The organism is Cellulosimicrobium sp. NPDC030954, assembly GCF_055571305.1.
The window spans coordinates 1-56,485 of the sequence record NZ_JBVIFN010000014.1; the positions used below are offsets into that span (position 1 = coordinate 1).

Annotated in this window: 51 protein-coding genes and 2 pseudogenes (1 of these 53 cut by a window edge); 23 read left to right on the top strand and 30 right to left on the bottom strand. The window is 76.0% G+C overall.

Annotated features, from left to right (window positions below):
- Positions 1-142 precede the first annotated feature (142 nt).
- Positions 143-1,087: an ABC transporter substrate-binding protein gene (locus ACZ402_RS18665; RefSeq protein ID WP_375823465.1), complete on the bottom strand. Its 945-nt coding sequence runs from the start codon at positions 1,085-1,087 to the stop codon at positions 143-145.
- 235 nt (positions 1,088-1,322) lie between these two features.
- Entirely contained in the window at positions 1,323-2,618 is a 1,296-nt protein-coding gene (locus ACZ402_RS18670) for an FAD-binding protein (protein WP_375823464.1), read from the bottom strand.
- A 191-nt stretch (positions 2,619-2,809) separates the two neighbouring features.
- Here ACZ402_RS18670 and ACZ402_RS18675 point away from each other — a divergent pair, with 191 nt between their 5' ends.
- Entirely contained in the window at positions 2,810-3,694 is an 885-nt protein-coding gene (locus tag ACZ402_RS18675) for a CPBP family intramembrane glutamic endopeptidase (protein ID WP_375823463.1), read from the top strand.
- Positions 3,695-3,706: 12 nt separating this feature from the next.
- On the opposite strand, the gene ACZ402_RS18680 is transcribed toward ACZ402_RS18675, so the two are convergent.
- Genes ACZ402_RS18680 through ACZ402_RS18690 form a run of 3 tightly spaced genes read right to left on the bottom strand, consistent with a single transcriptional unit; the run spans position 3,707 to position 6,280 of the window.
- Entirely contained in the window at positions 3,707-4,342 is a 636-nt protein-coding gene (locus ACZ402_RS18680; protein ID WP_375823462.1) for a hypothetical protein, read from the bottom strand.
- A gap of 50 nt (positions 4,343-4,392) precedes the next feature.
- Positions 4,393-5,562 carry a DNA glycosylase AlkZ-like family protein gene (locus ACZ402_RS18685; RefSeq protein ID WP_375823461.1) on the bottom strand — a complete coding sequence of 390 codons (1,170 nt, stop codon included), beginning with the start codon at positions 5,560-5,562 and terminating at the stop codon, positions 4,393-4,395.
- 28 nt (positions 5,563-5,590) lie between these two features.
- Positions 5,591-6,280, bottom strand: coding sequence for an LmeA family phospholipid-binding protein (locus tag ACZ402_RS18690; protein ID WP_375823460.1), 690 nt, complete (start codon positions 6,278-6,280; stop codon positions 5,591-5,593).
- 116 nt (positions 6,281-6,396) lie between these two features.
- Between ACZ402_RS18690 and ACZ402_RS18695 the strand changes: the two genes are divergently transcribed.
- Positions 6,397-7,182 (top strand): LLM class F420-dependent oxidoreductase, encoded by a 786-nt coding sequence (locus ACZ402_RS18695; RefSeq protein WP_375823459.1) that lies wholly within the window; start codon positions 6,397-6,399, stop codon positions 7,180-7,182.
- Between the two features lie 123 nt (positions 7,183-7,305).
- Here ACZ402_RS18695 and ACZ402_RS18700 read toward each other — a convergent pair whose 3' ends face one another.
- Complete coding sequence (locus tag ACZ402_RS18700; protein WP_375823458.1) at positions 7,306-8,079, bottom strand: DUF1266 domain-containing protein; 774 nt, start codon at positions 8,077-8,079, stop codon at positions 7,306-7,308.
- A gap of 215 nt (positions 8,080-8,294) precedes the next feature.
- Here ACZ402_RS18700 and ACZ402_RS18705 point away from each other — a divergent pair, with 215 nt between their 5' ends.
- The 3 genes from ACZ402_RS18705 to ACZ402_RS18715 all read left to right on the top strand — a co-directional run bounded on the left by ACZ402_RS18705 (position 8,295) and on the right by ACZ402_RS18715 (position 13,488).
- Entirely contained in the window at positions 8,295-10,982 is a 2,688-nt protein-coding gene (locus ACZ402_RS18705) for a tetratricopeptide repeat protein (RefSeq protein WP_375823457.1), read from the top strand.
- 77 nt (positions 10,983-11,059) lie between these two features.
- Positions 11,060-12,553 (top strand): multidrug effflux MFS transporter, encoded by a 1,494-nt coding sequence (locus tag ACZ402_RS18710; RefSeq protein WP_375823456.1) that lies wholly within the window; start codon positions 11,060-11,062, stop codon positions 12,551-12,553.
- Positions 12,554-12,666: 113 nt separating this feature from the next.
- Positions 12,667-13,488, top strand: coding sequence for a uracil-DNA glycosylase (locus tag ACZ402_RS18715; protein ID WP_375823455.1), 822 nt, complete (start codon positions 12,667-12,669; stop codon positions 13,486-13,488).
- Between the two features lie 180 nt (positions 13,489-13,668).
- Here the strand turns inward: ACZ402_RS18715 and ACZ402_RS18720 are convergent, their stop codons facing one another.
- Entirely contained in the window at positions 13,669-13,833 is a 165-nt protein-coding gene (locus ACZ402_RS18720) for a hypothetical protein (protein ID WP_157759503.1), read from the bottom strand.
- Positions 13,834-13,997: 164 nt separating this feature from the next.
- A complete protein-coding gene (locus ACZ402_RS18725; RefSeq protein ID WP_375823454.1) occupies positions 13,998-14,426 on the bottom strand; it encodes a VOC family protein in 429 nt (142 codons plus the stop codon).
- Between the two features lie 92 nt (positions 14,427-14,518).
- On the opposite strand from ACZ402_RS18725, the gene ACZ402_RS18730 reads away from it, so the two are divergent.
- On the top strand, positions 14,519-15,433 hold the full coding sequence (locus ACZ402_RS18730) for a helix-turn-helix domain-containing protein (protein WP_375823453.1): 915 nt from the start codon (positions 14,519-14,521) through the stop codon (positions 15,431-15,433).
- On the opposite strand, the gene ACZ402_RS18735 is transcribed toward ACZ402_RS18730, so the two are convergent.
- The 3 genes from ACZ402_RS18735 to ACZ402_RS18745 all read right to left on the bottom strand — a co-directional run bounded on the left by ACZ402_RS18735 (position 15,387) and on the right by ACZ402_RS18745 (position 20,909).
- Positions 15,387-16,058: a class I SAM-dependent methyltransferase gene (locus ACZ402_RS18735; protein ID WP_375823452.1), complete on the bottom strand. Its 672-nt coding sequence runs from the start codon at positions 16,056-16,058 to the stop codon at positions 15,387-15,389. The genes ACZ402_RS18730 and ACZ402_RS18735 overlap by 47 nt on opposite strands.
- A 154-nt stretch (positions 16,059-16,212) precedes the next feature.
- Positions 16,213-19,599 (bottom strand): AAA family ATPase, encoded by a 3,387-nt coding sequence (locus ACZ402_RS18740; protein ID WP_375823451.1) that lies wholly within the window; start codon positions 19,597-19,599, stop codon positions 16,213-16,215.
- Positions 19,599-20,909, bottom strand: coding sequence for an exonuclease SbcCD subunit D (locus tag ACZ402_RS18745; protein ID WP_375823450.1), 1,311 nt, complete (start codon positions 20,907-20,909; stop codon positions 19,599-19,601). Before ACZ402_RS18745 ends, ACZ402_RS18740 begins: the two co-directional genes overlap by 1 nt.
- A gap of 147 nt (positions 20,910-21,056) precedes the next feature.
- On the opposite strand from ACZ402_RS18745, the gene ACZ402_RS18750 reads away from it, so the two are divergent.
- Positions 21,057-21,302, top strand: a complete 246-nt coding sequence (locus tag ACZ402_RS18750) for a hypothetical protein (protein ID WP_375823449.1) — start codon at positions 21,057-21,059, stop codon at positions 21,300-21,302.
- 1 nt (position 21,303) lies between these two features.
- Here ACZ402_RS18750 and ACZ402_RS18755 read toward each other — a convergent pair whose 3' ends face one another.
- From ACZ402_RS18755 to ACZ402_RS18775, 5 genes are all read right to left on the bottom strand, one after another.
- The gene (locus ACZ402_RS18755) at positions 21,304-21,678 is read right to left on the bottom strand and encodes an STAS domain-containing protein (protein ID WP_244286300.1); all 375 of its coding nucleotides are present in this window, start codon (positions 21,676-21,678) and stop codon (positions 21,304-21,306) included.
- 272 nt (positions 21,679-21,950) lie between these two features.
- Complete coding sequence (locus ACZ402_RS18760; protein ID WP_375823448.1) at positions 21,951-22,490, bottom strand: aminoacyl-tRNA deacylase; 540 nt, start codon at positions 22,488-22,490, stop codon at positions 21,951-21,953.
- A gap of 62 nt (positions 22,491-22,552) precedes the next feature.
- Complete coding sequence (locus ACZ402_RS18765) at positions 22,553-23,086, bottom strand: DUF2087 domain-containing protein (protein ID WP_375823447.1); 534 nt, start codon at positions 23,084-23,086, stop codon at positions 22,553-22,555.
- 91 nt (positions 23,087-23,177) lie between these two features.
- Entirely contained in the window at positions 23,178-24,941 is a 1,764-nt protein-coding gene (locus ACZ402_RS18770) for an ABC-F family ATP-binding cassette domain-containing protein (RefSeq protein ID WP_375823446.1), read from the bottom strand.
- Between the two features lie 223 nt (positions 24,942-25,164).
- Positions 25,165-27,201 (bottom strand): M15 family metallopeptidase, encoded by a 2,037-nt coding sequence (locus tag ACZ402_RS18775; protein WP_375823445.1) that lies wholly within the window; start codon positions 27,199-27,201, stop codon positions 25,165-25,167.
- A 198-nt stretch (positions 27,202-27,399) separates the two neighbouring features.
- On the opposite strand from ACZ402_RS18775, the gene ACZ402_RS18780 reads away from it, so the two are divergent.
- Together ACZ402_RS18780 and ACZ402_RS18785 are read left to right on the top strand one after the other, a co-directional pair.
- Positions 27,400-27,918, top strand: a complete 519-nt coding sequence (locus tag ACZ402_RS18780; protein ID WP_375823444.1) for a hypothetical protein — start codon at positions 27,400-27,402, stop codon at positions 27,916-27,918.
- A gap of 151 nt (positions 27,919-28,069) precedes the next feature.
- The gene (locus ACZ402_RS18785; protein WP_375823443.1) at positions 28,070-28,642 is read left to right on the top strand and encodes a hypothetical protein; all 573 of its coding nucleotides are present in this window, start codon (positions 28,070-28,072) and stop codon (positions 28,640-28,642) included.
- A gap of 227 nt (positions 28,643-28,869) precedes the next feature.
- Here the strand turns inward: ACZ402_RS18785 and ACZ402_RS18790 are convergent, their stop codons facing one another.
- The gene (locus ACZ402_RS18790) at positions 28,870-29,652 is read right to left on the bottom strand and encodes a tetratricopeptide repeat protein (RefSeq protein ID WP_375823442.1); all 783 of its coding nucleotides are present in this window, start codon (positions 29,650-29,652) and stop codon (positions 28,870-28,872) included.
- Between the two features lie 198 nt (positions 29,653-29,850).
- Between ACZ402_RS18790 and ACZ402_RS18795 the strand changes: the two genes are divergently transcribed.
- A complete protein-coding gene (locus ACZ402_RS18795) occupies positions 29,851-31,038 on the top strand; it encodes a GAF domain-containing sensor histidine kinase (RefSeq protein WP_375823441.1) in 1,188 nt (395 codons plus the stop codon).
- A 49-nt stretch (positions 31,039-31,087) separates the two neighbouring features.
- Here the strand turns inward: ACZ402_RS18795 and ACZ402_RS18800 are convergent, their stop codons facing one another.
- On the bottom strand, positions 31,088-31,561 hold the full coding sequence (locus tag ACZ402_RS18800; RefSeq protein ID WP_204538192.1) for a pyridoxamine 5'-phosphate oxidase family protein: 474 nt from the start codon (positions 31,559-31,561) through the stop codon (positions 31,088-31,090).
- A gap of 142 nt (positions 31,562-31,703) precedes the next feature.
- Positions 31,704-32,432 (bottom strand): response regulator, encoded by a 729-nt coding sequence (locus tag ACZ402_RS18805; RefSeq protein ID WP_375823440.1) that lies wholly within the window; start codon positions 32,430-32,432, stop codon positions 31,704-31,706.
- Positions 32,433-32,646: 214 nt separating this feature from the next.
- Here ACZ402_RS18805 and ACZ402_RS18810 point away from each other — a divergent pair, with 214 nt between their 5' ends.
- Positions 32,647-33,546: a universal stress protein gene (locus ACZ402_RS18810; protein WP_375823439.1), complete on the top strand. Its 900-nt coding sequence runs from the start codon at positions 32,647-32,649 to the stop codon at positions 33,544-33,546.
- An 81-nt stretch (positions 33,547-33,627) separates the two neighbouring features.
- Positions 33,628-34,674, top strand: a complete 1,047-nt coding sequence (locus ACZ402_RS18815) for an arginase family protein (RefSeq protein ID WP_375823438.1) — start codon at positions 33,628-33,630, stop codon at positions 34,672-34,674.
- Between the two features lie 33 nt (positions 34,675-34,707).
- Here the strand turns inward: ACZ402_RS18815 and ACZ402_RS18820 are convergent, their stop codons facing one another.
- From ACZ402_RS18820 to ACZ402_RS18850, 7 genes are all read right to left on the bottom strand, one after another.
- Positions 34,708-36,096, bottom strand: a complete 1,389-nt coding sequence (locus ACZ402_RS18820) for an amidohydrolase family protein (protein WP_375823437.1) — start codon at positions 36,094-36,096, stop codon at positions 34,708-34,710.
- Positions 36,096-37,772 (bottom strand): urocanate hydratase, encoded by a 1,677-nt coding sequence (gene hutU, locus ACZ402_RS18825; RefSeq protein ID WP_375823436.1) that lies wholly within the window; start codon positions 37,770-37,772, stop codon positions 36,096-36,098. Before hutU ends, ACZ402_RS18820 begins: the two co-directional genes overlap by 1 nt.
- Positions 37,773-37,809: 37 nt before the next feature.
- Complete coding sequence (gene hutH, locus ACZ402_RS18830; RefSeq protein WP_375823494.1) at positions 37,810-39,414, bottom strand: histidine ammonia-lyase; 1,605 nt, start codon at positions 39,412-39,414, stop codon at positions 37,810-37,812.
- 113 nt (positions 39,415-39,527) lie between these two features.
- Complete coding sequence (locus tag ACZ402_RS18835) at positions 39,528-40,406, bottom strand: alpha/beta fold hydrolase (protein ID WP_375823435.1); 879 nt, start codon at positions 40,404-40,406, stop codon at positions 39,528-39,530.
- 6 nt (positions 40,407-40,412) lie between these two features.
- Complete coding sequence (locus ACZ402_RS18840) at positions 40,413-42,809, bottom strand: ATP-binding cassette domain-containing protein (protein ID WP_375823434.1); 2,397 nt, start codon at positions 42,807-42,809, stop codon at positions 40,413-40,415.
- A gap of 208 nt (positions 42,810-43,017) precedes the next feature.
- A complete protein-coding gene (locus ACZ402_RS18845; RefSeq protein WP_375823433.1) occupies positions 43,018-43,491 on the bottom strand; it encodes a nitroreductase family deazaflavin-dependent oxidoreductase in 474 nt (157 codons plus the stop codon).
- Positions 43,492-43,611: 120 nt separating this feature from the next.
- Positions 43,612-43,902 (bottom strand): hypothetical protein, encoded by a 291-nt coding sequence (locus ACZ402_RS18850; RefSeq protein WP_205205596.1) that lies wholly within the window; start codon positions 43,900-43,902, stop codon positions 43,612-43,614.
- Positions 43,903-44,034: 132 nt separating this feature from the next.
- Between ACZ402_RS18850 and ACZ402_RS18855 the strand changes: the two genes are divergently transcribed.
- Complete coding sequence (locus ACZ402_RS18855) at positions 44,035-44,955, top strand: LysR family transcriptional regulator (protein ID WP_375823432.1); 921 nt, start codon at positions 44,035-44,037, stop codon at positions 44,953-44,955.
- A gap of 54 nt (positions 44,956-45,009) precedes the next feature.
- Here ACZ402_RS18855 and ACZ402_RS18860 read toward each other — a convergent pair whose 3' ends face one another.
- Together ACZ402_RS18860 and ACZ402_RS18865 are read right to left on the bottom strand one after the other, a co-directional pair.
- On the bottom strand, positions 45,010-45,420 hold the full coding sequence (locus tag ACZ402_RS18860; protein WP_375823431.1) for a VOC family protein: 411 nt from the start codon (positions 45,418-45,420) through the stop codon (positions 45,010-45,012).
- A gap of 229 nt (positions 45,421-45,649) precedes the next feature.
- Positions 45,650-46,042: pseudogene (locus tag ACZ402_RS18865) on the bottom strand (helix-turn-helix transcriptional regulator); the annotation flags it as partial.
- On the opposite strand from ACZ402_RS18865, the gene ACZ402_RS18870 reads away from it, so the two are divergent.
- The 8 genes from ACZ402_RS18870 (at position 46,041) to ACZ402_RS18905 (ending at position 53,737) form a co-directional block, all read left to right on the top strand.
- Positions 46,041-46,823, top strand: coding sequence for an IclR family transcriptional regulator (locus ACZ402_RS18870; RefSeq protein ID WP_375823430.1), 783 nt, complete (start codon positions 46,041-46,043; stop codon positions 46,821-46,823). The pseudogene ACZ402_RS18865 and the gene ACZ402_RS18870 overlap by 2 nt on opposite strands.
- Before the next feature lie 107 nt (positions 46,824-46,930).
- Positions 46,931-47,908, top strand: coding sequence for a metal ABC transporter substrate-binding protein (locus tag ACZ402_RS18875; RefSeq protein ID WP_375823429.1), 978 nt, complete (start codon positions 46,931-46,933; stop codon positions 47,906-47,908).
- Entirely contained in the window at positions 47,905-48,669 is a 765-nt protein-coding gene (locus tag ACZ402_RS18880) for a metal ABC transporter ATP-binding protein (RefSeq protein WP_375823428.1), read from the top strand. The genes ACZ402_RS18875 and ACZ402_RS18880 overlap by 4 nt, the downstream gene beginning before the upstream one ends.
- Positions 48,666-49,538, top strand: coding sequence for a metal ABC transporter permease (locus ACZ402_RS18885; protein WP_375823427.1), 873 nt, complete (start codon positions 48,666-48,668; stop codon positions 49,536-49,538). The genes ACZ402_RS18880 and ACZ402_RS18885 overlap by 4 nt, the downstream gene beginning before the upstream one ends.
- A 132-nt stretch (positions 49,539-49,670) precedes the next feature.
- Positions 49,671-50,171 carry a hypothetical protein gene (locus ACZ402_RS18890; RefSeq protein ID WP_375823426.1) on the top strand — a complete coding sequence of 167 codons (501 nt, stop codon included), beginning with the start codon at positions 49,671-49,673 and terminating at the stop codon, positions 50,169-50,171.
- Positions 50,172-50,308: 137 nt separating this feature from the next.
- Complete coding sequence (locus ACZ402_RS18895; RefSeq protein WP_375823425.1) at positions 50,309-51,952, top strand: bifunctional phosphatase PAP2/diacylglycerol kinase family protein; 1,644 nt, start codon at positions 50,309-50,311, stop codon at positions 51,950-51,952.
- 167 nt (positions 51,953-52,119) lie between these two features.
- A complete protein-coding gene (locus tag ACZ402_RS18900) occupies positions 52,120-52,422 on the top strand; it encodes a hypothetical protein (protein ID WP_204538222.1) in 303 nt (100 codons plus the stop codon).
- 229 nt (positions 52,423-52,651) lie between these two features.
- The gene (locus ACZ402_RS18905) at positions 52,652-53,737 is read left to right on the top strand and encodes an LLM class flavin-dependent oxidoreductase (RefSeq protein WP_375823424.1); all 1,086 of its coding nucleotides are present in this window, start codon (positions 52,652-52,654) and stop codon (positions 53,735-53,737) included.
- Positions 53,738-53,944: 207 nt separating this feature from the next.
- On the opposite strand, the gene ACZ402_RS18910 is transcribed toward ACZ402_RS18905, so the two are convergent.
- Positions 53,945-55,000: an NAD-dependent epimerase/dehydratase family protein gene (locus tag ACZ402_RS18910; RefSeq protein ID WP_375823423.1), complete on the bottom strand. Its 1,056-nt coding sequence runs from the start codon at positions 54,998-55,000 to the stop codon at positions 53,945-53,947.
- Positions 55,001-55,071: 71 nt separating this feature from the next.
- Between ACZ402_RS18910 and ACZ402_RS18915 the strand changes: the two are divergent.
- Positions 55,072-55,233 (top strand): annotated as a pseudogene (locus ACZ402_RS18915) (type II toxin-antitoxin system VapC family toxin); the annotation flags it as partial.
- A gap of 32 nt (positions 55,234-55,265) precedes the next feature.
- Here the strand turns inward: ACZ402_RS18915 and ACZ402_RS18920 are convergent.
- Positions 55,266-56,144, bottom strand: a complete 879-nt coding sequence (locus tag ACZ402_RS18920; protein ID WP_375823422.1) for a siderophore-interacting protein — start codon at positions 56,142-56,144, stop codon at positions 55,266-55,268.
- Positions 56,145-56,438: 294 nt separating this feature from the next.
- On the opposite strand from ACZ402_RS18920, the gene ACZ402_RS18925 reads away from it, so the two are divergent.
- Positions 56,439-56,485, top strand: partial view of a GNAT family N-acetyltransferase gene (locus ACZ402_RS18925; RefSeq protein ID WP_375823421.1) — the 5' end (the start) only. 553 nt of this gene lie beyond the right edge of the window; 47 of the gene's 600 nt are visible here — the first part of the coding sequence; the start codon lies at positions 56,439-56,441; the stop codon falls past the right edge of the window.

The following is a 56,485-nucleotide window of genomic DNA, read 5'->3' on the forward strand; positions in this document are numbered from 1 at the left end:
CCGCGGGGGGGGGGGGGCGGGGGCCCCCGGCGGGCCCCCCGGGCCCCCGGCGCCCGCCCGGGCGCCCGGTGGCCGGGCGGGGGGCCCCCCCGGGCCCCCCGCGACACGACGGAGGCTGGGTCGGGGTGGCTGGACGGGGGCGTCAGCCGACGGACGGGTTGATCTCCGCGGTCTCGAGCGCAGCGTCGCCGCTGCCCCACGCACCGAGGATCTCGACGAGCTGGCCGCTGTCCATGAGCGACTGCAGCGCCGCCTGGATCGCGGCGGCGAGCTCGGTGTCGTCCTTCGCGACGACGACGCCCTGCGGCGCGCTGTCGAACACGTCGCCGAGCTGCTCGAGCTGGCCGCCGGTCTGCTCGACCGCGTAGCCGATGACCGGCGAGTCCGCGTAGAGGACCTGCGCCTTGCCGCCCGCGACGTTCGTCGTGGCGTCGGACTGCGACTCGTACTGGAGGATGTCGATCTTCTCCTCGCCCGCGTCGGTGCACGCCTGGCTCTGCACGGCGATGTCCTCGTCCTGGATGGTGCCGGTCTGGACGGCGACGGTCAGGCCGCACAGGCTCGCCGGGTCGACGTCGTCCGGGTTGCCCGCCGCGACCGCGTACGCGGAGCCCGCGTTGAGGAAGGAGATCATGTTGGCCTCCTGCATGCGCTCCTCCGTGATCGTGAAGGAGGAGATGCCGGCGTCGTACTTGGTGCCCAGCGCCGGGATGATCGCCGGGAAGTCGGCCGACTGGACCTCGACGTCGAGGCCGAGCGTCGCGCCGACGGCCTTGATGACGTCGATGTCGAAGCCGATCGGGGTCGTGCCGTCCGCGTCGATGAACTCGGCGGGGGCGTACTCCGTGTTCGAGGCGACGACGAGCGTCCCCGCGGACGCGACGTCCTCGGGCAGCAGCGCCGCGGCCGCGTCGTCGACCTCGATGGTCGAGGGGTCGAACGACGGCGCGGACGACGTCTCGTCGGATCCTGCGGTGCTGCCATCCGTCCCGGTCTGGGAGGCGTCGGTGCACGCGGTGAGCAGGAGAGCGCTCGTCGCGGTGAGCGCGACGAGGCCGAGGGGGAGCTTGCGCAGGGTCGTACGCATGGTGTTCTCCGATCGGGTGGGGGCCGGGCAGGGGCAGCGTAGACACCGATCGTCTCCGTCGTGTTACGTCAGCACCCGGCCTGGAGGCCGAGGAACGTACGGGGAACAGAGGACCCGGCGGTGCGCAGCACCTGCGCACGAGTGTGAGGCCGCACCGCTCCACTCACCAAACCGGCAGGAACATCGACGCCGAACCGTGACGAACCGCCCCGCTCGGCGGCGACGCCGGGGCTCGTCAGCCCGCCAGGAGACGCTCGACGTAGCCGCCGAGGAAGCGGGCGTCGGGGTCGTAGCGCTGGACGAGGTCGCCGAAGTCGTCGAAGCGCGGGTAGAGCGCCGCGACTGAGCCCGGGTCGTGGACGAGCGCGTGCGAGAGCTTGCCCCAGTGCGGGCGGGCGCCCAGGGGGAGGAGCGCGGCCTCGACGTCGGGCAGGACGCGCGCGACGTCGTCGAGCAGGGGCTTCCACGTGAGGTGGACGCCGACCGCCGCGCCGTCGAACGGGCTCAGCCACAGGGGCTCCGCGTCGGCCGCGACCGTACGGACCTCCCCGACCTGGAGCAGCGGGGTCACGCGCGGGCCGAGGTCGCGCATCGCCGCGAACGCCTCCTGCGCCCGCGCGCGCGGCACGAGGTACTCCGACTGGAGCTCCGCGCCGTTGCTCGGCGTGAAGTCGAGCCGGAAGTGCGGCAGCCGCTCGTTCCACGGGCCGGGCTCGCCGAGCTGGCGCGTGCAGTGCACGGGGTCGACGCCGGGCAGGGGGTGCAGCATGGTCGCGGCGGGCGTCGCCCCGAAGAGGTCCTCGCGCGCGGTCCCGGCCGTCCCCGGCGCGAGGCGCGACTTGCGCCAGACCTGCTGCACGCCGTCGGGCCCCCAGTCGGTGAAGAGGCTCACCGAGTACGCCGACGCGGTGAGCTCGTCGTAGTGCGCCGTGACCGCGTCCCACGGCAGCCTCACGTGCACGTCCTGGCGCACGTCGAACGTCGGGACGGTCTCGAGCTCGACCCGCGTCACCACGCCCAGCGCGCCGAGCGCGACGACCGCGCCCGGGAAGTCCGCGTCCCCGCGCCGCAGGAGGCGCCGCTCGCCGTCGCCCGTGACCAGCTCCAGCCCGACGACGGCGCTCGCGAGCGAGCCGACAGCGTCACCCGAGCCGTGGGTCGCCGTCGCGACGGACCCCGCGACGGAGATGTGCGGGAGCGACGCGAGGTTCGCGAGCGCGCGGCCCGCCGCCTGCACGTGCCGCGTCACGTCGCCGTACCGCAGCCCCGCGGCGACCGACGCCACGCCCGTGGCCGGGTCGACCACGACAGGCAGGCGGCCGTCGTCGTACCGGTCGAGGACGACGTGCGTGCCGGTCGTGTCCGCGACGTCCCCGAACGAGTGCCGGGACCCGAGCGCCTTGACGCGCGGCGAGCGCCGCACGACGTCGGCCAGTGCCTCGGGCGTCCGGGGATGCACGACCTCGACGGAGGAGTAGGTGAGGTTCCCGGCCCAGTTGCCGGAGCGTGCGGGTTCGGCGGTCGTCGTCACACCCCCACCCTGCCACCCCCCGTCCCCGCCGAACACGACATGAGGGTCGTTCTGAGGCCCAGAACGACCTCCAGGTCGTGCTCGACGACGGGCAGGGCCGTGCTCGGCGAGCCGGACGGGGGGGTTGTCCCCACCTTCGGTCGGGGGCGGCCTGGGGTCCGCGGAACGGGACGAAGCGGTGAGATCGAGACATGACGACCAGCGCACGTCCTCTCTCCGCTCCCGCACGGTCCCGGCATGTCTCGCCCGCCGCGCCCCCGGACGCCTCCTCCCTGGCCGCGGACGCCCCCGGGCGGCCCCTCCGCGGCGGGCTCGCCGCGTTCTGGACGCTCGCGTTCGGGCTGTCCTGGGCGTCGTGGGGCGCCGCGTGGCTGCTCGGCGGCGATCTCGCCGACCCGCTCGTGTTCGCCCTCTTCGCGCTCGGCGGCTTCGGCCCGAGCCTGGCCGCGCTCGTGCTGCGGGTGGCCGGCCGCCGCAGCCCGCGGGCCGCGCGCTGGGGCGCGGCCGGGCGTTGGCTCCCGGCCGCGGTCGGGATCGGCGCCGCGCCCGCGGTCCTGACCGCGCTCGTCGTGCCGTTCCTCGGCGGCCCGACGGCGGACCTGTCGGCCGGCGCGGCGGCCGTCGCCGGGTCGGGCGGACCGCTCCTGTTCGCCCTCGTCTCGCTGTGCGCCGGGCCGCTGTCGGAGGAGTTCGGGTGGCGCGGCTACGCGCAGCCCCGCCTGCGGCGTCGGCGCTCGCCGCTCGCGACGTCGGTCGTGCTCGGCGCCGTGTGGGCGGTCTGGCACCTGCCGCTGTTCGCCCTCACCGGGACGTGGCAGTCGTCGCTCGGCCTCGTGAGCGTCGAGGCGGTGCTGTTCCTGCTCGCGATGATCCCGCTCTCGAGCGCGTACTGGCTGGTCAGCGAGCGCCTGCGGGGCGGGGTGCCGGCCGCGGTCGCGCTGCACCTCGTGGGGAACGTCGCGCTGACGGTCCTCGCCGTGACGTCGCCCGTCGCGATGGCGGTGTACGTCGGCGTGATCGTGCTGACGTCGGTGCTGATCCACCTCGTCACGCGCCCCGGCACGCCCCGCCCCTGAGCCGGGGCGAGGTCAGGGCGTCACGAGCTCCACCGGGTGCTCGGCGAGCACCTCGCCCGTCTCCGCGTCGAGCACGACGACGGTCGACGGCGGCAGCGCGGACAGGTCCGGCACCGTCCAGTCCTCGACACCCGTGCAGGTACGGCGGTCGAACGACTCCAGGACGGTGCCGGTCGTCGTCTCGACGGTGACCGTGGCGGGGTGGTCGAGCACCTGGCGGGGCCACTTCTCGACGTCGAGCCACCCACCGGCGTCGCTCGCCGGGGTGCCGTTCCACCAGCCCTCGAGACCGCCGAGCTCGGTCGGCTCGCCGTCGTCGCCGCGGACCTGGACCGGCGTGCCCGCGGTACCGGTGAAGGTGCCGCACTGCTGCACCCCGTTGGTCTCGACCGGTGCCGGCGCGGGGGTCTCCGCGGCGAGCGCCGGGTCGTCCCCGGGGGCCTCCGCGACCGGTGCACCGCCGACGGCGTCGCTCGGCTCGGTGCCCGCCGCGCGGCCGGTCAGCGCCGCGGCGACCCCGACCCCGAGCACCGCGACGACGAGCGCCCCGCCGACCAGCGGCGCCCGCCAGCGGGTCGACCGCCCCGGTCCGCCGTCGTCCCCGGTGCCGTCCGGGCGTGCCCTGTCGTCCTGCGCGGTGTCGCGCATCGTCTCCCCCTGTCCCCTGCGTGGCCCGCCGCTCTGCGGGTGCCCGCACCCTACCGGCGTGCGGGCGCGGTGTCAGCGGGTCGGGACCAGTGCGCGGAGACGGCGGCGACCTGCTCGTCGAACGCCGCCGTCTCCGCAGGCGTGGGCGCGCGGCGCCACTGGGGCTCGACGACGACGCCCCGCGCCCCGACGACCCAGCGCCACCGTCCGACGACCACGCCGTCGACGGCGAGCGCGTGGATGAACGACCCGAGCCGGTCGCCCAGGTCGACCCCCTCCGCCACGACGACCGCACGGGTCTCGCCGTAGGACATGAGGAGCTCGTCGTAGCTCTGCAGCAGGTCGACGACCGGGCGGTCCGGGTCGCCGTCGGGCGCGAGGGCGCCGACGAACGGGCCGGGATCGACCACGCGGGGACCGGCGTCGGCGAGCCGCCACAGGGTCGCCCCCTCCAGCGCGCCCGCGCCGGGCACCGCCACGACCTCCTCCCCGAGCAGGTCGAGCGCGTGCCGCACGTCGGTGAGCGTGAAGCCCGACCACTGCGCGACGTCCTTCACCGTCGCGTACGCGCGGCTCGCGAGGTAGCGGCGCAGCAGCTCGACGAGCGCGGCGTCGCGGTCGAACCGCTCGCCGAGCGGCCCGTAGCCTGCGGGGACGCGGTCGTCGAACGCGGCGTACGTCTGCTGCTTCCCGTCGAGGGGCCCGCTGATCAGCAGCCGGTCGAGCTCGGCGTGCGCGAGCACGTAGCCCAGGGCGAGGCCCTCGAGCGGGCGGCCACGCGCGGCGAGCAGGCCCGCGAGCTCGCGACGCGTCCGGGGCCGCTCCTGGACCGCCGCGACGACGAGGTCGATCTCGGCGGCGTGCCCGGTCGTCCCGACCTGCCGGTACATCGTCCCGTTCGCCTGGTGCACCCGGGGCGCGCTGAGCTCGAGGAGCCAGCGGACGTCGTCGGACCGGACGAGGTGCCAGGTGGGGCGCAGCACGTGCGTGCGCACCACCTCCGCGCGGTCGCAGGCCGCGGCGGCCCCGGCCGCACCGGGCCGTGCGTCGGGCCGCAGCCGGCGCGTGAGGCCCCACAGCGCGGGGTGGAACTCCTGGCCCTGCACGGCGACGAGGTGCCCGACGGCGGTCGGCACGTCGGGCAGGTCGGGCGACCGCAGGCGGTGCGCGGCGAGGCGCGCCGCGCGCACGTGGCGCTCGTCGATCGCCGCCTCGCTCACCGTGCCGCCCCCGTCCCGCCCGGCCGGGTCACGACGCCACCAGGTCCTCGGCGACGACGTCGGTCCCCGTCACGCCGACGCGCACCCCGCCCTCCACGACGGAGACGGAGTCGAGCGCGACCCCGTCGGGCAGGTCGAGCGGGACCCGCAGGTCGGACAGCGCGCGGGAGATCCCGGACGGGAGGTCGTCGACCGACACCGTCCCCAGGCCCGTGCGGACCGCGACGACGTCGACCGCGAGCTCGGCCGGGCCGGAGACGCGCGGCGTCACGTCGACCGTGATCGTCGCGCCCAGCAGGTCGAAGGCCAGCGACAGGACGTCGTCGGTCGCGGTGATCCCCACGTCCAGGCCGGTCTGCTCCGCGACGATCTGCTGCAGCGACTCGGCGGCGATGACCCCCGACGCGGTCCCGGACGCGATCCGGTGCGGCTCCGACGTGCTCACGCCCTCGGCCTCGACCTGCACGTCGGAGATCGCGTAGCCGCCGAACGACGCGGTGTCCGCGGAGCCCGTGACGTGCGACAGCTCGCCGCGCGCGAGCTGCGTGAGGAACGGGAACCCCGAGATGTCGAGCTGCGCCCCGGTGACGTCGTCGGCCTGCTGCTCGAACGCCGTCACCGCGCCGCGCTCCGCGGCACCGACGGCGACCCGGTCCGCCACGACGGCGACCGCCACGATCACCACGAGCGTCACGAGCAGGCCGACCAGTCGCTTCATGCGCCCACCCTAGGTGCCGAGCACGACCTTGCTGTCGTTCTGACGCTCGTGGCGACGGCAAGGTCGTGCTCGACGCGGGGTGTCGGCGTGCTCGTCCCGGACGTAGATTGCCCGGCATGACCTCATCCCGGCACCCGTACCGCATCGGCGTCCAGCTCCAGCCGCAGCACGCCGACTACGCCCAGGTCCGCGACGCCGTGCTGCGCGCGGAGGACCTCGGCGTCGACATCATCTTCAACTGGGACCACTTCTTCCCCCTGACCGGCGACCCCGACGGCAAGCACTTCGAGTGCTGGACCATGCTCGGCGCGTGGGCCGAGCAGACCGAGCGCGTCGAGATCGGCGCCCTCGTGACGTGCAACAGCTACCGCAACCCGGACCTCCTGGCCGACATGGCGCGGACGGTCGACCACATCAGCGGCGGGCGCCTGGTCCTCGGGATCGGGGCGGGCTGGTTCGAGAAGGACTACGACCGGTTCGGGTACGAGTTCGGCACCGCGGGCGGACGCATCGCCGACCTCGCCGACGCGCTGCCGCGGATCAAGGCGCGCTGGGCGGCGTCGAACCCCGCGCCGACGCGCGACATCCCCGTCCTCGTCGGTGGCGGCGGCGAGCGCAAGACCCTGCGCGTCGTCGCGGAGCACGCGGACGTGTGGCACTCGTTCGGCGACGCGGAGACGCTCGCGCGCAAGAGCGCGATCCTCGACGAGCACGGCGAGGCCGTCGGCCGCGACACCGCCGCGCTCGTCGAGCGCTCGGTCGGCGTCTCGCGGCCGCCGTCGGAGTCCGCGGACGCACTCGTCGCCGCGGGCGCGACGCTGTTCACGGTCGGCACGAGCGGGCCGGACTACGACCTGGCGCTCGTGCGGGAGTGGGTCGCCTGGCGCGACGCCCAGGGCTGACCACCGCGCCGAGCACGACGAGCAGGAGCCCTGCGCGCCACCACCACGGCGACCGGTGCACCGTCCGCCCTCCCGTCCCGTCGTTCGATCCCTCGGCTCCCGCGGGGCGCGGGTCGGCCGCCGTCAGTACGACAGTGTCCGCCACGGCGACGACTCGGTGTCCAGGAGTCGTCGCACCGCGCGCTTGAAGTCGGGCAGGTCCTGGTCGATCGGGGTGCGGTTGCCCGCCGACCAGAACGCGCGCCCGGCGAGGAACCCGTCGCCGAACTGCTCCCACGACGCGTACGCGGGGCGCGACATCACGACGGCCTCCTCGATCGCGGCCCACGCCCGCTCGGGCGTGACGAACCCGGCGTCGACCGCGAGGCGGCTGACGTGCACGACCCGGGCCGCGTCCCACGCCGCGATCGACGGCGGCAGCGGGTCCGCGAGCTCGCCGTGCCCGCCCACCTGCGCCGACGCGCTCCAGCCCTGGTAGAAGGAGACCGCGCGCTCGGGGTCGAGGCCGCGCGCCGTCGCCTCCTGCCGCGCCTGGGCGGCGTGCTGCTCGGCCGCGCCCTTCGCGTCACGGCGACTCAGCCGGCCCGAGTACAGCTCCTCGACCTTGGGCATCGCGATCGCGTAGTAGCCGCGGTGCCCCTGGGTGAGCAGGAACTCGTACGTGCGCTCGACGTCCTCCGCGCCCCGCACGTTCCACCCCGCCGCGAGCGGCTTCGCGGCCGTGCGGGCGTCCGCCTCCACCGTCAGCGCGTTGATGGGCAGCACGCCCTCGACGGCGTAGACCGCGCCGAGCGCGAGACCGCGCTGCTGTGCGGGCGTGAGCCCGGGAGCGTCCTCCTTCGCGTACAGGTCCGCGGTCCCCGAGAACATGTCCTTGAGCTTGTCGAACAGGCCCACCGTCGCTCCTTCGTCTCCCCGCGCCACCGACGCGGTCCGTCGCCGCGGTCGTCGCGGCCCCCGGGCAGCGTGACCGCGCGGGCGGCGCCGGGCACGCGTCCCGAACGATCCCGAACGGCGCGGGCGCGTTCTTCACCCGGTCGTCCGCGCCCGGGGCCTCGCGCGCGGCGCGGTCACGTCGGGCGCCGGTCGGTGGCCGTCGCTGGCCTGGCGCGGTGCCCCTCGACCCGCCGCCGTCCCCCGTGGGCGCCGGGTCGGTGGACGAGCTCGCGACCCGTCTGCGGGCGCTGCGCGCCTGGGCCGGCGACCCCTCGTACACGGAGATCGCACGGCGCGTCGGCGCGCTCCGCACCGCGCGGGGAGTGCCCGCCGCGGAGTCGCGCCCCGGCCGCGTGACCGTCTACGACGTCCTCCGGGACGGTCGCTCGCGGCTCGACGTCGACCTCCTCGCCGACGTCGCGCAGGCCCTCGGCGACGCGCGTCCCGCCGGGTGGCGCGCGGCGTACCGGACGGCTGCGCAGGCCGCCTCCGCGCAGGGCACCGCCGTGGACGCGGCGGCGCGCACCGGGCCGCGCGCCGCAGACCGACCGCTCACCGCGGCGCCGACCGTGCGGCGGGGGCCGGTCGCGCGACGGGGGTCGGTCGCGCCCGACCGTGCGCTCGTCGGCCGGGACGGCGAGGTCGCCCGGCTGGTCGCGGTGCTCGCGGAGCCACCGGACGAGGACGCGCCCGGCAGCGCCGCACCGCGCGTCGTGACCGTCACGGGTCTCGCCGGGACGGGGACGACGAGCGTCGCGCTCGCCGTCGCGCGCGAGGTCCCGGCGGACGTGGTCGTGCAGGTCGACGTGCACGGGGAACCGGGCGGCGCGGCGTCCTCGGCCGCCGTCGTGCTCGACGCGCTGCTCCAGGCGCTCGGCGCGCCGCCGCCCGCGGCGGACGCGCGCAGCCTCCCCGCCCTCGCCGCACGCCTCGCGACCACGCTCGGCGGGCGTCGCACGACCGTCGTCCTCGACGACGCGACCGACGCCGCGCAGGTCGCGGACGTCGTCGCGCACCTGCCGACCACGGCGCGCGTCGTGGTCACGGCGCACCGCGTGCTCGACCTTCCCGGCGCGATCGGCACGATCCTGGACCCACTACTCGAGGACGCCGCGCTCGCGCTCCTCGGGTCGGTCGTCGGCGCGGACCGCGTGGCCGCGGAGCCGGAGGCCTCGACCCGACTGGTTCGCGCGTGCGGGGGCCTCCCCGCGGCGCTGGTGCGCGTCGCCGACGACGTCCGTGCGCGGCCCGGCTGGTCGCTCGCCGACCACGCCCGCCGGGTCGAGGAGCTGCCCGGACCGACCCTGCACCCGGCGCTCGCCGCGGCGCACCGCGGCCTCCCCGCCGACCACGCCCGCGCCCTGCGCCTCCTCGCCCTCGTCCCGGTGCCGCTCGCCGCTGCCTGGGTCGCCGTGCTCCTCGGCGTCTCGACGAGCGAGAGCCACGACACGCTCGCCGCGCTGGAGCGCGCGCACCTCGTGACGCACGGGCCGCACGGCGAGGTCGTCGTGCCCGACGCCGTCCGCACCCTCGCCGCCGACCTCGCCCGGTCCGACGACCCGTTCTCCGCGCGGGCCACCGCCGTCGCGCGGCTCGCCGCCCGGCTGCTCGACGCCGCCCGGCCCGCCGTGCGCGCGACGTCGCCCCACCACGACGCACCCGTGCGCACGGCCGGGCCGGGCTCGACCGGGCCAGGGGCGAACGGGTCGGACTCGGCCGGGTCGGACTCGGCCGGGCCGGGGGACGCGGCGGCCGCGCGCACGACCGACGTCGCGCTCGCGTGGCTCGACGCCCACCGTGACCTGCTCGTCGCGACGTCGGCGCTCGCCGCGGAGCACGAGCTCGCCGACGTCGTGACCGAGCTCTCGGCCCTCCTCGCGCCCTACCTCGACTCCGCGGGCCGCTGGGACGACGCGGTCGCGGTGCACATGGCGGCAGTCGAGCACGGGCGGCCCTCCGGACGGTCGCAGGCCGGGCGGGACCTCGGGCGAGCGCTCGAACGGCTGGGCCGGTACGACGAGGCGCTCGCCCAGCTCGTCCGCTCGCTCGAGCGCGGCGACGACCCGCGCCCCGGCCAGACGCTCAACCGCGTCGGCAACGTGTACAAGCGGCTCGGTCGCCTCGACGAGGCCGAGACCGCGTACCGCGACGCGGCGGCCGGTGCGCGGACCGCGGGCGACCCGGTCAGCGAGGGTCGCGCCGTCGGGAACCTCGCGGACGTGCACCGGATCCTCAGGCGGCACGACGACGCGCGTGCCGGCTACGAGCGGGCGCTCGCGCTGTCGCGGCGCGTGGGCGACGTCCTCAACGTCGCCATCGTGTCGAGCAACGCCGCGATCCTCTCCGAGGCCGAGGGCAGCCTCGACCGCGCGCTCGCGCAGCACCGCGACGCGCTCGCCAGCGCGACGTCGCTCGGCGACGCAGGGCTCGCGACGCGCGCCCGGGTGCACGTGGGACGACTCCTCGTGGGCTCCGGCGAGACCGGGGCCGGCGTCGCGGAGCTGCGGGCCGCGGTGGGGGCCGCCGTCGCGCTCGGGGACCCCGACGCCGAGGCCGAGGCCCGCAGCGCCCTCACGACCGCGCTGCTCGCCGCGGGCTCCGTCGCCGAGGCGGTCGCGGCGGGCGAGGCAGCGGTCGACCTGGCGCGACGCGTGCGCGCACGACTCGTCGAGGCGGAGGCGCTCAACGCGCTCGGGGAGGCCGTGCTCGCCGCGGGGGACGCCCATCGCGCGGCGGACCTGCACGACGCGGCCCGCGCGCTCGCCGTCGAGCTCGACGACGCCGCCGAGGAGGCCCGTGCGCGGCGCGGGCTGGCAGCCGCCGGGCACGGGGGCGGGGACAGCGGGGTTCCCGGCCCCGCCTGAGGCCGCCCGCCGTCTCAGCATCCGATCGCGTACGGCGTCCGGGAACATGTGGCGCCCCGCCCGCGGTTGCCGCTGTCATGGCCTCCACCCCACCCGCGACCCCGGCGCCGACCGCGCCTGTCGCCGCCCAGCCGGGCACCGGACCCTCCACGAGCCCCGCCGCTCCCGCCCGACCCGGGCGCATCAGCGCGGGCCTCGTCCTGCTCCTCTCCGCGCTCACCGCGATCGGTCCGCTGACGATCGACCTGTACCTCTCCGCCTTCCCGCGCATCGTCGACGAGCTCGGCACGACCGAGTCCCGCGTCCAGCTCACGCTCACCGCGACCCTCGCGGGGCTCGCGCTCGGCCAGCTCCTCATCGGGTCGGTCTCCGACGCGATCGGGCGCCGCGCACCCCTGCTGGTCTCCCTCGCGGTGTACGTCGCCGCGTCCGCGGGGATCGTGTTCGCCGGGTCCGTCGCCGCGCTCACCGGCCTGCGGTTCGTCCAGGGCCTCGCCGCGGCCGCCGGGATGGTGCTCTCCATGGCGATCGTGCGCGACTCGTTCGAGGGCTACCAGATCGGCAAGGTCATCGCGCGGCTCATGCTCGTCGTGGGCGTCGCGCCGATCCTCGCCCCGACCATCGGCGCCCAGTTCCTGCGGCTCGGCTCGTGGCGCGGCATGTTCGTCGCGCTTGCCGTCGTCGGGGCGGTGCTGTTCGTGCTCGTGCTGCTCCGCCTGCGCGAGACCCTGCCCGCGGAGCGCCGGCGCTCGGGCGGGACCGTCGCCGCCCTGCGCTCGTACGGATCGCTCCTCACGGACTGGTCGTTCATCGGGCTCGCGCTCATTGCGGGCTTCTACATGGCGGCGATGTTCACCTACATCTCCGCGTCGACGTTCGTGTTCCAGGACTTCTTCGGCATGTCCGCGCAGCAGTACGCGATCGTGTTCGGCGTCGGCGCGGTGTCGGTGACCGCGGGCAGCCAGATCAACGGCGCGCTCGTGGGCCGCGTGGCGCCCGAGCGCATCCTCCAGGGCGCGGTCGCCGCGGGCTTCGTCCTCTCGGGCGGCCTGCTCGTCGCGGCGCTCGCCGGCGGCGGGCTCGCGTGGCTCGTCCCGCTCATCGTCCTCACGCTCGGCACCGCGGGCTTCGTCATGCCGTCCGTCCCCGCCATCGCGCTCGAGCGCAACGCGCACCGCGCCGGGAGCGCGGCGGCGCTCATCGGGGCGTTCCAGTTCGGCGTCGGCGCGGTCGTCGCGCCGGTGACCGGGCTGCTCGGCGGGTCGCCGCCCGTGACGATGGCCGCCGTGATGTTCGGTGTCGTCGTCGTCGCGGGGGTCGTCCTGCTCGGCCTGCGGCACACGTTCGGCGCGCCCGTCCCGGACGACGCGGCGGACGCCCTCGGCACCCGGGACGCGGCGGAGGTCGGCAGCACGACCACCACCGACGGGCCGACCGGCGGACCCCCTGCCGCGGGCGCCGTCGACCAGACCGGGCACCGGGCGGCCGTCGACGTCCCCGACGACGCCGCGGCGCTCGCCGACGCCGCGGCGCTCGCCGAGGCCACGGTGCTCGCCGACCGGGGCGCCTGACCCGGCGCTCCCCCGGCGCCGAGAACGACACCACGCGCCGTCGAGCACGACGTTGCTGTCGTTGTCCGGCGGATAACGACAACAACGTCGTGCTCGGCGCGGAGAATGGGTGGGTGACGCCCGACGAACCCGACTATCCGCTCGGCGCGCGCGGCGCGCCGACGCTCGCGGCGCTCGACGCGCACCTCGTCGAGTGCCGGGCCTGCCCGCGGCTCGTCGCGTGGCGCGAGCACGTCGCCGACGTCAAGCGCGCGTCGTTCCGCGAGGACGACTACTGGGCCCGACCCGTGCCCGGGTTCGGCGACGAGCGCGCGGGGATCCTCGTCGTCGGGCTCGCGCCCGCGGCGCACGGGGCCAACCGCACGGGCCGCATGTTCACGGGCGACCGCAGCGGCGACTTCCTCTTCGCGTCCATGCACCGCACGGGCCTGGCCAACCAGGCGACGTCCGTGACCGCCGACGACGGGCTGCGCCTCACCGGGATCCGCGTCACCGCCCCGGTGCGGTGCGCCCCGCCCGACAACAAGCCGACGCCCGAGGAACGCCGCCGGTGCGGGCCGTACCTCGCGCGCGAGGTCGAGCTGCTCGGCGCGACCGTGCGCGTCGCGGTCGTGCTCGGTGGCTTCGGGTGGCAGGCGCTCCTGTCCACGCTCGCGGAGCAGGGCTGGGACGTCCCCCGGCCCCGGCCACGGTTCGCGCACGGTGCGGAGGTGACGCTGCGCCGGCGCGAACCCGCGCCGGCCGGCGCCGCGGCGGGACGTCCCGCGAGCGCGGTGCCCGACGTCGGGCAGGCGGCCCCTGCGCCGACCCTCACCCTCCTGGGGTGCTTCCACGTGAGCCAGCAGAACACGTTCACCGGGCGGCTCACGCCGCAGATGCTCGACGACGTGCTCCTCCGCGCGCGCACCCTCGCCGGCCTGGGCGCACCGGGCTGAGCCCCCGGCGCCGAGAGATGCGCTCCGGGGCGAGGGATCCACCCGGACGTGCAGCGCTCGGCCGCAGACGCAGCGCTCGGCGGCGGGTACGACGCGCGGCCGCAGACGCAGCTCTCGGCCGCGGGTACGACGCTGGGCCTCGGGCGCGGCGCTCGGCCGACGTGCGCCCGACGGGGTCGTCTACCGGGTCGCGGTCGTCGGGGACTGACGTCGCGGCGCGTCCGCCCAGCGGCGACGCTCGGCCACGCGGGGCAGGACGCGACCCACGAGCCGGAGCTGCTCGCGGCGCGCGATGACCTCCATGCGCCGCAGCTCGCGCTCGAGCGGGGACGATGCTGCTGACATTGCTGCTCTCCTTCGACGGCACCGGGCGGCGGTCCACCACGCCGCGGTCGCGACGGTCCCGGTGATGACGCGCGACGACCGCGGTCGGTCGTCGCCCTGCCCCCGTAGGAGGGACGGACGCGGTCCGGGTTCGTGACACCCGCCGCCGCGCCCGTCCGGTCCGCTCACGCCGTCGGGAGGGCGGACTCCTCGTACTGCTCGACGAACTCGCCCGTCGGCGGGATCGGGGTGATGACGTCGAGGAGGACGCCGTTCGGGTCGGCCGTGATGAAGTGCCGCTGGCCGAACGCCTCGTCGCGCAGCGAGCGCAGGATCGGCAGGCGCGCCGCGACGAACCGGTCGTGGACGGCGTCGACGTCCTCGACCTCCAGGTTGAGCAGGAGCCCGTTCGCCCTCCCCCGCCCGCTCTCGGGGATCGTCTCGTGGTCGCCGTCCAGCACGGCGAGGTTCACCGCGTCGTCGTGCACGGACTGCAGGTGCACGTACCAGTCGCTCGTGAAGAGCGGCCGGAGGTCGAGGTGCTCGACGTAGAACGCCGCGGTCGCCGCGACGTCTCCGGTCATGATCACCGGGTACCAGCTCGTGATGCGCACGCGTCTTCTCCTCCTGGTGATGGGCGGGCGGCCGCCCGAGAGAACAAACAAACAGGCTGTATGTATCTAAGAATGACCTACAGTCTGTCGGTATGCAAGAGACCCGTCGCACCAACGCCGAGCGCACCCTCGCGACCCGGACCGCCCTCGTCGCAGCGGCGCGCGAGCTGTTCGTCGACCCCGGGTACGCGGAGGCGTCGACGCCGCAGATCGCCGCGGCCGCGCACGTCACGCGCGGCGCGCTGTACCACCACTACGCGGACAAGCGAGACCTGTTCCGGGCGGTCGTCGAGGCCGAGGCGGAGGCCGTCGCACGCGAGATCGAGGCGCGGACCGGCCCGCTCGGCAGCGCGCACGAGACCGCGGCCGCGGGCGACACCCGGACGGCACCTCGCACGAGCGACGCACCCCCCGGCCCCCGCTCGCGACGCGCGCCCGGAGCGCCCGGGGTCCCCGAGTCACCCGACGCACCCGACGCACCCAACGCCCGCGGGATGCTCGTCGAGGGCGCGCGGGCCTACCTCGACGCGATGGCGGTCCCCGGCCGGACGCGCCTGCTGCTCGTCGACGCCCCGGCCGTGCTCGGCGCCGCCGAGGCCGACGCGCTCGACGCGCGCCACGCCCGTCGCACGCTGCGCGTCGGGCTCGCCGCCGCGATCGACACCCCGCCCGACGACGCCGCTCCCCACGTCACCGCACCCGACGACCCCGCTCCCCACATCACCGCGCCCGACGACACGCCCGACGGCGCCGCGACCGACGACGAAGCCCGCACCGGCCGGGGGCGCGACGGCGGCTCTCAGCGCGCGGGGAGGAACCTGCCGACGTCGCCGCGCGTCGGGGACGACGTCGCGCACGACGACCGCCTCGACGCGCTGACGCTCCTGCTCTCCGCGGCCTTCGACCGTGCGGCGCTCGCGCTCGACGGCGGCGCGCCGCCACACCCCGTGCGCGCGGCGGTCACGGAGCTCGTGGACCGGGTCTGCGCGCCGCGAACCACTCGATGACGCCCGCCCGCGTGCGCTCGTGCCGCTCGACGGTGAGCCCCGCGTCGAGCACCCAGCGCAACGGGCGGCGGCGGAAGTGCTCCCCGGCGAGCGGGACGCTCACGACGTCGGCCGTCGCCTGGAGCGCGCGGAGCGACCACGACGTCGACTCGACGTGGTCGGCGAGGACGAGCAGGCCGCCGGGCCGCAGCACGCGGAGCATCTCCGCGAGCGCGGCACGGTGGTCGGGGATCGCGCAGAGCGAGAACGTGCAGACCACGGTGTCGTAGGCGTCGTCGGGCAGGTCGAGCCGCTGCGCGTCACCCAGCCGGAGGTCAGCGTCGATCCCCTGCTCCGCCGCCCGGCGCCGCGCGAGCGCGAGCATCCCCGGGCTCCACTCGACACCCACCAGACGGCCGTCGAGCACGTGCGCGGGGTAGTGCACGAGGTTGAGGCCCGTGCCGATAGCGATCTCCAGCGTCTCGCCCGTCGCGAGCCCGCACGCCCGGGGACGGACGTCCGGGAAGAAGCGGCGCTCGGCGACGGCCATGCCGCGGTCGTAGGCGCCCGCCTCGCGGTCCCAGCGCCGCCGCAGCCGGGCGGCGCGCGGGGTCACCGCGCCGTCGCGCCCGGTCGGTCCTGCCATCCGCACCACCCCTCGCCGCCCGTGGGCGGTCCGTTGCACCCGGCAGCGTCGACCGGTCGTCGGCGCGGCCGGCCGACGTCGTGCCCTCGGCGTCCCCGGCCGACGTCGTGCCCTCGGCGTCCCCGGCCGGCGTCCCGGGCCGGCACCGCCGTCCTCACGCTCGCACGGTGAGCGTGCTCCCGCCTCCGGGCACGCGCCGCACCTCGATGCGTTCCGCGATGGACTGCTTGAGCGCCTCCACGTGGGACACGACGCCGACGACGCGCCCGCCCGCCCGGAGCCGCCCGAGGGCGGCGAGGACGGCCTCGAGCGTCTCGGGGTCCAGGCTGCCGAACCCCTCGTCGACGAAGAGCGTCCCGAGCTCGACGCCGCCCGCCTCCGCCGTGACGACGTCCGCGAGACCCAGGGCCAGGCACAGGGACACGTAGAACGTCTCGCCGCCCGACAACGTGCGCGGGTCGCGCTCGCGCTCGGTGACGTGGTCGAGGACCTTCATCGCGAGCCCGCGCTTGTGCGCGCGCACGTCCTCGCGCGTCTCGCTGCGCACGAGCTCGTACCGGCCCGACGACATCTCGGCGAGGCGCTCGTTCGCGGCGGCGACGACGTCCTCGAACCGCTGGACGAGGACGAACGTCGCGAGGGTGAGCGCGTGGGCGTTGTCCCCGGAGCCGGACGCCAGCGCGGCCATGCGCGCGACCGGCTCGGCGGCGGCCCGTGCCCGGGCCCAGTCGTCCGCCGCCGTCCCGATCCCCTCCGCGGCGACGCGCGCAGCCTGTGCCTGACGGGCGACGAGCTCGTGCCGACGACCCGCGGCCCGGGCCGTCGCCTCGGCCTCCGCGACGGCCGCCCGCGCCGCGGCGACGTCGGGCTCTGCGTCCGCGGAGAGGTCCGCGGCGAGGTCCGTGAGGGCGGGGTCGGCGAGCGCCGCGGCCGTGGCGGCGCACGCCGCCTCGTGCTCGGCGACGCGGCGCGCGAGCGCCCGCCGGTCCGGCTCGTCGAGCACGGCGGCGAGGGCGTCCGCGGCGTCCGCGAACCCCGACCGGTCGACGATCGCGCTCAGCTCGGCCGTGCGCTCCTCGACGGCCCGTGCCGCGGCGGCGACCGCGGCGCTCGCGTCGGCGAGGGCGTCGATCGTGCGGAGCCTCTCCTCGAGCGCCGCGGCGAGCACGGCGACCGGGTTGCGGGTCCCGCCCTCGTCGGCGAGGGCGTCGGGCAGGTCGGCCAGCTCCACCAGCGGTCCGGCCGCAGCGACCTCCGCGCGGATCTCCGCCCGGTCGGTGTCGAGCGCCGCCTCGAGCTCCTCGAGGCGGGCCGTCGTGCCGGCGATCCCCTCCGCGAGCGCGGCGGCACGCTCCTGGAGCGCGGCCGTGCCGGCGTCGAGGGCGTCGAGCTCCCGCTCCGCGTCCGCGCGCTCGCAGGCCGCCGCTCGCGCGCCCGCGACGAGCGCGTCGACCTCCGCGACCCGCTCCGCCGCCTCGTGCGGCGTCAGCCCCTCGGCGTCCCGACGGCGCGCCGTCAGCCGCTCCGCGAGCACCCCCGCGCGGGCGGAGGCGTCGTGCAGCGCCTGCTCCGCCTCGGCCCGGCCGCGCTCCGCGTCCTCGACGTCCTGCGCCGTGGGGTGGTCGTCCGCGAGCGGTGCCGGGGCCGGGTGGTCCGTCCCGCCGCACACCGGGCACGGTGACTCCTCGACGAGGCCCGCGGCGAGCTCGCCCGCGAGGCCGGCGATGCGGGCCGCTCGGACCCGCGCCTCCTGCTCGACGGCGGCGCGCGCGACCGTCGCGGCTCGCGTCCGCGCGGCCCGGGCCGCCTCCTCCTCCCCCGCGAGCGCCGCCGCCTGTCGGGCCGCCTCCTCGACCGCACGTGCACGCAGCGCCTGCTCCTGCAGGGCACCGAGCGTCCCGGCCCTCTCCGCGAGCGACGTCAGCCGCAGGCGCAGCTCCTCGCGGTGCGCCGGCCGCGCGGCGAGCTCGTCGAGCGTGCGCGCTCGCTCCTCGGCGGCCTGCACGACGTCCTTGCGTCCGTCCGCGACCTCCTGGTCCCGGGCCGGGAGCGAGGCACCCACGGGGAGCAGCCGGGTCACACGCACCCCAGCCGTCGCGACGTCGGCGCGCAGCGCCTCGAGCGTCGTCGGGTCGGCGTCGGCGAGGGTCGCGGGCGCGCCCGTCCGGGCGAGCGCGAGCCGGTCGTGCGCGGCGGTGAGGAGCTGCTCCGCGCGGACGAGGCCCTGCGCCGCGGGGGCGACGACGGCGGCCTGGGTCGCGGCGTCGACGCGACGTCGGTCGTCGGCGACCCGTGGTTCCTCCTCCGCGAGCCGCGCCTCCTCGACGCGCAACCGCGCGACGCGCTCCACCGCGTCGGCGAGCGCCCGCTCGGCGTCGAGCCGGTCGCGAGCCGCGACGAGCGTCGCGTTGGTCGCGAGCTCGCGCTCGGCCAGCGCCTCCGCCTCAGCCTCCAGCCCCGCGACCCGCGCGAGGGCGAGCGCGTGCACGCCCGCGGCCGGGGCCGGGGCCGGGGCCGGGGCCGGGGCCGGGGCCGGGGCCACCGTCTCCCCGTTCGCCGCCGCGGGCAGGAGGGACTCCCCGTCCGCGACCCGTCCGTCGTCGAGCGCGGACGGGGACGACAAAGCGGTGTCCGCGGTGTCCGCGGTGTCCGCGGTGTCCGCGGTGTCCGCGGCGTGCGCGGCTCCCGCGGCTTCCGCGGCGTCGACGCTCGCGGACCCGTCCGCCTCGGTCCGCGCCAGGTCCGCCACGGCCCGGGCGAGGTCGGCCTCGTCGGCCCGCCGCAGCCGCGCGTCGTCCTGCGCGGCCTCGCGCAGGCGCCGGGCGTCGTCGGGCACGAGCCCCGCCGCCCCGGTGAACCGCTCGACCGCGCCGCGCACGCCCTGTCGCGCGCCGTCCGACCGTGCCCGCGCCGTGCGCGCGAGCTCGGCGAGCCGCACCGCCGCGCGGTGGTAGAGCTCGGTGCCGAAGACCTTCTGCAGCAGCACGGCCCGGTCCTCGGGCTTCGCGCGCAGGAACGTCGCGAACTCGCCCTGCGGCAGCACGACGGTCTGCACGAGCTGGCGCCGGTCGAGCCCGACGATCCGGCGGATCTCCTCCCCGGCCTCGTCGAGCCGCGCCGAGAGCAGCTCGCCCGGCGGGCCGTCGACCCCTGCGAAGGCTTCCGGGGACGGGACGCCCGCCAGCCGCCAGAGCCGCACCGAGGCCTGCTGGGTCGTCGTGCCGGTGCCGCGCTTCTTGGGCCGGCGGTACTCGGGCGTCCGGCGCACGCGGTACACGCCCGACGGGACCTCCAGCACGAGGTCGACGAACGACTCGACGTCGGGCGCCGCGAACGCCGAACGGAGGCGGTCGTCGCTCGCGGCCTCGGAGGCGACCTTGCCGTACAGCGCGAAGACGATCGCGTCGATGACCGTCGACTTGCCCGCGCCCGTGGGCCCGTCGAGGAGGTAGATCCCGGACGCGCCGAGGGACGCGAGGTCGACGTGGTGGAGGCCCGCGAACGGCCCGATCGCCTGGAAGGTCAACGAGTGCAGGTGCATCAGGCGCTCCGCTCCTCCGCCAGCGCGAGCTCGAACGCCTCGCGCAGCACGGCGACCTCCGCGTCGCTCGGCGCGTGGCCCGCGACGTGCTCGACGAAGTCCCGCGCGACGTCGAGCGGGTCCCGCCCCGGCCCGACGGCGGTCACGACCTCCCGCTCGGCGGGGCGCGGCGGGCGGTGGGTCACCTGGAGCGCGTGCGGGAAGCGTCCCCGGACGCGCGCGTAGAGCTCCGCGGGGCGCACCGCGTCCGTCACGACGACGCGCAGCCAGTCGTCCACGTGCGGCTCGCCCGCCTCCCCGAGCAGGTCGTCGAGCGTCCCCGTGACCTCGGCGAGCCGCCGCGGCACGGGCGCGGGGACGAGGTCGACCGCCGCGTCCGGGTCGCCGCCGGTGGCACCCGCCAGCCGGTCCAGGTCGACGAGCGCCGTGGACTTGCGCTGGTGCAGCTCCGAGAAGGAGAACGCGAGCGGAGATCCCGAGTAGCGCGCGACCGTCGCCGACCGGCTGCCGTGACCTGCGGTTTCACGTGAAACGTCGGGCACGGTCACGCGCTGCGGCCCATGGAGGTGCCCGAGCGCGACGTAGTCGACCCCCCAGCCCCCGAACGCGGCCGCGGGCACGGCGTCGACGCCGCCCACGCGGATGTCCCGCTCGGACTCCGACGCGAGCCCGCCGACCACGAACGCGTGGCCGACGACGACGGCCCGGGCGGCCGGGTGCTGCACGCGGCGGCGGGCGAGGTCGGCCCCCACGCGCCGCATCGCCGCGGCCATGACGGCCTCGTGCGACCGGGCGAGTGGCCTCCGCGCGGCGCCACCGACGCTCCGGTCGGGGCGCCCGTGCCCGGCGTCGTCGTCCTCGGCCAGGGCGTGGCGCGCCGTGTCCGGGTCGAGGTACGGCAGCGCGTAGACCAGCAGCGGGGCGTCGCCCTCGGCCGCCCGCCCCCGCGGCCCGGGGTGCGGCGCGAGGACGACGGGCGTCCCGACGTCGGACAGCCGCGCGCGCAGGTGCACGCCCGGGCGCATCACGCGGTCCCCGAACCCGAGCCGGACCGCGGAGTCGTGGTTCCCCGGCGTGACGACGACGTGCGCGTGCTCCGCGAGCCGCGTCAGGGTGTCGGACAGGAGCGAGACCGCGTCGACCGGCGGGATGGCGCGGTCGTACACGTCACCCGCCACGACGACGGCGTCGACGTCCTCCGTGCGGGTCAGCTCGACGAGGTGGTCGAGGTGCGCGGCCTGGTGCTCCAGCAGGTCGACCCCGTGCAGCGTGCGCCCGAGGTGCCAGTCGGACGTGTGCAGGATGCGCATGACCGCACCGTACCGACCACGTCCCACAGGCCGAAGGACCGACGGCGGTGCGGTCCGACCTGCGGCGGGGCACCGGGACGCGGACGCGCTCACCGGTAGGGTCGAGCGACACGGCGCCCGCACGGGCGCCCCACCGACGGAGGACCCATGGACCGACGCACGCTCGACCTCGCGGTCCCGATGGTGTACGGGGCGCTCCTGGCCTGTTCCGCGCTGTGGTTCAAGGACGCGCTCGTGCCGATCGCCGTCGTCGGCGGCATGCTCACCGGGCTCTACTGGGCGGCGCTGCGCCAGAAGCTCCCGGTGCAGAACCCGCCGCACGGCTCCGGCCGTCCCGGCACCCAGGACGCGCCGCCGCCCCGCGACGACGACCCGCCGTACGGCTCGGCCTGAGTCAGACCGCTCCGACGACCTCGATGGGGCCGGTCGTCGCGCCGCTGCGCTCCACGGGGATGCGGCCACCCATGCCGATCATGTCGAGCAGCTCGACGATGCTGGTCGACGGGTCGCGGAGCACCACGTCCCGACCGTCCTCCTCACCGAGCATGTAGAGCTGGATGATGAACGCGATGCCCGACGAGTCGATGAAGGTCACGTCGGCGACGTCGACCACGACGCGACCTCGCGTGTCCAGCACGTAGGACATCGCCTCGCTCGCGCGGTCGCGCAGCGCCGCGTCGATCTCTCCCCACATCGTCACGACCACGCCGCCGTCCGCCGGGGCGTAGACGATCCCGCTCGTCCGGTCGATCGCGCTGCCTGTGTCCACGGTTCCCGCTCACCGTCTCTCTCGAGTCGTCCTGCGTGCTGTCGGCCGCCCCTCCGGACAACGTCCGGTGGTGGCGGCCTGTTCCCCGCGCGCCCCCGCGAGGCTCCGTCCGGTCGTGCGCGCCGCCGTCGGGCGACGGGCCGCGCCGGACGACCGTGACCGGAGCAGGACGAGTCTGCACCCGACGCGCTGCGCGCACCAGCCCCCGCGGGGGTGGTCCTCGACCTTTCTCCGAACCCACACAACCGCCGCGCCGCGGCCGGTCGGACGCCCTACAGGGGCTCGGTGACGTCCGCGACCTGCGCGCCCAGCGCGCCGACGAGCGCCTGCCCGTCCACCGTCGCGGCGACGCCGTGCGCGCCCCCGCCGATCGAGACGAGACGCGCCGCGGCGTCGGACCCCGTGCCCTGCCCGTCGGCGTCGCCCGCGACGTCGACGTCGTCGCCCTCCCCCGGCCCGGCCACGACCCGGACGTCCGCGACCACGGGCCACGGGTGCATCGAGCCGAACGGGGTGATCGTGCCGCGCTCGTAGCCCGTGACGTCGCGCGCGACCTCCTTGTCCGGCATCGACAGGCGCGAGACCCCGAGGAGCGAGCGCAGCTTGGGCCACGAGATCTGGCGGTCGCCGGGGACGAGCACGAACAGGTAGTCGTCCTCCGCGCGCCGCACGACGATCGTCTTGAGGACGCGCGACGGGTCCACGCCACGGGCCGCGGCGGCCTCCTCGAGCGACCCCACCCGGCCGTGCCGCGTGACGGTGTAGTCGATGCCCGACGCCTCCAGCGCCGCCAGGGCGCGCTCGCTGCTCATGGCACCGACACTAACCGCCGCGTCCGACGCCCACCCCGCCGTGCGACCCGGGCTCCCGCACGTCAGACGTCGTCGAACTCCGTGACGACCGTGCGCCAGTACTCCGCGCCGTCGCGCGTGCGGTGCACGAGGCCGGCGTCGACCATCGCGCGCCGCAGCGACACGGGGTCCGCCGCGCGGGCCGCGAGCCGCTTGGTCAGCGTGAGCTCGGTGACGGGCTCCTCCAGCGGCAGCACCTGCGCCGCCAGGTACCGCACGACGAGCTCGCGGTCCCGCTGCCGCTTGGGCGAGCGCAGCAGGCGGCCGTCGACGAGGAACCGCTCGTGGCCCGTCGGGCGAGGCGTGGGGACCGACGCGAGCAGCGCCGCGAACCGCTCCGGCGCGGCACGCAGGAACCCGGTCTCGTCGCGCACGACCACCCCGGCCGCGAGGAGCGGTGCGAGCCGCCGCCGCTCGTCGGTCGAGAGCACGGCCTCCGCCGGTCGCTCCGTCACGACGCGCGCGAGCACCCCCAGCCGTCCCGCGTCCGCGAGCGACGCGACGACCTGCTTCCACGCGTTGTCCGGCGGCACCGCACCGGCCTCCTCGACATCCACCCCCCGACCCTAGACACCCCCGGCGTCCAGACCTTGAGAGTTGTCGGCGCCCCACGGGTCCGGGACGCCGGGGCGCCGACAGGTGCGGGGCTCACGCGAGGTGCACGACGTCGCCCGTCCAGCGCTGCCGCAGCCACCGGTCGTGCGACGCGACGACGACGGCGCCCGGCCACTCCTCGACGGCCGCCATGAGCTCCCCGGCGAGGGTGAGCGACACGTGGTTCGTCGGCTCGTCGAGGAGCAGCACGTCCGGCGCCTGCGTGACGAGCATGGCGAGCACGACGCGCCGTCGCTGGCCCACCGACAGCTCCGCGAGCGGACGCCCGAGGTCGCGCGGCGCGAGCAGCCCGTGCGCGTCCACGGCGGCCTCGCGCGCACCCGCCCGGTCGGCCGGGTCCCAGCCCTGCGCGAGGGCGAGGAGCTCGCGCGGGGTGCGGTCGTCGTCGTGCAGGTGGACGTCCTGCTCCAGCAGGCCGACGCGCACCCCCCGCGCCCGTCCGACCGTGCCCGCGTCGGGCACGAGGTCGCCCGCGAGGACGTGCAGCAGCGTCGACTTCCCCGCACCGTTGGCGCCCGTGACGAGCAGCCGCGTGCCGCGCGCGACCTCGATCGAGGGCACGCCCGACGCCGTCATGTCGAGCCGGTCGGCGCGCTCGCCGGGTGCGCCCGTGCCCGCCGGTCGGTGCACGACGACGCCCCGCGCCCACGCGACGACGTCGCCGCCGCCGAGGGTCGCCGCGCCACCGCCGTCCGGCGGGGCGAAGCGCAACGGCGGCGGGGGCTTGCGCACCTGGTCGCGCTCCAGGGCGTCGAGGCGCTGCTGCGCGTTGCGCACGCGCCGCGACACCTGGCTCTGGACGCGCTCCCCCTTGAAGTCGTAGAGGATCTTCGCCTGGTTGCCGCGCTCGCGGTTCTTCGAGACGTCGCGCGCGGTGACCGCCACGGACCGGCGCAGCTCGGCGAGCTCCGCCTGCTCGGCCTCGAACCGCTGCTCCCAGCGCGCGCGCTCGACGCGCTTGGCGTCCAGGTAGTCGCTGTACGTGCCGCCGTACAGCGTGGCGGCGCCCCCGCCGGGGCGCGGGCCGCCGTTCGCGGGGCCCCGCAGCGGCTCGGCCACCGGGTCCAGGTCGAGGATCTCCGTGCACACCTCGTCGAGGAAGACCCGGTCGTGGCTCGCGAGCACGACGGCGCCCGGGAGCGCGCGCAGCGCCGCCGCGAGGAACTCGGCCGCGTCGTCGTCGAGGTGGTTCGTCGGCTCGTCGAGCAGCAGGGCGCCCGGCTGCCGCACGAGGAGCGCGGCGAGCCCGAGGCGCGTGCGCTGCCCGCCCGAGAGCGAGCCCACGGCGCGGCCGGCGACGCCGTCGACGTCGAGCCCCAGGCCCGCGAGCGTGCGTGCGGCCCGGGCGTCGGCGTCCCACACGTCCGCGAGCTCGGCCCGGGCGAGGGCGCGCGCGTACGCCTCGTCGGCGCCTCCGACGGGCCCCTCGACAGGCGACCCGGCAGTCACCGAGCCGGCCGGACCCGCGAGAGCGAGCGCCGCCTCCTCGAGCTCGCGCTCGATCGCCCGGACGCGCGCGAGCGCGTCGTCGACGACCGCACGCACGGTCGTCGAGGGCGGGTACGGGAACTCCTGGTGCAGGAACCCGAGGTCGTCGGGCCGGGTCACCGCCCCGTCGTCGGGCGCGAGCGTGCCCGCGAGCACGCGCAGCAGGGTGGACTTGCCGACGCCGTTCTCGCCGACGAAACCCGTGCGGTGGCCGGGGTCGACGGCGAGGTCGACGCCGCGCAGGACGGGACGCCCTGCGAACGACACGCGGACGTCGGACGCACGCAGGACAGGGGTGGAACGGGCCATGGGTGATCACCTACCAGGGTGCCCGGGCGGCACGCGCACGCGCCGGGACGGCGCGGGGGCCACGACGACGGGCTCGACGGGACGGAGCGGTCGGGGCAGGTGAGGATCACATCGTCGACGAGGCTACGCGGTCGCCGCGCACGGCGCACGGGAATTACCCCGCAAGGTGCGCGGCACGGGCGGGCGACCGGACCACAGGTCTGGTGGGCTCGGCGGTCGCGCGTCAGGGTGCGGTCGTCTCCGTCGCGTCCGCGGCAGGCTCCTCGGTGGGCGCCGACGTCGGCGCGACGGTCGGGTCCTGCGTCGGCGCGGGGTCCGTGGGCTCGGGGTCCGGCGTCGGTTCGGGATCCGGCGTCGGCTCGGGCTCCGGCTCGACGACCGCGGGGCCGGTCGAGACGACGATCGTCACCGTGCTCCCCTTCGCGAGCTCGGTGCCCGAACCCGGGTTGACCGCGATCACGGTGCCCGCCGCGGCGGCGTCCTCCTGCGTCGTCACGCTGACCTTGAACCCTGCGTTCGCGAGCGCGGCCGCGGCCTGGGCCTGCGTCGTGCCGACGAGACCGGCCGGCACGGCGACCTTCGCGGGCTCCTCCGGCTCGGTCGGCGTCGTCGGCTCGGTGGGCTCGGTCGGCGTCGTGGGCTCGGTCGGCGGGGTCGGGGTGGGCTTCGGCGCGGGCGGCAGGGTCGGGGTCGACGGCTTCTGCGGCGTCGTCGGCGACGTGCCCTCGGAGGGCGTGTAGCGCGTCGGCATCTTGCCCGCGGCGAAGAACTCGAAGTGCCACGGCTCGGGCTTGGACCCGTTCGGCCGCGCCCAGGCGGGGTTGTCCCAGCCGTAGTCCGGGCCGTGCGTGCGCAGCCACACGTACTCGCGCGACGTCCCGGACGGGACGTTGCCGCCGATGTCGATCGCCAGGCCCCAGCCGTGCTGGGACGTCCCGGGGACCGCGGCGAGGTAGGGCTTGATGGCCTTGAGCCGCACCTGGTCGTCGTAGGGGCGGTACGCGTCGGTGATCTTGAGCGCGTACCCGAACTCCTTCTGGAACTCCGCCGCGAGCGCCTCGAGCTGCTCCGCCGCGTCGCAGCGCAGCGTCTTGCCCGGCGCGAAGTCGAGCGCGCACAGCGCCTCGGGCGGGATCCGTCCGTTCTGGTACTGCGCCGTCGAGCCCGCGTACCGCTCGACCACCTCGGCGAGGCGCTCCGCGAGGGTCGTGCCCGCGAGCGCCGTGACGCCGGCCGCGGGGACGACGCCGACCGGGGAGAAGTCGGTGCCGAGCAGGTCCGCGAGGTGGGTCGCCGAGACGACGACGTCCTCGAGCGTCACGTCGCCGTGAGCGTGGTCGTCGTCCTCTCCGTGCTCGCCGTCACCGCTGTCAGGCGACGGGTCGGCGAAGTCGTCCGAGCTGCCGTCGAGCTCACCCGGCGCGACGCCGTCGGGAGCCGGCACGGCGTCCTCGGGGAGCGTCCGGTCGCCGGGCGACGTCGTGCCGCCGGTGGAGCCTGGGCCCGTCGGCCCCGTCGGCGCGTCGCCCGACGGAGACGGGCTCGGCGACCCGCTCGGGCTCGGGGACGCGCTCGGGTCGGGGCTGCTCGTCGGGCTCGGGGACGGGGCGGTGCGGGTGGCGGACGTGCGCACCACGTCCGCGTCGCCCGCGGCGTCCACGGACGCCGGCTGCTGCGCGGGGCGCCCGGAGGGCGTCGTCCCCTGGTCGTCCGTGCCGGGGAGCGCGGGGTCGTCCGTTCCCGTGCCCGGGTCGAGCGGCTCCGGCAGCGCGGGGACCTCGGCGTCGTCGAGGGACTCGTCGAGGTCGAGCCCGCCGTCGGGGACGACCTGGACGGGCACGCGGCGCGCGGCGTCCTGCTGGGCGAGGTACGTGGCGAGGAGCATGCCGAGCTCCGCGCGCGCCTGCTCGACCGGGGCGGTGACCTCCCCGTCCGCGAGCGCGTTCGCCGTGGCGAGGACCTCGATCGCGCCGTCGAGCTGCTGGTCCTCGTCGAGCCCGGCACCGAGCGTGCTCGACAGCGCCGAGACCTGCGTCGCGGTCGTGGCCTCTGCGGAGAAGAACGACGCGCCCGGCCGGGGCTCGACGCTCCCGGCGAGCGCCGCGGCGAGCGTGATCGCGAGCGCCGAGGAGATGAGGACGTGGGAGACGCTGCGGGCCCGCCGCGCGAAGGTCGGCGTCGGGGCGGGTGCGGGCGCCGCAGGCTCAGTCGCGTCGGGCACGTCGTCCGTCGCGCCCTCGTGCTCCGCCGTGGTGCTCACCGCTCACTCCCGTGCTTCGTGCCCTGCCACGGACCTGCGGTCCCGCACGCCGGTTCAGCGCGTCGTCGCGCCCGACGTCACGGGTGCGCGCGCCCGCCGGTCGGTGTGCTGCACGCCACAGTGCCCTCGTCCGCCTACCGTACACCGCCTCCACGAGGCTCTCACCCCCGTCTCATGTTCGAGGGGGAGAATGCCGGCATGAGTTCACCCACGCGTCACCGCAGGTCAACGTCACGCTCGCTCGCGCTCGGCGCGGCCGTCGTGGCGACCCTCGCGCTCGCCGGGTGCGCGGAGGACGGCTCGGTGAGCGTGCCGGAGTTCACCCTCTCCGGCGACCAGGTGCAGCAGTTCCTCGACGACGCCCGGTCGCAGGCGGAGACGATCGGCGACGACGTCCGGTCGCTCACCGACGACCTGGGGTCGCTGTCCGGCGACGCCCGCACGCGTGCCGAGGACGCCGTCGCGGCCGCGCAGGAGGCGGCGGACGAGGCGCGCGCCGCGGCGGACGAGGCGGCCGCGGCCACCGAGGACACCCGCGCCGAGGCCGAGCAGCGGCTCGCCGACGCGGAGACCGCGCTCGAGGACGCCTCCACCGAGCTCGACGCGGTCGCGGACTCCCTCTCCGGCGCCGACGCCGCCGTCCGCGACGCGCTCGAGAGCCTGCGCACGCGCGTCGACGAGCTCCGCGCCGACCTCGAGGAGTCCACCGGCTCCTGAGCGGCCCCGCCGCAGGGCCGGGCGAGCGCGCACCGGTGACCTAGGTCCCCGTGGGCGACGACCTTTGCCTGACGTCCACCCTTCCTTCACAGGGGTTTGCTTGGTCTCAGGAGCCCGACCGCACCGGCCGGGTCGATGAGAGGGGACAGTGATGAAGGGGACGATCGAGCGGAACGCCAACACACCGCTCCCCACGGTCGAGGGCAACGAGCCGGAGACCACCAGCCTCGCGGAGCGCGCTCCGCGGCACACCCAGGTCGTCCTCGGCGTCCTGCGGATCGTGGTCGGCTTCTACTTCCTCTGGGCCTTCCTCGACAAGACGTTCGGGCTCGGGTTCGCGACCCCGGCCGAGCGGTCGTGGATCAACGGGAACAGCCCGACCACCGGCTTCCTGTCGAACCTCGAGGGCACGTTCTCGGGCTTCTTCGGCGGCCTCGCCGGCAACGCGTTCATCGACGTGCTGTTCATGGTCGGCCTGCTCGGCATCGGGCTCGCGCTCATCCTGGGCATCGGCATGCGGGTCGCCGCGGTGAGCGGCACGCTCCTGCTCCTGCTCATGTACCTGGCCGAGCTCCCGCTCGTGACCAACCCGATCATCGACGACCACATCACGATGGCCCTGACGATCATCGCGCTCACGCTCCTCGGGGCGGGCAGCGTGCTCGGCCTCGGCCGGACGTGGAAGAAGATCCCGTTCGTCCAGCGCAACCCCTGGCTGGTCTGACGGTCACGACAGCCCGCCGTGTGCGGCGGGCCTACGGGGCGACCGATACCGCGCGACGATTCTGAGGCCGTCGCTGCAGGGAGTCGCTCCCGGGGGAAGAGGGACGTGCGGGCGGTGGGGAGACCACCCGCACGTCCCGCCCCTCGCGCCCGGCAGGGCGACCGACGCTCGACGGAGCGGGTCGCCCGCCGGGCGCCTTTCTGTCCCCACCCGCGTGGCCCCCGATGTCAGCCGAAGCGGGCGAGCAGCTCCGCCGCCTGGGGGTCGCCCTGGGCGGCGGCCTCGCTCCACAGCGTCATCGCCTCGGCGACCCGGCCGGCCCGCAGCCGCAGGACGCCGAGGCTCGTGCGCGCGGTCGGCTCGCCCGCGAGCGCCGCCTGCTCCAGGAGGTCCTCGGCGTCGAGGGCGCGGCCCGCGCGGACGTAGAGGTCCGCGAGCGCTGCGGCGACGCGCGCCTCGCCCGCCTCGGCCCAGCCCTCCAGGAGCGCGACGGCGTCGTCGCCCGTGAGCGCGCCGTTGCGCGTGAGCTCGACGGCGGCCTCCCAGCTCTCGCCCGACGTCGCGACCAGGAGGTCGGCGGCGGCGCCCTGCTCCCCCAGCTCGGCGAGCACCTGCGCGAGCCGCACGGAGGCGCCCTCGACCTCCTGCGCCTGCTCGTACCACCGGCGGGCCGCGTGCAGGTCCCCGCGCTCGCTCGCGACCTGCGCGGCCATGAACGCGCCCAGCCCGTCGCCCGCGAGCCCCGCGAGCTCGAAGCAGCGGAACGCCTCGGCGGCGTCACCCGCCTCGTGGTGCGCGACCGCCAGGCGGTAGACCGCCCCGGGGACGCCGTGCTCGACGGCTGACTCGTAGAACGGCACGGCCGCGGCGGGACTGCCGAGGGCGCGCAGGTCGTCGGCGATGGCGACGAGCTCGGCGGGGTCGTCGGGGTGCAGGTGCCCGACGGCGGCGCGCAGGTCGGCGAGCGCGGTCGCCGTGGCGGGGCCCGTGCTCCGGTCGGTGGTCGGCATGCGGCACCGCGTCCCTTCGGCCCCCTGCGTCGACGGCCTCGGTCGGCTCGCGCCGGGCCGGTTGCGGTGAGCGACCGGCAGGACGGCGACGGACGTCCCGAGATGTGGACGCACGATAGCGCGCGGGTGTCGCCCACGTCACACCCCCACGTCAGGTGGGGTGCTGCCCGGGGCCTCCCGTCTGGGAGACTGGCTCGGGTGAGCGGAACGACCGACCTGCCGACCGCCGTCGGGCAACGCGTGCTGGACGCCGTCGTGGCGGTGACGAGCGACCTCGACCTCCCGCAGGTGCTGCGGCGCATCGTCGAGGCGGCCATGGAGCTGACCGGAGCCCGGTACGGGGCGCTGGGCGTGCTCGACGCCTCGGGCCGCGAGCGCCTCGCGCAGTTCATCCCGCTGGGCCTCTCGGACGACGAGGTCGCCGCGATCGACCACTGGCCGCACGGCGAGGGGCTGCTCGGCGAGCTCATCGACCACCCGGAGCCCATCCGCGTGCCGGAGATCGCCGACGACGTCCGCTCGGCGGGCTTCCCCGAGGGGCACCCGCCGATGCACACGTTCCTCGGCGTGCCGGTCCGGGTGCGCGAGACGGTGTTCGGCAACCTGTACCTCACGGACAAGCGGGTGCCCGGGGCGGGCGGCGAGGACTCCACGACGGAGTTCACGGCCGAGGACGAGGCGGCCGTCATCGCGCTCGCCGCGGCCGCGGGTGTCGCGATCGAGAACGCGCGGCTCTACGGGCGCGCCAAGCAGGTGGGCGTGCTCGAGGACCGCGACCGCATCGCGCGCGACCTGCACGACGTGGTGATCCAGCGCCTGTTCGCGTCGGCGATGACGCTCATGAGCGTGCAGCCGCTCGTCGCCGACCCGAACGCGCGGACCCGCATCGAGGAGACCGTCTCCGACCTCGACGAGACGATCCGGCAGATCCGCTCGACCATCTTCGCCCTGCACACGGCGACCGACCCGGACGCGCCGTCGATCGAGGACCGGTTCCGCGCCCAGGCGGAGGCCGCGACGACGGTCCTGGGCTTCGCCCCGGAGGTGAGCGTCGAGGTCGCGGCCGAGGGGTCGGGCGCGGGCGTGTCCGACGGCGGCCCGAGCCTGCCCGCCGAGGTCGCCGACCAGCTCGTCGTCGTGCTCGGCGAGTCCCTGACGAACGTGGCCCGGCACGCGCAGGCGAGCCACGTCGTCGTGCACCTGTCCGTGACCGCGCACGAGGCGCGCCTCACGGTGACGGACGACGGCGTGGGCATCCAGCCCGGCGGTCGCCGCTCGGGGTTGCGGAACATGCAGGCGCGCGCGGCGGCGCTGGGCGGGTCGAGCACCGCGACCGCGCTGCCCGACGGCGGCACGCGCCTCGAGTGGTGGGTGCCGCTCGTCTGACGCGGCCCGGTGCCTCTCGGTCCGTGTCGGCCGAGGGTCGGCCGAGGGGTCAGCGCAGTATCCGCCGCCCGGTGACGATGCGCGGGACGACCTTGATGACGCGGTCGCGCACGCCCGGCACGAACGTCACGAGCGGGAGGGCGAGCAGCCGTGCGCGCTCCACGGGTTCCGTGACCTCGAACGTGCGGCCCACGAGCACGACGGACCACCCGGAGCGGGCCTCGGCGTCGAACTGGTCCACCTCGAACGCGACGACCGCCCGGCTCGCCGCGACCGCGAGCTTGGAGCCCTCGGCGGTGCGGAACACGACGTCCGGCCCGTCGAGGACGAAGTTCACCGGCTGGATCGCCGGCAGCGCGTGGTCGGTGTAGACGATCCTGCCCACGGGGACGGTCGCGAGGAGCGCGTAGCTCTCCTCCGGCGTGAGCTCCGAGAGCCCTGCCGAGGCGCGGGGGCGCTCGGCCGTCATGGCCCCCGCTCCCGCCACCGGTGCCCCTGTCCCGGTCCGCTCGACTGTGTCCATCTCCACATCGTCGCGCCGCGGTGTCAGATCGGCGAGTGCCGAAGGTCCCGACGCCACGCGGTCGCCCGGACCTTCGCCGTCGGCCCCCGGTCCGTCGGGCGACGAGCCCTCGGGCCCCGCGGGCCGCGCCCCGGCGCCGCCCTCAGGGACGGAAGGGCTGGCCACCGTGCTGCCGGTCCCCTGCCGGCGCGCCCGCGCCCGGGGTGCCCTGGCGCGACGCCTCCTCCTGGCGCATCTCGGTCGCGAGCACCGCGACCTGGGTGCGCCGCTGCAGGCCGAGCGTCGCGAGGACGTGCGAGACGTAGTTCTTGACCGTCTTCTCCGCGAGGTAGAGGCGCTTGCCGATCTCGCGGTTCGTCAGGCCCTCGCCGATGAGCGCGACGATCTGGCGCTCCTGCTGGGACAGGCCCTCGAGCCGGTCGGGGGTCTCGTCCGCGGCGTGGCGCAGGCGCTCGAGCACGCGCGCGGTGCTCGCCGGGTCGAGCAGCGACCCGCCCGCCGCGACGGTGCGGACCGCGCCGACGAGGTCGGAGCCGTGGATCTGCTTGAGCACGTACCCCGACGCCCCGGCGAGCACGGCCTGGAACAGCGCCTCGTCGTCGGCGAAGGACGTGAGCATGAGGCAGCCGACCTCGGGGAGCTCGGACCGGATCTCGCGGCACACCTCGACGCCGGAGCCGTCGGGCAGGCGCACGTCGAGGATCGCGACGTCGGGCCGCGTCGCCTTGATGCGCGCGAGCGCGGAGGCGGCGGTGCCGGCCTCGCCGACGACGGTGATGTCACCGGCCGCCTCGAGCAGCGCGGCGACGCCGCGCCGGACCACCTCGTGGTCGTCGAGCAGGAACACACGGATCGGGTGGGGAGAGCCCATGCCCTCAACGTAGCCCGTCGGGGGCGGATTCTCGCGCGGGTGCGGTGCTCGCGCCGCAGGTGCGGGACCTTCGTCCCGCGACCGGGAGCCGAGGGTCCTCGCGGGCGAGGGCGGTCGGGGGGTGCGCGGGGCCGGGGTCGGGGGGTATCCAGGAGGTGTGCAGGCGGTGGGAGGGAACCCGCCGCGAAGGGGACGAGGGACCGAGGTGGGAACCGTGAGCGGATCGACGCAGCAGGTCGTGCTGGTCGGTGTGGACGGCAGCGCGACGAGCGGCAAGGCCCTGGACTGGGCCGTGCGCGAGGCGGCCCGCCGCGACGCGCAGCTGCGCGTGCTGCACGTCGCGTACGTGCCCGTGGTCGCGACGCCGTTCGTCGGCGGCGCCTACTACCCGAGCGTCGAGGAGCTCGGCGAGATCGCCGGGCCCATCCTGTCGGCCGCCGCCGAGCGTGCCGCGCACGTCGACCCCACGGTCCCCGTGCGCACCACGCTGCGCTCCGGCCCGCCCGCGGAGGCGCTCCTCGACGAGGCCAAGGACGCCGACCTCGTCGTCGTCGGGTCGCGCGGGCTGGGCTCGGTCGGCTCCATGTTCTTCGGCTCCGTCGGGACCCGGCTGGCCGCGCGCTCGCCGGTGCCCGTCGTGGTCGTGCCGCCGGTCGTGGACCGGGCCGAGCGCACGACCGACGTCGTGGTCGGCGTCGACGGGTCCGTGCACGGCGACGCGGCGCTGCGGTTCGCGCTCGACGAGGCCGCCCGGACCCGGTCGCGCGTCGTCGCGGTGTGCGCGTGGCGGCTGCCCGTCGGACCGCTGTGGGAGGAGAACCCGTCGTTCTACACCGCGGCCGAGCGCGACGCGCGGGCCGAGGCGTCGCGCACCGTCGAGGCCGCGCTCGCGCGCGTGCGGACCGCCGAGCACGACGACGTCCTCGTCGAGACGTTCGTCGTGGACCGCGAGCCGTCCGTCGCGATCCGGGAGGCCGCGGCGGGCGCCGCGCTGACCGTCGTCGGCTCGCGCGGTCGCGGCGACCTGCGCGGGATGGTCCTGGGCTCCGTGAGCCAGCAGGTGCTGCACCACGCGACGCACCCGGTCGCGGTCGTGCACGCCACCCGCGCCTGACCCGACCCGCCGAGCACGACATGAGGGTCGTCATCCCGCGGACAGCGACCCTCATGTCGTGGTCGCGCTAGCGTCGAAGGCGTGACCAGCGCATCGCAGTCCCTGTCCCACGACCCGTCCTGGCCGCGGGCCGGCGACTGGCCCGCGCTCCCCGCGGGTGATGTCGACGTCGCCCTGCTCGGGGTCCCCGCCTGGCGCACGTCGCTCTCCCCCACCGGCGCGCACGCGACGCCCGCCGCCGTGCGCGACGCGCTGCGCCGGTTCAGCCCCGCCCTCGCCCCCGACCGCACCCTGCCCGACGGCGGACCCTCCGCCCGCGTCCGGCCCGCCGTCGCGACCGGGCCGGACGCGACGGGCCCTTCCGGGACCGGGCGGGCAGCGTCGTCGGGCCGTGCCGGGCCCGTGGACCTCGCGGGCCTCGCGTTCGCGGACCTCGGCGACGTCGACGAGCCGGACGGCGCGGAGGGCGAGGCGCGGACGCGCGCGGCGGTCCGCGCGGCATTGGAGCGCGCCCGCCTGCTCGTCGCGCTCGGGGGCGACAACTCCGTGACCGTCGCGACGGCGCTCGGGGCGTGGGGCGACGACCTCGCCACCGCGGGCCTCGTCACCCTCGACGCCCACCACGACCTGCGCGACGGCGTGTCGAACGGGTCGCCCGTGCGGCGGCTGGTCGAGGCCGGCCTCGACCCGCGCCGGGTCGTGCAGGTCGGGATCGCGGACTTCGCGAACTCCGCCGAGTACGCGCGCCGCGCGGTCGAGCTCGGGATCACGGTCGTGCACGTCGACGAGCTGCGGCGGCGCGGGCCGGAGGACGTGATGCGGGCGGCGCTCGAGATCGCCGGTTCCGCGGGCGGGCCGGTGCACCTCGACGTCGACGTCGACGTGTGCGACCGCTCCGTCGCGCCCGGCTGCCCCGCCAGCGTCCCCGGCGGCATCGCGGCGTGGGAGCTCCGCGCCCTGGTCCGCGCGGCGGCCCGTGACGACCGCGTGCGGTCCGCCGACGTCGTCGAGGTCGACGCCACCGCCGACGCCCCCGACGGCCGCACCGTCCGCCTCGCCGCCCTCTGCGTCCTGGAGCTCGCCGCCGGCGTCGCCCTCCGCGAGGTAGAGCGTCCGGTCGCGACGTAGGACGCGGCGAGCTCTATCTCGTGACGGGAGGCTCTACCTCGGCGGGAGGCGGACGCCGTTCTGCCAGACCGCGGCGACGAGCGGGACGCCCGGGCGGTAGGCGAGGTGCACGCGGCTCGGGGCGTCGAGCAGCACGACGTCGGCCCGCGCCCCCGGGGCGAGGTGCCCGACGTCGGCCCGCCGCAGCGCGAGGGCGCCGCCCGCGGTCGCGGACCAGACGGCCTCGGCGACGGTCATGCGCATCTCGCGGACCGCGAGCGCGACGCACAGCGGCATGGACGACGTGTAGCTCGACCCGGGGTTGCAGTCGCTCGCGAGCGCGACGACGGCGCCCGCGTCGAGGAGGCGCCGCGCGTCGGGGTAGGGCTGGCGCGTCGAGAACTCCACGCCGGGGAGAAGGGTCGCCACGGTCCCGGCGACCGCTCCCGACTCCGCCCCGCTCCCGGGCGCCGTGTCCGCGGCGGCCCCCGACCACGAGCCCCCGAGCGCCGCGACGTCGGCGTCGGTGAGGTACGTGCAGTGGTCCACCGCGGCGGCGCCGAGCGCGACGGCGAGGCGCACACCCTCCCCCGGCGCGAGCTGGTTCGCGTGCACGCGTACGCCGAGGCCCGCCGCCGCGCCCGCCTCGAGGACGCGACGCGACTGCTCGGGCGTGAACGCGCCCGTCTCGCAGAACACGTCGACCCACCGCGCGTGCGGGGCGCACGCGGCGAGCATGTCGCCGCACACGAGGTCGACGTACGCGTCTGCCCGACCCGCGTACTCGGGCGGCACGACGTGCGCCCCGAGGAACGTGACCTCCGGCGTGACCTCGCGCGCGAGCCGCACGGACCGCTCCTCGTCGGCGACCGTGAGGCCGTAGCCGCTCTTCACCTCGACCGTGGTCGTGCCCTGCCGGGCCGCCTCGTCGAGGTGCCGCGCGAGGCCTGCGCGCAGGTCGTCGTCGGACGCCGCGCGCGTCGCCGCGACGGTCGACCGGATGCCTCCCGCCTCGTACGGGCGCCCGGCCATGCGCGCCTCGAACTCGGCGGCGCGGTCGCCCGCGAACACGAGGTGCGTGTGGGAGTCGACGAACCCGGGGATCACCGCGCGCCCGCCCACGTCGACGGTGACGTCGGGCTCGCGGCCGCCCAGCGCGCGCCCGACGGCGTCGCGCGCCTCCCGCGCCGGCCCCGCCCAGGCGACGCGGCCGCCGTCGAGCAGCACGACGGCGTCGGTCACCAACCCGGTCGGGTCGCCGTCACCCGTGCCGGCCCCGCCGGGCACGTTGGTCGTCAGCTCGCCGATCCCGGTGAGGAGCGTCGACCCACTCGCCGAACCGGGGCCGACGGTCCGCCCAGACGACGCCGAACCCAGGGTCTCTCCCCAGGACGTGCCCTCCGTGGGGAACGACCCCGGGTTCGGCACCGGGGGGTGGGCCATCAGGACTCCCGCGTCGGGACGCGGAGGCCGTTCCGCTCGGCCGTGGCCATCGCGTCGTCGTAGCCCGCGTCGACGTGGCGCAGCACGCCGAGGCCCGGGTCGTTCGAGAGCACGCGCGCGAGCTTGGCCGCGGCGAGCGGCGTGCCGTCCGCGACGGACACCTGGCCCGCGTGGATCGAGCGGCCCATGCCGACGCCGCCGCCGTGGTGGATCGACACCCACGTCGCGCCCGACGACGCGGCCGTCAGCGCGTTGAGCAGCGGCCAGTCGGCGATCGCGTCGGAGCCGTCGGCCATGGCCTCCGTCTCGCGGTACGGGGACGCGACCGACCCGGCGTCGAGGTGGTCGCGGCCGATGACGACCGGCGCGCGCACCGCACCCGACGCCACGAGGTCGTTGAAGGCCAGCCCCGCGCGGTCGCGCTCGCCGTGCCCGAGCCAGCAGATGCGCGCGGGCAGGCCCTGGAACGCGACCCGCTCCTGGGCGGCGCGGATCCAGCGGTGGAGGTGGTCGTCGTCGAACAGGTCGAGCACGGCGGCGTCGGTCGCGGCGATGTCGCGCGGGTCGCCCGAGAGCGCGGCCCACCGGAACGGGCCCTTGCCCTGCGCGAACAGCGGCCGGATGTACGCGGGCACGAACCCCGGGAAGTCGAACGCCCGGTCGTACCCGCCGCGACGCGCCTCGTCGCGGATCGAGTTGCCGTAGTCGAACACCTCGGCACCCGCGTCGAGGAACCCGACCATGCCCTCGACGTGCCGGGCCATGGACTCGCGCGCGCGGTCGGTGAACTCGTCGGGCTTGGCCGCCGCGTAGTCCGCCCACTCCTCGACCGGCACCCCGACCGGGAGGTACGAGAGCGGGTCGTGCGCCGACGTCTGGTCCGTGACGACGTCGACCTCGACCCCGCGCCGCAGCAGCTCCGGCACGACCGTCGCGCTGTTCGCCTCGACCCCGACCGACAGCGCCCGACGCTCGCGCCGCGCGTCCTCGACGAGCCGGACCGCGGCGTCGAGGTCGTCGGCGACGACGTCGAGGTACCGCTCGCGCACGCGCCGGTCGAGGCGCGACCGGTCGACGTCGACCACGAGGCACGCGCCGCCGTTGAGCGTCACCGCGAGCGGCTGCGCGCCGCCCATCCCGCCGCACCCGCCGGTGAGGGTGAGCGTCCCGGCGAGCGAGCCCCCGAACCGCTTCGCGGCGACCGCGGCGAGCGTCTCGTACGTGCCCTGGAGGATGCCCTGCGCGCCGATGTAGATCCACGACCCCGCCGTCATCTGCCCGTACATCGTCAGGCCCATCGCCTCGAGCCGCCGGAACTCCGGCCACGTCGCCCAGTCCCCCACGAGGTTCGAGTTCGCGAGCAGCACGCGCGGCGCCCACTCGTGCGTCTGCAGCACCCCGACCGGCTTGCCCGACTGCACGAGGAGCGTCTCGTCGTCCGCGAGCGTCGTGAGCGTGCGGACGATCGCGTGGTAGCTCGGCCAGTCGCGCGCCGCCCGGCCGGTGCCGCCGTAGACGACGAGGTCGTCGGGCCGCTCCGCGACCTCCGGGTCGAGGTTGTTCATGAGCATCCGCAGCGGCGCCTCGGTCTGCCACGACCGTGCGGTGAGGGTCGTGCCGCGCGGCGCGCGGACCGGGACGGGGGTGCCGAGTCGGTGGGTCGGCTCGTGGGTCATGGTCGTCTCGCTCCTTCGGGGTCGGTCGGGCGGGAGGTCAGGCCAGGTGCCCGACGGCGGCGCTCGCCGCCGCGACCACCGCACCGCTCGTGACGAGGCGGGTCACGGCCTCGATGTCGGGCGACAGGTAGCGGTCCGGGCCGGGACCGTCGACGACGGTGCGCACGAGGTCGCGCACGGCGCCCGTCCCCCGGGCGGGGTGCAGGGACCCGCCGTCGCAGCGCAGGTCGAGCGCGCGCGTCGCGGTGAGCAGCTCGATCGCGAGGACGCGGCCGAGGCCGTCGACGGCGCGGCGGAGCTTGCGCGCCCCGGCCCAGCCCATGGACACGTGGTCCTCCTGCATCGCCGACGACGGGATCGAGTCGACGCTCGACGGCACGGCGAGGCGCTTGAGCTCCGAGACGATCCCCGCCGCGGTGTACTGGGCGATCATGAGCCCGGAGTCGACACCCGGGTCGTCCGCGAGGAACGGCGGCAGACCCTCGTTGCGAGCCTTGTCGAGGAACCGGTCGGTGCGGCGCTCGCTCATGCTCGCGACGTCGGCCGCGGCGATGGCGAGGAAGTCGAGCACGTACGCGACCGGCGCGCCGTGGAAGTTCCCGTTCGACTCGACGCGGCCGTCCACGGTGACGACCGGGTTGTCGATCGCCGCCGCGAGCTCGCGACGCGCGACGGCGGCGGCGTGGTCGAGCGTGTCGCGCGCCGCGCCGTGCACCTGCGGCGCGCACCGCAGCGAGTACGCGTCCTGCACGCGCGTGCACTCCGGGCGGCCCTCGGCGTCGAGCGTGCGATGGCTCGCGACGACGGGCGAGCCGTCGACCAGGGCCCGCAGGTTCGCGGCCGACGCCGCCTGGCCGGGGTGCGGGCGCATCGCCACGAGGTCCGCGGCGAACGGCGCGTCCGAGCCGAGCAGCGCCTCGACGCTCGCCGCCGCCGCGACGTCGGCCGTCGTGAGCAGGGACCGCAGGTCGTGCAGCGCGAGCGCGAGCATGCCGAGCATGCCGTCCGTCCCGTTGATGAGCGCGAGGCCCTCCTTCTCGCGCAGCGTCAGCGGGGCGATCCCGGCGGCGGCGAGCGCGTCGGCGGCAGGCACGAGCGCTCCCGTCGCGTCCCGCACCTCGCCCTCGCCGAGCGCCGCGAGCGCGACGTGCGCGAGCGGCGCGAGGTCGCCCGAGCAGCCGAGCGACCCGAACTCGCGCACCACGGGCGTCACCTGCGCGTCGAGCATCGCGGCGTACGTCTGCGCGACGACGGGTCGCGCCCCGGTCCGCCCGGTCGCGAGCGTCGCGAGCCGCAGGAGCTGCAGCGCCCGCACGACCTCCTGCTCGACCTCGGGCCCCGACCCCGCGGCGTGGGAGCGCACCAGGCTGAGCTGGAGCTGCGCGCGCCGCTCGACCGGGATGTGCCTCCGGGCGAGCGCGCCGAACCCGGTCGAGACGCCGTAGTGCGGGCGGTCGTCGTCCGCGAGCCCCTCGACGACGGCGCGGGTCGCGGCCATCGCGTCGACCGCCGCGTCGGCGAGCCGGACACGCGCGCCGTGCCGCGCGACGTCGACCACGTCGTCGATCGTCAGCGGTCCGGCGCCCACCTCGACGGTGCGCGTCGTCGAGCCGGGACCGCCGGAGGCCCCGTCCAGGACCATCGGGGGATGCGTCGTCGTTGCCATGCCGTCAGCACACACCGTGCTCCGGGGCCGCCGACAGGCCCGCGCTGCAGGTTCGGTCTGGGATCCCAGACAACCACCGGGGGATCTCCTCAGGCCGGCGAACCGCCGGCGACGGCGGAGGTCCACGCCGCGAGCTCGGCGGCCAGCGCGACCGGGGCGTCGAGCTGGACCAGGTGCCCCGCGCCGGGGAGCCGCCGGACCGACGAGCCGGGCACCGCGGCCTGCAGCCGATCGGCACGGTCCACGGGGATCCACGTGTCCTCGGCGCCCCAGACGACGTGCACCGGCTCGGTGAGCGTGCCGTAGAGGGGCTCGATCTCGTCGGTGAAGCGTTCGTCTGCCTGGGCGATCTGCCGATAGAACGCGGCCTGGCCCTCCGGCCCGGTCCAGGGCGCCACGAGCGCCTCACGCTCGGCCGCCGTGAGCCCGCGGTGGCTCGCGCCGGCGACGTAAGCACCCACGATCCCCTCGTGCACGCCGGCCGGGACCCGGGCGAACACGTCGGCGTTGTCCCGGACGAGCCGGAAGAAGGGCGATCCCCACGGGGAGAGCACCACCACGTCGACGAGGCAGAGCGAGGCGAACCGTGCCTCGTGCAGCAGGCGGGCCCGCAGGGCTACGGCGCCGCCGACGTCGTGCGCAACGACGTGCGGCGCGTCCAGCCCCCACGTCTGCAGGAGTTCGGCGAAGAGCAGGCCCTGCGTGCCGAGGTCGACGTCGTGCTCGGGGTCCTTCGAGGAGGCGCCGTAGCCGGGCATGTCCCACAGGTAGACCGTGAAGCTCGACGACAGCGCCTCCGCGTACGGGCGCCAGAGCCATGACGACCACGGCGTCCCGTGCAGCATCACGAGCGGCGGGCCGGACCCCAGTCGGTCCCACGCGACGCGTCGGCCGCGCCACTCCAGCGTCCTGGTGAGCGCGCCCGACGGCGTGCGTCCGTCGTCCCGGGGCGCGCCTGCTCCGTCCATGTCGGGTCAGGAGCCCACGTAGGCCGCGAGGTGCTCGCCCGTGAGGGTGGACCTGGCCGCCACGAGGTCGGCCGGGGTGCCCTCGAAGACGACGCGGCCGCCGTCGTGGCCGGCGCCCGGGCCGAGGTCGACGATCCAGTCCGCGTGCGCCATGACCGCCTGGTGGTGCTCGATGACGATGACGGACTTGCCCGAGTCGACGATCCGGTCGAGCAGGCCGAGGAGGTTCTGCACGTCGGCGAGGTGCAGGCCGGTCGTCGGCTCGTCGAGGACGATGACGCCGCCCTTGTCGCCCAGGTGCGTCGCGAGCTTGAGGCGCTGGCGCTCGCCGCCGGACAGCGTCGTGAGCGGCTGGCCGAGGCTCACGTACCCGAGGCCGACGTCGTCGAGCCGCTCGAGGATCGCCTTCGCCGCGGGGACCTTGGCCTCGCCCGACGAGAAGAACTCGCGGGCCTTCGAGACCGGGAGGTCGAGCACGTCGGCGATGTTCAGCCCGCCGAGCGTGTAGTCGAGCACCGCGGCCTGGAACCGGCGGCCGCCGCAGTCCTCGCAGGGGGTCGAGACGGTCTCCATGAAGCCGAGCTCGGTGTAGATGACGCCCGCGCCCTTGCACTCGGGGCACGCGCCCTCGGAGTTCGCGCTGAACAGGGCGGGCTTGACGCCGTTGGCCTTGGCGAACGCCTTGCGGATCGGCTCCAGCAGGCCCGTGTAGGTGGCGGGGTTGCTGCGGCGCGAGCCTCGCACCGCGCTCTGGTCGATCGTGACGACGCCCTCGCGCCGCGACACCGACCCCTCGACGAGCGAGCTCTTGCCCGACCCGGCCACCCCGGTCAGGACGACGAGCACCCCGAGCGGGATGTCGACGTCCACGTCCTGCAGGTTGTGCGCGTCCGCGCCACGGATCTCCAGCGCACCCGACGGCGAGCGCACCTCGTCCTTGAGCGTCGCCCGGTCGTCGAGGTGGCGGCCGGTCACGGTGTCGCTCGCGCGCAGCCCCTCGACCGTGCCCTCGAACGTCACGTGCCCGCCGGCCGTGCCCGCGCCCGGGCCGAGGTCGACGACGTGGTCGGCGATGACGATCGTCTCCGGCTTGTGCTCGACGACGAGGACCGTGTTGCCCTTGTCCCGCAGCTGCAGCAGGAGGCCGTTCATGCGGTCGATGTCGTGCGGGTGCAGGCCGATGGTGGGCTCGTCGAAGACGTACGTGACGTCCGTGAGCGACGACCCGAGGTGGCGCAGCATCTTGATGCGCTGCGACTCGCCCCCGGACAGCGTGCCCGACGGTCGGTCGAGGCTGAGGTAGCCCAGCCCGAGCTCGACGAACGACGCGAGGTTCTCGCCGAGCGCGTCGACCACCGGCGCCATGCTCGCGGCGGCCGGGTCGTTCCTGAGGTCCCCGATCCACGCGGCGAGGTCGGTGATCTGCATCGCGCACAGGTCGGCGATGTTCACGCCGCGAATCTTCGACGAGCGCGCCGACTCCGACAGGCGCGTGCCCCCGCAGTCGGGGCACGGCGCGAACGTCGCCGCCCGCTCGACGAACGCCCGGACGTGCGGCTGGAGCGAGTCGACGTCCTTGGAGAACATCGACTTCTGGATCTTGGGGATCAGGCCCTCGTAGGTGACGTTGATCCCCATCGCCTTGATCTTGGTGGGCTCCTTGTAGAGGAAGTCCTGCATCTGCCGCTCGGTGAACTCGCGGATGGGCCTGTCGCCCGGGAAGAACCCGGACTCGGCGAACCCCCGCACCATCCACCCGTCCGCGGTGTACCCCGGGACCTTGATCGCGCCGTCGAGCAGCGACTTCGAGTCGTCGAAGATCTCCGTGAGGTCGAGGTCGGAGACGGAGCCGCGCCCCTCGCACCGCGGGCACATGCCGCCGTGGTAGATCGCGTTGCGCACGATCGTCTTCTCGCCCGTGGCCGACGTCATGATGCCGCTCGCCTTGCGCGCGGGGACGTTGAAGGAGAACGCGGGCGGCGGGCCGATCTGCGGCTCCCCGAACCGGCTGAACAGGACCCGCAGGATCGCGTTCGCGTCGGTCACCGTCCCGACCGTGGAGCGCGGGTTCGCGCCGAGGCGCTCCTGGTCGACGACGATCGCCGTCGTCAGGCCCTCCAGCACGTCGACGTCGGGCCGGTCCAGCGTGGGCATGAAGCCCTGCAGGAACGCCGGGTACGTCTCGTTGATGAGGCGCTGCGACTCGGCCGCGACCGTGTCGAACACGAGCGAGCTCTTGCCGGACCCCGAGACCCCCGTGAACACCGTGAGGCGCCGCTTGGGGATCTCGACGCTCACGTCCTGGAGGTTGTTCGACCGCGCCCCCTGGACCCGGATGACGTCGTGCGCGTCGGGGTCCTGTGGCGTCGCGGCCTGCGTTCCCGTCGTCGTTGCCGTGCTCATCGTGTCTCCTCGTCGTCGAGCCTCGTCGCGCGGCCACCGCCGACCCGGTCGACCGGCCGGTCGACGGCGCCGACCGGCCGACCTCGGCAGTCCGGTGAAAGTCTGCCCGAGAACGGGTCGGTCCGGCGCGCGGATCCTGCCGCGGCGCGCGGCCTTCCGGTGTCAGGCGCGCGGCCGTCCTGTGCCAGACCGGCCACGCGGGCGCGGTTCATCGCGGCGTGAGCCGCACGAGCGGGTACTGGCGCTCGGCCTTGCTCTGGTACTTCGCGATCCGCGGCTGCTCCGTGGCGACGCGCTGCCACGCGCGCTCCCGGTCCGCGCCCGCGAGCTCGTGCGGCACTGCAGGGACGGGCGCCCGCCCGGGCAGCTCGATCGCGACGTCGTCGGGGCGGGCCGTGAGGTTCGCGTGCCAGTCCGGGTTGCGGCTCCCGCCCCCGGACGCGACCACGAGGACGGCGTCGCCCTCGTCCGGCAACCACATGAGCGGCGTCTCGCGCGGCACCCCGCTGCGGCGGCCCAGGGTGTGCAGCACGAGGACGTCCATCCCCATGAACGTCGCCCTGCCGCCCCGGACCTTGCGGACGAGCCGCGCGTTCGAGCGTCGCTGCATCCAGCGCGAGAACCGTCCCGGCGTGCCCGGGGCGCGCCCCGCGCCGTTCGTCGTGCGTCCTTCGGTGCTCATCGTCGTCTCCTTCGTCCTCGTGGTCGGCCCCGCCCGTCGGGCCGGTCCGTGGTGCGTCGTGGTGCTGCGTCGTCGGTGCCGCGTCGTCCCCCGGGGGCCGGCCGGGGACGACGGAGGTCCTCACCGCTCGTCGAGCACCTCGCCGTCGAGCGCCTCGTGGTCCGTCGTGAGGCCGAGCGTCGCCCCGACGAGCGGGACGTCGCGCGCGGCCTGCGCCGCGGTCTGCATCGCGGCGGCCGAGTCCCAGCGCCAGATGTCGAGGTACGTCCCGTCCTCGAGCCGGACGAGCGTCGCGGCCGTGAAGGCGGGGTTCGCCGCACGCAGCCCCTGGATCAGCGCGCTGCGCTGCTCGAGCATCTGGGCCAGCCGGCCCGTCTCCACCGTGTACCGGTGCGTCCTGACGACGGCCATGGTCGTCTCCTCTCCGTCCCGCCCGGCGCCTCTCGCCGTGCCCTTCCAGGCTCGGGCCGCCCGCGCGGGCGAACAACGGCCGATCCGGCAACGGTGCTTGCGCCGGGGGTTAACGAACGCGACGATCGTCGGGTGGAGCTGCGCGACATCGAGATCTTCCTGACGCTCGCCGAGGAGCTGCACTTCGGGCGCACGGCGGAGCGCCTGCACGTGTCGGCGCCCCGGGTGAGCCAGGCGATCGCCAAGCAGGAGCGCCGCATCGGCGCCCCGCTCTTCGAGCGCACCAGCCGGCGCGTCGCGCTCACGCCCCTCGGGGAGCAGCTGCGGGCCGACCTCGAGGCCGGGTACCGCCGGATCCTCGAGGGCGTCGAGTCCGCCGCGAGCACCGCACGGTCCGCGCGCGAGACCCTGACGTTCGGCGTCATGGGGCCGCTGTGGCAGGAGCTCGCGCCCGTGACCGCGCTGTTCCGCGCCCGCAACCCGCACGTCGACCTGCGCATGCGTGAGGTCCGCATCGACGAGCCCTTCCGCCTCCTGCGCGACGGCGAGGTCGACGTCGCGCTCCTCTGGCTGCCCGTCGAGGAGAAGGACCTCGCGGTCGGCCCGGTGACGTTCACCGAGCCGATCGTGCTCGCCGTCGGGCGGACGCACCCGCTGGCCACGCGCTCGTCGGTGTCCGTCGCGGAGCTGGCCGACGAGAACGTGCTCCCGTCCGGCCTGCCCGTCCCCGACTACTGGGAGGACGCCGTCAGCCCCGTCCCCCGCAGCGAGCCCGACCGCGGCGGCACCACCCCGACGCGCGAGGAGGTGCTGTGGCGGGTCATGTCCGGCGACGGCGTCGCGGTCGCGTGCGCGCAGGGCATCCGCTACCTGGAGCGGTCCGACGTGGCCTACGTGCCGCTCGACGAGCGTCCCGTGCTGCGCTGGGGCCTCGTCCGGCGCGCCGGGCCGATTCCCCCGCTCGTCGCGGAGTTCTCGCAGGTCGCGGCCGAGCTCGGCCCGCTCGCGCTCACCTTCGACCTCGAGGCCGCGGGAGCGAGCGGCCGCGTCTGACGGCGCCCGCAGCGGGTGTCCCGTCGACGGCCGTGCGCCGAGAGGGACGGTCGCTCAGGGGCGCTGCTGGATGCGGATCTCGTTGCCGGCCGGGTCGCGGAACGCGCAGTCGCGCACGCCGTAGGACTGGTCGATCGGCTCCTGCACGACCTCCGCCCCCGCGGCCTCGATCTGCGCGAAGGTCGAGTCGACGTCCGCCGTCGCGAGGTTCACCCCGAAGTAGGCGCCCTTCGCGACGATCTCCAGGAGCGCGCGCTTGTCGTCGTCGCTCAGGCCGGGCGTCACGGCCGGCGGGTGCAGCACGATCGCCGTGTCCGGCTGGTCGGCCGGGCCCACCGTGATCCACCGCATCCCCTCGTAGCCGACGTCGTTGCGGACCTCGAAGCCGAGGACGTCGCGGTAGAACGCCAACGAGGCGTCGGGGTCGGTCTGGGGCAGGAAGCTGGCGTTGATGGTGAGGTTCATGAGAACGACGCTAGGACCGCCGCCCCACCCGCGCTTCTCGATTCCTGACCGGTCGCGTGACGCGCCGCGCGACACACGCCGGCATCCCGTCGAGCCGCTCCGCGCCGGGGACGGTGCCGGTCCCGCCCGGACGCGCCCGCCCGGCGTCGGTCGGGGTGCCGGCCCCGATCCCGGGCGACGCGGCTGCCGCGGCCGTCCGAGACTCCACGGGCACGGGGGACCCGGCGTCGGCCTCCGCCGCGCGGCGCCGGTAGACGCTCGGCGGCACGCCCACGAGCTCGGTGAACCGCGTGCTGAAGGTCCCCAGCGACGAGCACCCCACGGCGAAGCACACGTCCGTGACGCTCAGGTCGCCACGACGCAGCAGCGCCTTCGCCCGCTCGATGCGCCGCGTCATGAGGTACGCGTACACCGACTCCCCGTACGCGGCCCTGAACTCGCGGCTCAGGTGCCCGGCCGAGACGTGCACGCCTCGCGCCAGCGCTGCGACGTCGAGCGGCCGCGCGTACTCGCGGTCGATCCGGTCCCGCACGCGCCGCAGCCGCGCGAGGTCGCGCAGGCGCTGGTCGTCGGGCAGGGTCGTCACGCCTCGATCGTGCCACGGCCCTACGGTGGTCTCCATGCCGAGCGACGTCCCCGCCGCGCGCCAGGCCGTCCGCGTGCTCACCTACCTCGCCGCGCAGGCCGGCCCGTCGCCCGCGGCCGCCGTCGCACAGGGCCTCGGGCTCCCCCGGTCGACCGTCTACCACCTGCTGTCCGTCCTCGTCGACGAGGGGTTCGTGACGCACCTGCCCGAGGAGCACCGCTACGGGCTCGGGACGGCGTCGCTCGCGCTCGGCTCCGCGTACGCGCGCCAGGCGCCGATCGCCCGCCTCGCCCGGCCCGTCGTCGCGCGCCTCGTCGAGTCGACCGGCGAGAGCGCCCACCTCGCCGTCCTCAACGGGCGCGAGGTGCTCTACCTCGTCGAGCAGCGAGCGCCGCGCCGCCCCACGCTCGTGACCGACGTCGACGTCCGCCTCCCCGCCCACCTCACCGCGAGCGGTCGCGCCGTCCTCGCGGGCCTGCCCGCCGCCCAGGTCCGCGCCCTCTTCCCCAGCGCGGCCGCGTTCGCCGACCGCACCGGCGTCGGGCCGCAGTCCCTCGGCGCGCTGCGCGAGGTCCTGCGCGGCGTCCGCCGGCGCGGCTGGGCCGAGGAAGACGGCGAGGTCACCCCCGGCCTCGCGTCCGTCGCCCACGCGGCGGTGGACCACACCGGCCTCCCCGTCGCCGGCATCGCCCTCACCTTCTGGGCCGACGACGCCCCGCCCGCCCGCCGCGCCGAGCTCGCCGCCGCCGTCGGCCGCGCCGCCACCGAGGTCAGCCGCCGCCTCGGCGCGCGCGAGCGCCCCGCCCCGCCGAGGTAGAGCCCTGGTCGGTCGAGGTAGAGCCCTGGTCGGTCGACGTAGAGGCATGGTGTGCGCTCGTGGCGAGGGCGTTGCGGACGCCGGGTGTGCGGACTAGATTTTTCGGCGTGCCGAACTTTGCTTCCCGGGTCACCGGAAGATCCCGCGCTCGCGCGGCCGTCGCGATCGGGGTGACCGCGCTCGCGCTCGCCGGGTGCTCCGCCGGGACGGACGCGGGGGGCGAGGCCGACGCCGACGACGGGCGGCCGGTCGTCCTCACGACGTTCACCGTCCTGGCGGACATGGCGCAGAACGTCGCGGGCGACCACCTGCGCGTCGAGTCGATCACCAAGGTGGGCGCGGAGATCCACGGCTACGAGCCGACGCCGGGCGACCTCCGCAGGGCCGCCGACGCGGACCTGATCCTCGACAACGGCATGGGGCTCGAGGCGTGGTTCGGGCGGTTCGTCGAGGGGCTGGACGTGCCGCACGTCGTCGTGAGCGAGGGCGTCGAACCCATCGCCCTCGGCGACGACACGGCCGAGGCCTACCAGGGCAAGGACAACCCGCACGCGTGGATGTCGCCGGTGAACGGCCGGCTCTACGTGCAGAACATGGCCGACGCGTTCGCCGAGCTCGACCCGGCGCACGCGGACGACTACGCGGCGAACGCCGCAGCCTACTCGGCCGAGCTCGCCGCGGTGCACGACGAGCTCACGACGGCGCTCGACGCGCTGCCCGAGGGCCACCGCGCGCTCGTGTCGTGCGAGGGCGCGTTCCCCTACCTCGCGCGCGACGCCGGGCTGGCGGAGAAGTACCTGTGGGCGGTCAACGCCGAGCAGCAGGCGACGCCGCAGTCGGTCGTCGGCGCGATCGAGTTCGTGGAGCGGCACGACGTCCCCGCCGTGTTCTGCGAGTCCACCGTCTCCGACGACGCGATGCAGCAGGTCGCGCGCGAGTCCGGCGCGGCGTTCGGCGGGATGCTCTACGTCGACTCCCTCTCCGCGCCGGACGGCCCCGTGCCGACCTATCTCGACCTCCTGCGCCACGACACCGAGACCATCGTCGCGGGCCTCACCGGCACCACCGCGGGCGGTGACGCGTGAGCGGGGGCGGGCGCGCGCCGTCGGGCACGCCCGCGATCGACGTGCGCGACCTCACCGTCCACTACGGCGACGTCCTCGCGCTCGACGGCGCGACGCTCGCGCTCGGGGCGTCGAGCGGGCGCGGGACGGTGTGCGGGCTCGTCGGCATGAACGGCTCGGGCAAGTCGACGCTGTTCAAGGCGGTCATGGGCATGGTCCGGCCGGACCGCGGCACCGTCCTGGTCGACGGCGCACCCCCCGCGCGCGCCCGGCGCGCCCAGGCGGTGGGGTACGTGCCGCAGAGCGAGGACGTCGACTGGGCGTTCCCGCTGAGCGTGCGCGACGTCGTCATGACGGGCCGCTACGGCTACCAGGGCTTCACGCGCCGCACGCGCCCCGCCGACCGGGAGGCGGTCGCGCGCGCGCTGGAGCGAGTCGAGCTGACCGACCTCGCGGACCGGCAGATCGGCGCGCTCTCGGGCGGGCAGCGCAAGCGCGCGTTCGTCGCACGCGGGCTCGCGCAGGGCGCGACCGTCCTCCTGCTCGACGAGCCGTTCGCCGGCGTCGACAAGCGCACCGAGGCCACGATCACCGCGCTGCTGCGCGAGCTCGCGGCGGGTGGCGCGACCGTGCTCGTCTCGACCCACGACCTGCGCGCCCTGCCCGAGCTCGCGGACGAGGCGGTGCTGCTCCAGCAGCGCGTCCTGCTGCACTCGACGCCGGACGAGGTCCTGCGGCCCGAGAACCTCGCGCTCGCGTTCGGCGTGGAGGTGGCGCCGTGACCGACCTCCTCGCCACCCTGCTCGAGCCGCTGTCGTTCGAGTTCCTGCGCACCGCGCTCGCCGTCACGGTCACCGCCGGGATCGTGTGCGGCGTGCTGTCGTGCTGGCTCGTGCTCGTGGGCTGGTCCCTCATGGGCGACGCCGTCTCGCACGCCGTGCTGCCCGGCGTCGTGCTCGCGTACGTCGTGGGGGCGCCGTTCGCGCTCGGCGCGCTGGTGTTCGGCCTGCTCGCGGTCCTGCTCATCGGCGCGGTCCGCGACACGAGCCGCGTGAAGGAGGACGCGGCCATCGGGGTCGTGTTCACGACGCTGTTCGCGCTCGGCCTCGTCCTCATCTCCGTGACGCCGAGCCAGACGGACCTCAACCACATCCTCTTCGGCAACCTGCTCGGGGTGTCGCGCGCGGACCTGCTCCAGGTGCTCGCGCTGGGCGCGGTGACGCTCGCGGTCGTCGTGCTCAAGCGGCGCGACCTCACGCTCTACGCGTTCGACCCGACGCACGCGCACGCGATCGGGCTCTCGCCGCGACGGCTCGGCGCGCTGCTGCTCGGCCTGCTCGCACTGACGGTCGTCGTCGCCCTCCAGGCCGTCGGCGTGGTCCTCGTCGTCGCGCTGCTCATCACGCCCGGCGCGACGGCGTACCTCCTCACCGACCGCTTCTCGCGGATGCTGTGGATCTCGCCGCTCGTCGCGGCGGTGTGCGGGGTCGTGGGCATCTACGTCAGCTACTACCTCGACACCGCGTCGGGCGGGACGGTCGTCGTCGCGCTGGGCGTGGCGTTCGCGCTCGCGTACCTGTTCAGCCCGCGGCACGGGCTGATCGGGGCCCGTCTGGCCGCCGCCCGACGCCGCCGCCTCGTCCGCGTCTGACCCTCGTCCGGCGGGACGGTGCCCGCTCCGGACGTCGGCGACGTGTCACCCACGTGCGCTGTGTGCGAAATCTCCATGAATTCGCCCACGATTCCCTGGCTCTTCTCAGGTTCGACCGGGAGACTGGGTGCCATGTCAGCGAGGACGAGCGAGCCCACGACGCCGCAGCGCACGCGCACGTCTGCCCGGTTCGCCGCGGCGAGCCTGCTCGCGCTGGCCATGATGCTCCCGATGTGCGCCACGGCGACCGCCGCCGAGGTCCAGCAGCTCATCGCCGACGCGCAGGTCCAGACCGAGACGATCGGCGACGACCTGGACCGCGTCCACGCCCAGCTCCCCGCCCTCCACCCCGTGCTCCGCAACGACGTGCTCGACGCCGTCGAGTCGGTCCAGGCGGCGACGGACGAGGCCCGCTCCGCGCTCGACCGCGCGTCCGACGGCGACGAGGCCGCCGACGGCCGGGCCGCCGTCGCGCTGGCCGACGCCCAGGTCGCCCTCGACGCGGCGTCCGCGCAGCTCCGGTACGCGACGGACCTCGCGCACGACGCGGGCGAGGGCGTCGCCGTCGCGCTCGAGCGGCTGCAGGCCCACATCGACGTGCTCCGCGGCGAGACGAGCCGCGCTGGGGTCTGACCCCGCCCCCTCTCCACGCGAGATCGACCCGCACGGTCGAGATCGACCTTCGGAGGGTCGATCTCGTGACGGGGAGGTCGATCTCGCGGCCCGGCCGCCGCCGCGCGGTCCGTCGCGTCGCTTCCTACGATGGCGGGATGCCGCGCGTCACCGGGATCGTCAAGCCGCACGAGGCGTTCCCCCGGGTCGCCCGGCTCGATCGCGCGGTCAACGGCTGGACCAACCGTCGCGCGCTCGGGCCCCGCGCCGACGCCGCGCTCTCGCGGCTGTCCGCCGCGGCCGACCACAGCGTCCTGTGGGCCGGGGCCGCACTCGGCATCGCCGCGACGGGCCCGCGCGGGCGCGAGGCGGCGCTGCGCGGCTACGGCTCGCTGCTCGTCTCGAGCCTCCTGGCCAACGTCGTCGGCAAGACCGTGTTCGGCGGCGAGCGCCCCTCGCTCGAGCCGCTCCCGCTGTGGCGCCGGCTCGCCGACCCGCCGACGTCGCCGTCGTTCCCGTCCGGGCACTCGGCGTCGGCAGCCGCGTTCGTCACGGGGGTCGCGACCGTGCGGCCCGCGCTGGGCCTGGCCCTCGCGCCGCTCGCCGGCGCGGTCATGTACTCGCGCCTCCACACCGGCTCGCACTGGTTCTCCGACGTCGCCGCGGGCGCCGCGCTCGGGGCGGGGGTTGCCCTCGTGGGGCGTGCGCTCGTGCCCGGTCGGGCCGAGCGCGGCCCCGACGTCCCTGCCGGGCCGCCCGCCGTCGTCCCCGCGCTCGACGACGGGGTGGGGCTGTTCGTCGTCGTCAACCCGGCGGCCGGGTCGGGCCGCCTGCTCAAGGAGGACCCGCTCGTCGCGCTGCGCCAAGGCCTGCCGCGCGCCGAGGTGCACGTGCTCGGCGAGGGCGACGACCTGCGGCGCCTCTTCGACGAGGCGGCCGGCCGGGGCGTCCGGGCGCTCGGCATCAGCGGCGGCGACGGGACCGTCTCCACGGCCGCGGCGGCGGCCCGCGCGCACGACCTCCCGCTCGCCGTCTTCCCCGGCGGCACGCTCAACCACTTCGCGCGGGCCGCCGACCTCACGTCGACGAGCGCGACGGCCGCGGCGGTCCGCACGGGCTCGGGCGTGACGATCGACGTCGCGGACCTCGAGGTCGACGGCCACGACGACCGGACCGTGCTCAACACGTTCTCCGCCGGCGTCTACCCGGAGCTCGTCACGGAGCGCGAGAAGCACGAGCACCGCCTCGGCAAGTGGCCGGCGGCGGTGCTCGCCGCGGCGCGGGTCCTGCGGCGGGCCCACCGCGTGCGGATGGAGGTGGACGGGCACGAGGGCGAGTACTGGTCGCTCTTCGCGGGCGTCAACCGCTACTTCCCGCAGAGCCTCGCCCCGGTCGAGCGCCGCCGCCTCGACGACGGCGTGCTCGACGTCCGCACGGCCCGCGCCGAGCGGCGCGCGAGCCGGCTGCGCACCTTCCTCGAGGTCGCGGCGGGCGACACCGGGACACGGATCGCACGGCGGGTGCCCGGCGTGCGCCGGCACCTCGTCGTCGACGCGACGACCGTCCCGACGCTCGAGCTGCGGTTCCCCGGCGGGGGCGCGGTGATCGGCCCGGACAACCCGTCCGCGTCCGACGGCGGGGCCTCGCCCGAGGCGGCCGGGTCGCCGCCCGTGGTGCTCGCGCACGACGGCGAGACGCTCACGCTCGACGCGGTCGCCGACGCCGGGCCGATCACCGTGCGCCTCACCATGCGGCCCGGCGCGGTCCGCCTCTACGCCCCGAGCGACCCGACCCTGGGGTGAGGCGTCGCACCCATACCTTTTGTCCCGTTTTCACGGACATCGGGGAGAACTCCCCCTGTTCAGACACACACGACATGGCCCACAATGAGCCCCGCAGACGCGCGGACGGCCCGTCCGCGCCTCCCCAGGACCCGGCCTCGTCGGCCCACCCAGAAAGCAGAAGAACCATGGCCCAGCAGTACCCCGCCGCCCCCCAGGCTCCCGCCGGCTACGCCGCCCCGATCGAGGACCCGGGCAAGACCCTGGGCATCGTGGGTTTCGTGCTCGCGTTCGTCTTCGCCATCGCGGGCATCGTCGTCAGCGCGATCGCGCGCAAGAAGAGCAAGGAGGCGGGCTTCGACAACCAGCTCGCCAAGTGGGGCCTCATCCTCAGCATCATCTTCACGGTGCTGGGCGCCATCGGGACGATCATCTACATCGTCGCGATCGCCGCGCTCGTCGCGAACGGCGCCGTGACCTCGACGTACTGACGTCCCCGCGCCGCCCGCCGGCGCCCCGTCCGACGGCCGTCGTCCCGCCCGGGACGGCGGCCGTCGTCGTGCGCGGGGCGGTGGCCGTCGTCGTGCGCGGGGGCGGAGGCACGCGAGCGTGCCCGGTCGCGGAAGATCCTGCGGCCGGGCACCGTTGAGACGGCGCACGACCGCGCCGCCGGTGAGCCCCACCGGTCCCCCGACGGTCGCCCGACCGCAGGAGCAGACGATGACCGACGACACGACCTCCCCGACCGCACCCGCGCACGCCCCTGCCGACCCGGCCGCCGTCGAGCTGGGCCTCGACACGTTCGGCGACGTGACCGCCGGCCCGGACGGCGCGCTGCTCAGCGGTGCGCGGACGATCCGCGACGTCGTCGAGGAGGCGGTGCTCGCGGACCAGGTCGGGGTCGACTTCTTCGGCGTGGGCGAGCACCACCGCGCGGACTTCGCGATCAGCGCGCCGGAGGTCGTGCTCGCGGGGATCGCGACCCGGACGTCGCGCATCCGGCTCGGGTCCGCGGTGACCGTGCTCAGCTCCGACGACCCGGTGCGCGTCTTCGAGCGGTTCTCGACGCTCGACGCGCTGTCCGGCGGGCGGGCGGAGGTCATCCTGGGGCGCGGGTCGTTCATCGAGTCGTTCCCGCTGTTCGGCTACGACCTCGCCGACTACGAGGTGCTGTTCGAGGAGAAGCTCGACCTGTTCGTCCACCTGCTCGACGAGGGGCCCGTCACGTGGTCGGGCACGACCCGTGCCGGGCTCGCCGACCAGGAGGTCTGGCCCAAGACCGAGAGCGGTCGGCTCCGCACGTGGGTCGGCGTGGGCGGGTCGCCCGAGTCGGTCGTCCGGACCGCGCGGCACGGGCTCGGCCTCATGCTCGCGATCATCGGCGGCGAGCCCGAGCGGTTCCGGCCCTACGTGGACCTCTACCACCGCGCGGTCGAGGAGCTCGGGAACCCGGTGCTGCCGGTCGGCGTGCACTCCCCCGGCCACGTCGCCGACACCGACGAGCAGGCGCAGGAGGAGGTCTACGAGCACTTCGCGGCGATGAACAACCGGATCGGCCGCGAGCGCGGCTGGCCCGCCTACCACCGCGGGCGGTTCGCCCACGACGTGCGCGACGGCTCGCTCTACGTCGGCTCGCCCGAGACCGTCGCGCGCAAGATCGCCCGCACGGTCCGGCTCCTCGGGGCCGGCCGGTTCGACCTCAAGTACTCGACCGGCACGCTCCCCCACTCGGCCATGCTGCGCAGCATCGAGCTCTACGGCACCCAGGTCGTCCCCCGCGTCCGCGAGCTCCTCGCAGAGTCCTGACCCCGCCCCGTCCGTCAGCCCCGGCCCGGCCCCGCCCCGCCGTCGAACACGAGGTTGCTGTCGTTATCGGGCTGATAACGACGGCAACCTCATGCTCGACGGCGGGCAGGGTCGTGTTCGACGGCGGCCGGTCCCCCCGGGGGGTGGTCCGTGGGCAGCCAGTCGGCGGGTCAGCCGATGGCGGCCGTGCGCTCGGCGGTCGGCGGGTCAGCCGGTGGCGGCCGCGCGGAGGGCGGCGGCCTCGAGGTCCGGCGGGAGCCCGACGGCGGGGCGGTCCGCACGCTGCGGCGTCGCCTCGCCCGCGGCGTCGAGCGTGCGGAGCCAGGCCCAGGTGTCGTGCACGGTCTCGTTCACGTCCCGGGGGCGGAGCCCGAGGGCGTACGCGCGCGAGGTGTCGGAGCCGTGGAGCGCGTCGTGCAGCTCGCCGGGCGGGAGCCACACCGGGAGCTGCGTCCAGGGCTCGATCCCTGCGGCGAGCACCACCTCCGGCTCGACCCACACGAGCTCGGCGGGCGGGTTCCCGGCCGCGGCGGCGTCGTCGGCCGTCACGGCGACGCACGCGGCGAGCAGCTCGCGCATCGTCGTGTGGCCCGGGGCGCTGACGACGTCGACCGGCCCCGACGCGCCCGCGAGCGCCACGTCCAGCGCGAACGCCGCGAGGTCGCGGGCATCGACGTACTGCAGCGGCAGGTCCTCCGGCCCGGGCGCGAGCACCGGCCCGCCCTGCGCGACGCGCCGGAGCCACCACGGCAGCCGCCCGACGTTCTCCCGCGGGCCGAGGATCAGTCCCGCGCGCAGCAGGACGGCCCGGTCGCCGAGCGCGTCGACGGCGGCGATCTCCGCCCCCCGCTTGGCGCGGGCGTAGTCGTCGTGGCTCGTGTCGTCCGGGTCGCCGTCGACGACCGACGCCGTCTCGTCCGCTCCGCGGGGCTTCGGGAACGGGTACACCGAGCGCGACGACACGTAGACGTACCGGCTGTCGCCGGGGATCCTGCCGGCGAGCAGCCGCGCGGCGTCGCGGACCGCCGCGGGCGCCCACGACCACGTGTCCACCACGGCGTCCCACGTCTGCGGGACGTCGTGGGCGCGCAGCGCGTCCAGGCCGTCCGGCCGGGTGCGGTCGCCGACGAGCTGCCGGACGCCGTCGGGCACGGGCGTGCTGCCGCGGTTGAGGACGGTCACGTCCCAGCCACGGGCGAGCGCGTCGTCGACGACGGCGCGTCCCACGAAGTCGGAGCCGCCGAGCACCAGGAGCCGGGTCATGGCCTCACTCTGACGCGTCGTCGGCGCGCCCGCAGCACGTTACGCCGCGGGCAGACGCGGAGCAGGTCTTCGAGCGCGCCGCGCGCCTCGGTGCCGCCTCGTCGCTCCGCACGCCCGACGCGCTGCACCTCGCCGCCGCACAGGTGCACGGGTGCACCGCCCTGTGGACGAACGACGCGCGGCTCGCCGTCGCCGGGCGCGGGCTCGCCGTGGACGTGCTGCGCGGCACCTGACCCGGACCCCCGGTGCGCGCACCGGCCGACGCTCAGTCGGGGTCGGCCGGGTCCAGGGGTGCGTCGGGGTCGAGGTTGACGACGCCGCGCCGCCAGTAGCCGTGCACCTCGACCTGGTCGGGCCGCGCCCCTGACCGCCGCAGGTCGCGGCGCACCGGGACGAGGTCGGTCGCCTCGCCGGCACCGAACACGTACTCGTCGGCGTCGAGCGGGCCGAGCGCCCTCACGGCCTCGGCGAGCTGGCCGGGCCCGTCGGTGCGGTAGAGGATTTCCGCCGTCGCCCGCCCGAGCTCGTCCTCGACGAACGCCTCGTCCACGTCGTCGCCGATCTCCACGATCGCGGTCACGGGGACGTCGGGCCCGACGGCGTCGACCCACCGGGCGAGCGCCGGCAGCCCGGCCTCGTCCCCGACGAGCAGCAGCCGGGCGACGCCGTCGGGCATGTCGCGGCTCGTCGTCGGGCCCGCGAGCACGACCTCGTCGCCGACCTGCGCCCGAGCCGCCCACGCCGATGCCGGACCGCCGTCCCCGGTGGGCGGCGCGCCCGGGTCGGCGCCGCCGTGCAGCACCCAGTCGACGTCGACCTCGGCGACCCCGTCGACCGTCCGCGTCGTCCGCACGGTCATCTCGCGCGAGATCGACACGACGCCGGTCGGGCGCTGGAGCGCGCCGTCCGGTGCGAGCGTCGGGGCGTGCAGCACGCCGGTCGCCGGGTCGGGCAGGAAGACCTTGACGTGGTCGTCCGGGCCCGGGGCGCGCAGCGTCACGAGCGACGCCTCCGGAGGGGTGCCGTGCGAGTCGGCGACGTCGCGGAAGGTGACGCGCCGCAGCGCGCCGGACGTCTCCTGGACGCGGTGCACGCGCACGCGGCGGGGAACGAGGTCGAGGGTGGTGCGGGCTCGGGTGAACACTGCCCCATTCTGCGCCGAGCACGACATGAGGGTCGGTATCCGGCGCTTTCCGTCCTTCAGGTCGTGCTCGACGGCGGGTCAGGTCGTGCTCGACCGACGTCGTGCCCGGGATCGGGACCACGTGCGGACCGCGGCGCACGCCTCGCGCCGAACACGACGTGAGCGTCGTTTTCCGCCGCTTTCCGTCCTTCAGGTCGTGCTCGACGGCGGGTGGGGTCGTTCTCGGCGCCGCCCCCGACGCGAGGCCCGACGGTGGTGCTCGCCCGCGTGGGTGGGGGCGCCTAACGTGGCGGGATGGACGTGGAGGTGCGCTCCGCCGTCGGGCGCTACGACGACTTCGC

Bases quoted from the DNA above. Each gene is read 5' to 3' on its own strand.
- ACZ402_RS18820 (WP_375823437.1), bottom strand. From the start codon at position 36,096: ATGGCCCACCCCCCGGTGCCGAACCCGGGGTCGTTCCCCACGGAGGGC.
- ACZ402_RS18860 (WP_375823431.1), bottom strand. From the start codon at position 45,420: ATGAACCTCACCATCAACGCCAGCTTCCTGCCCCAGACCGACCCCGAC.
- ACZ402_RS18675 (WP_375823463.1), top strand. From the start codon at position 2,810: ATGACGACCAGCGCACGTCCTCTCTCCGCTCCCGCACGGTCCCGGCAT.
- ACZ402_RS18890 (WP_375823426.1), top strand. From the start codon at position 49,671: ATGTCAGCGAGGACGAGCGAGCCCACGACGCCGCAGCGCACGCGCACG.
- ACZ402_RS18835 (WP_375823435.1), bottom strand. From the start codon at position 40,406: ATGGACGGAGCAGGCGCGCCCCGGGACGACGGACGCACGCCGTCGGGC.
- ACZ402_RS18845 (WP_375823433.1), bottom strand. From the start codon at position 43,491: ATGAGCACCGAAGGACGCACGACGAACGGCGCGGGGCGCGCCCCGGGC.
- ACZ402_RS18895 (WP_375823425.1), top strand. From the start codon at position 50,309: ATGCCGCGCGTCACCGGGATCGTCAAGCCGCACGAGGCGTTCCCCCGG.
- ACZ402_RS18735 (WP_375823452.1), bottom strand. From the start codon at position 16,058: ATGGCAGGACCGACCGGGCGCGACGGCGCGGTGACCCCGCGCGCCGCC.
- ACZ402_RS18850 (WP_205205596.1), bottom strand. From the start codon at position 43,902: ATGGCCGTCGTCAGGACGCACCGGTACACGGTGGAGACGGGCCGGCTG.
- ACZ402_RS18785 (WP_375823443.1), top strand. From the start codon at position 28,070: ATGAAGGGGACGATCGAGCGGAACGCCAACACACCGCTCCCCACGGTC.
- hutU (WP_375823436.1), bottom strand. From the start codon at position 37,772: ATGACCCACGAGCCGACCCACCGACTCGGCACCCCCGTCCCGGTCCGC.
- ACZ402_RS18870 (WP_375823430.1), top strand. From the start codon at position 46,041: ATGCCGAGCGACGTCCCCGCCGCGCGCCAGGCCGTCCGCGTGCTCACC.
- ACZ402_RS18720 (WP_157759503.1), bottom strand. From the start codon at position 13,833: ATGTCAGCAGCATCGTCCCCGCTCGAGCGCGAGCTGCGGCGCATGGAG.
- ACZ402_RS18730 (WP_375823453.1), top strand. From the start codon at position 14,519: ATGCAAGAGACCCGTCGCACCAACGCCGAGCGCACCCTCGCGACCCGG.
- ACZ402_RS18905 (WP_375823424.1), top strand. From the start codon at position 52,652: ATGACCGACGACACGACCTCCCCGACCGCACCCGCGCACGCCCCTGCC.
- ACZ402_RS18770 (WP_375823446.1), bottom strand. From the start codon at position 24,941: ATGGCCCGTTCCACCCCTGTCCTGCGTGCGTCCGACGTCCGCGTGTCG.
- ACZ402_RS18750 (WP_375823449.1), top strand. From the start codon at position 21,057: ATGGACCGACGCACGCTCGACCTCGCGGTCCCGATGGTGTACGGGGCG.
- ACZ402_RS18740 (WP_375823451.1), bottom strand. From the start codon at position 19,599: ATGCACCTGCACTCGTTGACCTTCCAGGCGATCGGGCCGTTCGCGGGC.
- ACZ402_RS18745 (WP_375823450.1), bottom strand. From the start codon at position 20,909: ATGCGCATCCTGCACACGTCCGACTGGCACCTCGGGCGCACGCTGCAC.
- ACZ402_RS18760 (WP_375823448.1), bottom strand. From the start codon at position 22,490: ATGAGCAGCGAGCGCGCCCTGGCGGCGCTGGAGGCGTCGGGCATCGAC.
- ACZ402_RS18840 (WP_375823434.1), bottom strand. From the start codon at position 42,809: ATGAGCACGGCAACGACGACGGGAACGCAGGCCGCGACGCCACAGGAC.
- ACZ402_RS18680 (WP_375823462.1), bottom strand. From the start codon at position 4,342: ATGCGCGACACCGCGCAGGACGACAGGGCACGCCCGGACGGCACCGGG.
- ACZ402_RS18695 (WP_375823459.1), top strand. From the start codon at position 6,397: ATGACCTCATCCCGGCACCCGTACCGCATCGGCGTCCAGCTCCAGCCG.
- ACZ402_RS18790 (WP_375823442.1), bottom strand. From the start codon at position 29,652: ATGCCGACCACCGACCGGAGCACGGGCCCCGCCACGGCGACCGCGCTC.
- ACZ402_RS18780 (WP_375823444.1), top strand. From the start codon at position 27,400: ATGAGTTCACCCACGCGTCACCGCAGGTCAACGTCACGCTCGCTCGCG.
- ACZ402_RS18910 (WP_375823423.1), bottom strand. From the start codon at position 55,000: ATGACCCGGCTCCTGGTGCTCGGCGGCTCCGACTTCGTGGGACGCGCC.
- ACZ402_RS18805 (WP_375823440.1), bottom strand. From the start codon at position 32,432: ATGGGCTCTCCCCACCCGATCCGTGTGTTCCTGCTCGACGACCACGAG.
- ACZ402_RS18800 (WP_204538192.1), bottom strand. From the start codon at position 31,561: ATGGACACAGTCGAGCGGACCGGGACAGGGGCACCGGTGGCGGGAGCG.
- ACZ402_RS18690 (WP_375823460.1), bottom strand. From the start codon at position 6,280: ATGAAGCGACTGGTCGGCCTGCTCGTGACGCTCGTGGTGATCGTGGCG.
- hutH (WP_375823494.1), bottom strand. From the start codon at position 39,414: ATGGTCCTGGACGGGGCCTCCGGCGGTCCCGGCTCGACGACGCGCACC.
- ACZ402_RS18710 (WP_375823456.1), top strand. From the start codon at position 11,060: ATGGCCTCCACCCCACCCGCGACCCCGGCGCCGACCGCGCCTGTCGCC.
- ACZ402_RS18900 (WP_204538222.1), top strand. From the start codon at position 52,120: ATGGCCCAGCAGTACCCCGCCGCCCCCCAGGCTCCCGCCGGCTACGCC.
- ACZ402_RS18665 (WP_375823465.1), bottom strand. From the start codon at position 1,087: ATGCGTACGACCCTGCGCAAGCTCCCCCTCGGCCTCGTCGCGCTCACC.